Source organism: Yonghaparkia sp. Root332, from assembly GCF_001425665.1.
GTDB lineage: Bacteria > Actinomycetota > Actinomycetes > Actinomycetales > Microbacteriaceae > Microcella.
Map to the genome: position 1 here is coordinate 562787 of NZ_LMCX01000001.1, position 55041 is coordinate 617827.

Here is a 55041-nt window from a genome sequence, read left to right on the forward strand (position 1 = left end):
GCTGGACGTGCCCGACCCGTACTACTCCGACGCCGCGATGTTCGACACGGTGCTCGGCATGATCGAGCGGGCGTGCACCGCTCTGTTCCGCCAACTCGAACCCGGAATCCGACAGGGAGCCCCATGAGTCTCGCCCCGCAGCCCCTCAGCCCGCTCGACGGCCGCTACCGCGACCAGGTCTCCGCGCTCGGCGAGCACCTCTCGGAGGCCGGGCTCAATCGCGCGCGCATCCAGGTCGAGGTCGAGTGGCTCATCCACCTCACCGATGCCGGGTTGTTCGAGGCGCCGCGCCTGACCGATGAGCAGAAGGCGAGCCTCCGCGAGCTCGTCACGGGTTTCGGGCAGGACGACATCGACTCGCTCGCGCGCCGCGAGGCCGTCACCCGCCACGACGTGAAGGCCGTCGAGTACCACGTGCGCGACCGCCTCGCCGCGCTCGGCCTCGAGTCGATCGCCGAGCTCACCCACTTCGCGTGCACGAGCGAGGACATCAACAACCTCTCCTACGCCCTCACGGTGCGCGCGGCGATCGTCGACGTGTGGATGCCCCGGGCGCGCCTCGTCGTCGCCGCCCTGCGCGAGCGGGCGCTCGCCTTCGCCGACGAGCCGATGCTCGCGCACACCCACGGCCAGCCGGCGACGCCGACGACGATGGGCAAGGAGCTCGCCGTCACCGTGCACCGCCTCGAGCGCCTCCTCGCCTCGATCGACGAGATCGAGTACCTCGGCAAGTTCTCCGGCGCGACCGGAACGTTCTCGGCGCACCTCGCCGCCGACCCCGACCACGACTGGGTCGCGACCTCACGGGCCTTCGTCGAGGGCCTCGGCCTCACCTGGAACCCGCTCACGACGCAGATCGAGTCGCACGACTGGCAGGCCCAGCTCTACAGCCGCGTCGCGCACGTCGGCCGCGTGCTGCACAACCTCTGCACCGACGTGTGGACGTACATCTCGATGGGCTACTTCCGGCAGATCCCGCAGCCGGGCGCGACGGGCTCGTCGACGATGCCGCACAAGATCAACCCGATCCGGTTCGAGAACGCCGAGGCGAACCTCGAGCTGTCGGCCGCCGTGCTCGACTCGCTCGCCGCGACGCTCGTGACCTCCCGCCTGCAGCGCGACCTCACCGACTCGTCGGCGCAGCGCAACATCGGCGTCGGCCTGGGGCACTCGATGCTCGCGCTCGACAACATCCTCAAGGGTCTCGGCGAGATCGATCTCGATCGGGATGCCCTGGCGCGCGATCTCGACGGCAACTGGGAGGTGCTCGGCGAGGCGATCCAGACCGTCATCCGCGCCGAGGTGACCGCCGGGCGCAGCTCGATCGCGGACCCGTACGCCATGCTCAAGGAGCTCACGCGGGGCCACCGCGTCGGCGGCGAGGAGCTGCGGGCGTTCGTCGACGGCCTCGACATCTCCGACGCCGCGAAGGCGCGGCTGCGCGAGCTCACCCCGGCGAGCTACGTGGGCGTCGCGGGCGAGCTGGCCCGTCGCGTCGCGCGCTGACGCGGGACACGGTCAGCGGGCATCCGTCGCCGGTCGCGCGGTGAGCGCGCCGGTTCGCGATCGCGACCCGTCAGTCGTGCGGGGTGTCCGGCGGCAGCTCGCCGTCCATCGGCTTGTTGGGCGTGATCGCGAGCATGAGCATCGAGATCGCGATGAGGTCGATGACGAAGGTCGCGCCGAGCACGATCGCGGCGAAGGCGAGGTCGCGCGTGACGGCGAAGATCGTGCCCCCGGCGAAGAGGGCGATGATGCCGGCGAAGCCGAGGAGCTCGGCGGGGCGCAGGCGCTCGCGACGACGGGGTTCGGTCATGACGGGGAGTGCTCCTTCTGCGAGGCGCCCCGGGTGAGGCTGAGCGCGGCGATGACGAGGAAGACGCCGACGAGGATCGCGTAGGCGCCGAGGAACCCGACGGCCGAGATCGAGTCGGCCACGATCGCGAGGACGACGGCGAGGACGAGCGTGGCGCCGCCGACGACGATCGCGTCGCGAGCGAACGGGTGGTGGGTGCGGTGGCGGATGCCCCACACGAGCTCGACCGCGCCCGAGAGCACGGCCCACCCGCCAGCGATCACCAGCAGGAAGGGCAGGCCGGCGTCGAGTCGCAGCAGCGCGAGCGCTCCGGTCACGAGGGCGAGGCCGGCGAGCATCGCGTGCAAGCCGCGGAGCGGCTCGTCGCGGGGGAGCCCGAGCGCGGGAAGGCCGACGGCGGCGCCGAGGGCGGCGCCGAGCAGCCCGAGCGCGAGGAGGCCCAGGCGCGGGGAGTGGTCCGCGGTGAAGGTGATCACGAGGCCCGCGATGAGGAGCGGCGCGGCGCGCAGCAGGACGGCGCGGGCGATCGCGCGCGGTTCGGGGGAGGCGGCCGACGCCATGGGGTCCTTCCGGCGAGGAGCGAGTGGTCGGCCCCAGCCTACGGCGCGGCGGCCGAGCGAACGCCGCGCCCGCGGGGAACGGGCTGAGGGCGCCCGCTCTAGACCCGCGGCATGTCGGCGAAGCGCGAGAAGTGCCCGTGGAAGCCGACCGTGATGGTGTCGGTCGGGCCGTTGCGGTGCTTGGCGACGATGAAGTCGGCCTCGCCCGCGCGCGGGTTCTCCTTCTCGTAGGCGCTCTCGCGGTGGAGGAGGATCACCATGTCGGCGTCCTGCTCGAGCGAGCCGGACTCGCGCAGGTCGCTCAGGGCGGGTTTCTTGTCGGCGCGCTGCTCGGGGCCTCGGTTGAGCTGCGAGAGGGCGACGACGGGAACCTGGAGCTCCTTCGCCATGAGCTTGAGCGCCCGCGAGAACTCGCTGACCTCCTGCTGGCGGCTCTCGACGCGCTTGCCGCTCGTCATGAGCTGCAGGTAGTCGATGATGACCATCTTGAGCCCGACGGTCTGCTTGAGGCGTCGGCACTTGGCGCGGATCTCGACCAGGGTCATGTTGGGGCTGTCGTCGATGTAGAGGGGGGCGTCGTTGATGCGCCCGCGGGTCGACGCGATCGTCGTCCAGTCGCGCGACTCGAGCGTGCCCTTGCGCATCGCGTGCAGCGGCACGGAGGCCTCCGCCGACAGCAGGCGCATCGCGATCTCGCTGCGCCCCATCTCGAGCGAGAAGAACACGGTCGGGTGGTTGTGCTTGATGGCGGCCGCGCGAGCGAAGTCGAGGGCGACCGTCGACTTTCCGAGGGCGGGGCGCGCGGCGATGAGGATCAGCTGGCCGGCGTGGAGGCCGTTCGTGAGCGCGTCGAGGTCGGCGAAGCCCGTCGGCACGCCCGTCATCGAGCCGTCGCGACCGCGCGCCGCCTCGATCTCGTCGATCGCCTCGTTGACCGCCTCGGTGAGGGGCACGTAGTCCTCCGACTGCGTGCCACCGGCGACGGCGTAGATCTCGGCCTGAGCGTTGTTGACGAGATCGGTGACCTCGCCCTCGCTCGCGTAGCCCATCTGCACGATGCGCGTGCCGGCATCGACGAGGCGACGGAGCACCGCCTTCTCGGCCACGAGGGAGGCGTAGAAGCCGGCGTTGGCGGCGGTGGGCACGATGCCGGTGAGGGTGTGCAGGTAGTCGGCGCCGCCGGCTCGCGAGAGGTCGCCCGCCTTCGTGAGCTCGTCCGTCACCGCGATCACGTCGGTCGGCTCGCCGCGCGAGTACAGCGAGAGGATCGCCTCGAAGATGACCTCGTGCTTGGGGATGTAGAAGTCGATGCCCCGGACGACCTCGATGACGTCGGCGGTGGCGTCCTTGCTGAGGAGCATGCCGCCGATCGCGCTCTGCTCGGCGAGGAGGTCGTGCGGCGGCGTGCGCTCGGAGTGACGGCCGTCTGAGCCCCGGCTGTCGGACCCGCGGTTGTCGGAGCCGCCTCGAGCGTCGAGGGCGCTGCCGATGTGCGCGAGGGACACAGGGCCTCCTAATCTGCGAGCGGATCGCTGAGTGCTTCAGGTGTACCGCCGACCACGGACAGCGGAGCGATGACACGCGACGGGCTGCGTGCGCGGCGGGATACGGCCTCACCCTAGGGACGGCCGAGCGCGACCCTCAACCGGCCCTGTGGATAACGATGTGGAGAGCAGTCGAGAAACGCCGGGGACCGTGTGCACAGCCTGTGGACAGATCTGTGGCATTCCCCCATTGCTTCGCGCAGAAAGCGGCGATGACCTGGGTTTTCTGTTTCCACACCATGTGTGGGGAAACAGGGTTCAAGTGCCGCTTCAGGGTTGCCGTTCTGAATGCTCACCTGTGCACAGAACGACGCTCGAAGCTCTTGCGCAGACCGCCGCCGACCCGCTAAGGCGCGGCCTGACCGGGGGCCGCGGGACGACGAAGCGCCCCCGGGATCGAGACCCCGGGGGCGCTGCCGTTGCGCGCTCGCGACTACTTCGCGGCGACCACCTGGAGGGTGATCGTCGCGACGATGCCGTCGCGGAGCTTGAGGATCGCCTCGTGCGTGCCGACCGACTTGATCGGCGAGACGAGCTCGACGAGTCGCTTGTCGATCGAGCCGATGCCGGCCTTCTCGACGGCCGCGGCCACGTCAGCGGTCTTCACCGAGCCGAACAGCCGGCCCTCGGCGCCCGCCTTGACGGCGAGCTTGACGGGGTTGGCCTCGAGGCGGGCCTTGAGGTCCTGGGCCTCTTCGATCGTGGCGTGCTCGCGGGCGCTGCGGGCGGCCTTGATCTGGTCCACCTGCTTCTCGCCACCGCGGGTCCACGCCACGGCGTAGCCCTGGGGGATGAGGTAGTTGCGGGCGTACCCGTTCTTGACCTCGACGACGTCGCCGGGGGCACCGAGACCGGTGACCTCCTGCGTGAGGATGAGCTTCGACATCACGGCCCCCTTAGCGGCCAGCGCCGGCGTACGGAAGCAGAGCCATCTCGCGCGCGTTCTTGACGGCGCGGGCGATGAGGCGCTGCTCCTGCACGGAGACACCGGTGATTCGGCGAGCACGGATCTTCCCGCGCTCGGAGATGAACTTGCGGAGGGTGGCGACATCCTTGTAGTCGATGATGCCAACCTTGATCGCCTTCGCGGGGGCGGCGTTCTTCGCGCCCTTGCCGCCGCGAGGCTTGCGGCGGTCGCCGCTGCTCTTGCCAGCCATAGTGGTTGTCCTTTACGAAATCAGCTGCCGGTCGTCGGACCGGATCAGAACGGGGTGTCGTCGGAGAAGGAGCCGGGCGTGTTCCACACGTCCCCGGCGTTGGAGGAGCCGGAGCTCTGCGCCGGAGCGCCCCACGGCTCGTCGGCGACCTGGGCGCTGCCGCCGCGGCCTCCGCCCATGGCTCCGCCCGAACCACCCGACGTGCGGGTGATCTGAGCGGTGGCGTAGCGCAGGCTCGGGCCGATCTCGTCGACCTCGAGCTCGATGCTCGTGCGCTTCTCGCCTTCCTTCGTCTCGTACGACCGCTGCTTCAGGCGACCCTGCGCGATGACGCGCGAGCCCTTCGTCAGCGATGAGGCGACGTGCTCGGCGAACTCACGCCACACGCTCGCGCGCAGGAACAGCGCCTCGCCGTCCTTCCACTCGTTCGCCTGACGGTCGAACGTGCGGGGGGTGGACGCGATGGTGAAGTTCGCCACTGCGAGCCCGTTCTGCGTGTAGCGCAGCTCGGGGTCGGCGGTCAGGTTGCCGACGACGGTGATGATCGTCTCGCCGGCCACGACTACTCCGCGGCCTTGGGCGCGGCGGCCTTGGCGGCGTCGCGCGCGGACTTGGACGCGGCCTTCTCCGCGGCCTTCGCCTCGAAGGCGGCGACGCGAGCGACGGCCTCCTCGGCACGCAGCACCTTGGTGCGCATGACCGCTTCGCTGAGCTTCAGCTGGCGGTCGAGCTCCTGCGTGGCCGCGGGGTTCGCGGTGAAGTTGACGACGGCGTAGATGCCCTCGGTCTTCTTCTGGATCTCGTATGCGAGGCGACGACGGCCCCAGATATCGACGTTCTCGATGTTCCCACCGTCATTGCGGATGACGTTGAGGAACTTGTCGAGGCTCGGAGCGACAGTGCGCTCGTCGATCTCGGGGTCGAGGATCACCATCATTTCGTACTGATGCATGACTCACCCACCTCCTTCGGACTCGAACGGCTGCAGACGATCTGCAGCAGGAGGGTATGGCATCAGTCACCCGCTGGAGACAGGGCTCCGGGCAACCTGCACAGCGTAGTCGATGACGGATGACCGGCGCCAGTTCAGGACGCGCCGCCGCGCTCCTGCCACCACGCCCGCAGTCGTCGCTCGGCCTCCTCCGCCCCCAGGGGCCCCTCGTCGAGCCGCATCTCCAGGAGGAAGCGGTAGGCCTCACCGACGACGGGGCCGGGCCGGACGCCGAGGATCGCCATGACCTGCTCGCCGTCGAGGTCGGGGCGGATCGCCGCGAGCTCCTCCTGCTCGGCGAGCGCGGCGATGCGCGCCTCGAGCTCGTCGTAGGCCCCCCGCAGCCGCGCCGCCTTGCGGCGATTGCGGGTCGTGACGTCGGCGCGCGTGAGGATGTGCAGCCGTTCGAGCTGCTCGCCCGCATCGCGCACGTAGCGGCGCACGCCCGAATCCGTCCATGGGGCGTCGCTGTAGCCGAAGAAGCGCAGGTGCAGCTCGATCAGGCGCGAGACCGCGACGATCGTGTCCTTGTCGAAGCGCAGCGCCGTGAGCCGCTTGCGGGCGAGCTTCGACCCGACGGCGTCGTGGTGGTGGAAGGTCACGGCCCCGCCCGGCTCGACCCTCTTCGTCGCGGGCTTGCCGATGTCGTGGAGGAGGGCCGCGAGGCGCAGCACGACGTCGGCGGGAGCATCCGCCCCCGGACCGCGCGAGGCCTCGAGCTCGATCGCCTGGTCGAGCACCGTGAGCGAGTGCTCGTAGACGTCCTTGTGGTGAGCGTGCTCGTCGATCTCGAGCCTGAGGGCGGGCAGCTCGGGCAGAACGAGGTCGGCGAGGCCCGTGGAGACGAGCAGCTCGAGACCGCGACGCGGGGAGGAGGTCGAGAGCAGCTTCACGAGCTCGTCGCGCACGCGCTCGGCCGAGATGATGCCGAGACGATCGCGCATCCCCTCGATCGCCCGCAGCGTCGCGTCGTCGACGTCGAGGCCGAGCTGCGCCGCGAACCGCACCGCCCGCAGCATGCGCAGCGGATCGTCGCTGAAGGAGCGCTCGGGCGAGATCGGCGTGCGCAGGCGCCCGGCCAGCAGGTCGTCGAAGCCGCCGCTCGGGTCGACGAGCGTGAGCGAGGGCAGGCGCAGGGCCATCGCGTTGACGGTGAAGTCGCGGCGCTCGAGGTCGCCGTCGAGCGTGTCGCCGAACGCGACCTCGGGCTTGCGCGAGTCGGCCTCGTACGCATCGGAGCGGTACGTCGTGATCTCGACCGTGTCGGCGCCGATGCGCGCGCCGATCGTGCCGAAGGCGCGCCCGATGTCCCAGTGCGCGCTCGCGACCGGCGCGACGATGCGGATGATGTCTTCCGGGCGCGCGCTCGTCGTGAGGTCGAGATCGTTGACCGGCCGGCCGAGGAACGCGTCGCGCACGGGCCCGCCGACGAGGGCGAGCTCGTGGCCCGCGGCCTCGAAGCGCGCCGCGAGGGTCGCCAGGGGCTCGGCGGCGGCGAGTGCCCGCAGCCGGTCGAGGGCCTCGGCCACGCTCTGCATAGTCACCAGAGTCTAGACTTCCGAGCATGTCGGCCGAGCGGGTGCGGGGGGGTTCTGCCGCGCCCGCGACCCCGCTTCGCGCACTGCTCTCCGCGCTCCTCCTGCTGCTGCTCGCCGGTCCGACCGCCGCCGCGCCGGCCGCTGCGGCCCCCTCCGCCGTGCCGGCTCCGTCGACCTCCGCGACTCTCGCGACGACGAGCGACGTCGCGAGCGCGAGCGGCCTGCAGCTCACGGTCGCCCCGCTCGGCTCGGGCATCGTCGAGCCCGACTCCCCTCTCGCGGTGCGGGTCGTCGCCACCAATCTCTCGACCGCGGCGACGCCCGCCGGCACCGTGACGATCGCCGTCGCGGCCGGCGCTCCCGCCGACTCCGCGACGCTCGCCTCCTGGTTCGGCGAGAGCGATGCGGATGTCCGCCCCGTCCCGGTCGCGACGGCGGCCATCGCCGCGCTCGAGCCCGGATCGAGCACCGCGGTCGAGCTGCGCGTCGAGCCCGCCGCCGCGGGCTTCGCCGGCGCCTGGGGCCCACGGGTGATCGAGATCGCGGCGGAGGGGGAGGGCCGCGTCCTCGGCGCCGCGCGCTCCGCCGTCGTCTGGGTTCCGGAGGGCACGACGCCCCCGACCGCAACCGTGGTCGCCGCCGTGCCCCTCACCGCACCCGGCTTCGAGGGCGCCGTCATCCCGGCGGAGGATCTGGCCGTGCTCACCGCGCCCGGCGGGCTGCTCGTCCGCACGCTCGACGCCGTCGCCGGCCGCGCCGTCGCGATCGGCGTCGATCCGCGCATCATCGCCTCCATCCGCATCCTCGGCACGACCGCGCCCGAGTCGGCGACGGCGTTCCTCGACCGGCTCGCGCTCGTGCCCAACGACACCTTCGCGCTCGCCTGGGCCGACGCGGATCCGCTCGCCACGGCTCACGCCCGCGGCATCCCGCTGCCGCCCGTCGAGGGCGCGGGGGCGGCGCTCGACCCGAGCGTGCTCAGTACCGACCCCAGCGGGGGAGGCGACGGGGGCGATCCGAGCCCGTCCGCCGCGCCCGGCGACCCGGATGCCTCGCCCTCGGCGACCCCCGACCCGGGCGATGAGCCGCCGACCCTCGCCGAGCTCAGCGCCTGGCCGCACGACCTCACCGACATCGTCTGGCCGCAGGAGGGCACGGCGACCGCGAGCGCGCTCGGCGTGCTCGCCGCCTCGGGCGTGGGCACCGCCATCGTCGGCAGCGCCAACCTCGACGGCGGCCGCGGACTCGTCGCCCGGGTCGGCGACCTGCGGATCCTCCGCAGCGACGACGCCCTCTCCCGCGCCGCCCGCGCCGCCGTCGCGGCGACCACCGAGCAGGAGTGGCAGAGCGCCGCCGCGCAGGTCTCGGCCCTCATCGCGGCCTCGAGCGCGGCCGACGCCTCCGTCGTGCCGTTCATCACCCTTGACCGCGAGCGGCTGGGCAACTCGCTGCGCCTGCTCGACCTCCTCGGCGCGATCGAGGCGCTGCCGTGGGCGCGCGGAGGCGGCCTCGCGACCGCGAGCGCCGCATCCGGCCCCGAGGTCGGCGTCGTCGACGCGACCATCTCCGAGGAGCGACTCGTCGACGTCGGGCGGATGCTCGACGCCGAGACCCTGGACCGCGCGTTCGCCGAGGTGGCCGTCCAGCCCTCCCTCATCACCGATGAGCGCCGCCTCGAGCTGCTCGCCGCCCTGTCGCTCGGCTGGGACGAGGAGGCGCCGGCTGCGGCCGATCGGTACGTCGAGGCGTCGGCGGACCTGCGCTCGTCCGTGCAGATCGTCGAGGGCAGCACGATCACGCTGCTCTCCGACCGCACGTCCCTGCCCGTCACGGTGCAGAACGCGCTCGACGTGGCGATCCGGGTCTTCGTGCGCGTCGACAGCTCGACGGGTCGCCTGCTCGTCGAGGATCGCCTCGTCGAGACGATCGTCGAGCCGCAGTCGCAGACGCGCGCGCTCGTCCCGGTGCAGTCGCTCACCAACGGCGAGGTGCCCATCACCGTGTCGCTCAGCGATGCCGCCGACCGCACCGTCGGCCAGCCGACGAGCGTGCTGCTGAACCTGCAGGCGGGGTGGGAGACCGCCGCGATCGTCGTCATGGCGGTGCTCGTGGGCGGGCTGCTCGCGTTCGGCCTCTCGCGCGACATCCGCCGTCGGCTCCGCGCCCGGCGCGGCGAGGAGGAGGCGGCGTGACCGACGAGCCCCGCCCGGGAGCGCCCGGCGACGTGCCGGAGGACCGCTCCGGCGGCATCGGTCGTGCGAGCCTCGTGCTCGCCTCCGGGACGATCGTCTCGCGCCTGCTCGGCTTCGTCAGCGCGGTCATGCTCACGACGACGATCGGTGCGCTCGGGTCGGGCGCCAACACCTTCGCGCTCGCCAACCAGCTGCCGAACAACATCTACGCGATCGTCGCGGGCGGAGTGCTGAGCGCCGTGCTGGTGCCGCAGATCGTGCGGGCGAGCGTGCACGACGACGGCGGCGAGCGCTTCATCAACCGGCTCGTGACGCTCGGGCTCGTGGTGTTCCTCGCCGCCGCGGTCGTCGCGACGCTCGCCGCTCCGCTGCTCGTCTCGCTCTACGCCGCCTCCTCCGACGGCGGCGGTCGCGGCTTCACGGGCGAGGAGATCGCCCTCGCGACGGCCTTCGCCTACTGGTGCCTGCCGCAGGTGCTCTTCTACGCGCTCTACACGCTCTTCGGCGAGGTGCTCAACGCGCGCCGCGTGTTCGGGCCGTTCACGTGGGCGCCCGCGATCAACAACGTGGTCGCGGTCGCGGGCCTCGTCGCGTTCGGCGCGATGTTCGACGCCGACGTGACGCGGGCATCCGCCTGGACGCCGGAGATGATCGCGGTGCTCGGCGGGTCGGCGACCCTCGGCGTCGCGGCCCAGGCGCTCGTGCTCGTGCTCTTCTGGCGTCGGGCCGGCCTGCGCTACCGGCCCGACTTCACCTGGCGCGGCGTCGGCCTCGGCGCGACCGGCCGCGCCGCCGGCTGGATCTTCGCGATGATCGTCGTGATGCAGATCGGCGGCATCGTGCAGACGCGCGTGGCCTCGGAGGCCGCGACGGCCGACGACGCCTCGCTCATGGTCATGCGCACGGCGTGGCTGCTGTTCATGCTTCCGCACTCGGTCGTCGTCGTGTCTCTCGTGACCGCCTACCTGACCCGCATGAGCGCCCACGCGCGCGACAAGGATCTCGAGGCCGTGCGCATCGACACGACCGAGGCGATCCGCATCACGGGCCTGCTCATGACGCTCGCGACGATCGGGCTCATCGCCGTCGCGGTTCCGTTCGCGCGCCTCTTCGCGGCGAACGCCGTCGACGAGATCGCGACCGTGCTCATCGCGTTCGTCGTCGGGCTCGTGCCCTTCAGCGTGTACTTCGTCATGCAGCGCGTCTTCTACGCCCTCGACGACACGCGCACGGCGTTCTGGCTGCAGGCGGCGCACACGGCGTTCTTCATCACGGGCGCGCTGCTGTGCACGCTGCTGCCGACCGCGTGGATCGTCCCCGGGCTCGGCCTCGTGACCTCCGCGGCGGGGGCCTTCCAGATGGTGCTCGGCGGCGTCGTCCTGCGCCGACGTCTGGGGGGCCTGGATGCTCCGCTCATCGCCCGGCGCATGACGCAGTTCCTCGTCGCGGCCGTTCCCGCGCTGCTCATCGGCCTCGGCATCGGCGCGGCCCTGGGCACGCTCGGCGGCGGTCTCGTCGGAGACGGCGTCGCGCGCGCCAGCGTCGGAGGAGCGATCGTGACCATCGTCGCGATCGCCGTGCCGATGGTGCTGGCCTACGGCGGAGCGCTGCTCGCGATGCGCGTACCGGAGGCGGTCAGCACGCTCGCGCTCGTGCGCGGGCGGCTCGGGCGCTGACGGGCGACCGGGTCGGCACGCGTGAACGGCCGGTGAACGCGCCGACCGCCGGAATACCCCCGACCTAGGATGGGTTGTCACCCGTGTCGGAGCGGCACCCGCCCGGCACCCACCTCGTGAGGAACGACATGCGCCACGTCATCATCATCGGCTCCGGCCCCGCGGGCTACACCGCCGCCATCTACGCCGCGCGCGCCAACCTCGAGCCGCTCGTCATCGCGAGCTCGGTCGAGTTCGGCGGCGAGCTCATGAAGACGACCGAGGTCGAGAACTTCCCCGGCTTCCCCGAAGGCGTCATGGGCCCCGACCTCATGGTCAAGATGCAGCAGCAGGCCGAGCGCTTCGGCGCCGAGATCGTCTACGACGACGTCGTGTCGCTCGAGCTCGAGGGCCCCGTCAAGTCGGTCACGCTCGGCAACGGCGATCGCCACGAGGCGCACGCCGTGATCTTCGCCACGGGCTCGGCCTACCGCAAGCTCGGCATCGCCGACGAGGAGCGCCTCAGCGGCTACGGCGTCTCGTGGTGCGCCACGTGCGACGGCGCCTTCTTCCGCCAGAAGACCGTCGCGGTCGTCGGCGGCGGAGACTCGGCGATGGAGGAGGCGACCTTCCTCACGCGCTTCGCCGACAAGGTCTACGTCATCCACCGCAGCGAGACCCTGCGCGCCTCCGCCGCGATGCAGGACCGCGCGAAGAACGACCCCAAGATCGAGTTCGTGCTCAACAAGACCGTCGAGCACATCTACGGCGGCGACCTCGTGACGGGCGTGGGCCTCGTCGACACGGTGACGGGGGAGGAGACCACGCTCGACGTCTCCGGCCTCTTCATCGCGATCGGCGCCGACCCGCGCACGCACCTCGTGCACGGCGTCCTCGACCTCACCGAGCACGGCACGATCGCCGTCGAGGGTCGCTCCTCGCGCACGAGCGTCGAGGGCGTCTTCGCCGCCGGCGACGTCGTCGATCCGACCTACCGCCAGGCCATCACGGCCGCCGGCAGCGGCACGGTCGCGGCGCTCGACGCCCAGCACTACCTCGAGACCCTGCACGACGCCGCGCGCGAGACCGCGTCGGCGACCGTCTGAACCGCAGAACCCGCAACCCCTAGGAGAGATTCATGAGCACGCGCGACGTCACCGACGCCACCTTCGAGGCCGAGGTCCTCAACAGCGAGAAGACGATCATGGTCGACTTCTGGGCCGAGTGGTGCGGCCCCTGCCGCGCCGTCTCGCCGATCCTCGACGCGATCGCGACCGAGAACGCCGACAAGATCGACATCGTCAAGCTCAATGTCGACGACAACCCCCAGACGGCCATGAAGTACCAGATCACCTCGATCCCCGCGATGAAGGTCTTCAAGGGCGGCGAGGTCGTCAAGACCGTCATCGGCGCGAAGCCCAAGCCGGCTCTCGAGGCCGATCTGGCCGAGTTCCTGGCGTAGTCCGCCCCGCCCCGCGCATCCCTCTGTTCGGGATGCGACGATCGGCCCGCCCCACGGGGCGGGCCGATCGTCGTTCCGGCCGTATCCTGGAAGGCACTGCCGCATCGGGCAGCCGCGTGATGGGTGGTGAAACGGCGTGATTCCCCGCGAAGGAACCAATCTCGACCCCTGGTACGGCCTCTACGCCGACCGCACCGCCGGCCTGAGCGCCTCCGAGGTCCGAGCCCTGTTCGCGGTCGCCTCGCGCCCCGAGGTGGTCTCTCTCGCGGGCGGCATGCCCTTCGTCAGCGCGCTGCCCCTGGAGAGCATCCGCACCTCGATGGAGCGCGTCATGCGCGACCAGGGGGCCCGCGCCCTGCAGTACGGATCGGGGCAGGGGACGCCCGAGCTGCGCGAGCACATCCTCGAGATCATGGCGCTCGAGGGGGTCCGCGCGGGCATCGACGACGTCGTCGTCACGACCGGCTCGCAGCAGGCGCTCGACCTGATCGCCAAGCTCTTCCTCGACTCGGGCGACGTCGTGCTCGCCGAGTCGCCGTCGTACGTCGGCGCGATGGGCATCTTCCGCTCGTACCAGGCCGAGGTCAGCCACATCGCGATGGACGCCGACGGCATGATCCCGGCCGCGCTCGTCGAGCGCATCGCGTCGCTGCGGGCCGCGGGGCGCCGCATCAAGTTCCTGTACCTGATCCCGAACTTCCACAACCCGGCCGGGGTGACGCTCAGCTGGGAGCGCCGGCTCGAGATCATCGAGATCGCGCGTCGCGAGGGCGTTCTGATCGTCGAGGACAACCCTTACGGGTTGCTCTGGTTCGATCGTCCGGCCCCGCACGCCATGCGCTCGGTCGAGACCGACGGCATCGTGTACCTCGGCTCGTTCTCCAAGACCCTCGCGCCGGGCTTCCGCATCGGCTGGGCCCTCGCGCCGCACGCGATCCGCGAGAAGCTCGTGCTGGCGGCGGAGTCGGCGATCCTCTCGCCGAGCGCCGTCAACGAGCTCGTCGTGAGCGACTACCTCGCGAACGCCGACTGGAAGGGGCAGATCGACACCTTCCGCGGTCTGTACCGAGAGCGGCGGGATGCCCTCATCGACGCTCTCGAGCACTACCTGCCCGATCTGAGCTGGACGAACCCGAACGGCGGCTTCTACGTCTGGGTCACCCTGCCCGACGGCCTCGACGCGAAGGCGATGCTCCCGCGCGCGGTCAAGGAGCTCGTGGCCTACACGCCGGGCACGGCGTTCTTCGCGGACGGCTCGGGGCGCGCCAACCTGCGCCTGTCGTACTGCTACCCGCCACCGAGCGAGATTCGCGAGGGGGTCCGCCGCCTCGCGAGCGTCGTGCGCGGCGAGCAGGAGCTGCTGTCGACCTTCCACCCCACGGGCCCGGTCGATCTGGTCCTGCCGGAGCCGCACGTCATCAGCCCGCCGCCGAACCTGGGATGAGCCCGATCGCATGACCCGACCCCCCCTCGATCCCCCGGCCCAGCGCGTCGTCGTGCTCGCCGGCGGAATCTCGCACGAGCGCGACATCTCGCTGCGCTCCGGGCGCCGCGTCGCCGACGCGCTCGCCTCGCACGGGCTGCAGGTCGAGCTGCGCGATCCCGACGCCACGCTCCTCCCGGCCCTCCTCGCCGACCGACCGGACGTCGTCTGGCCCGCGCTGCACGGTGCGAGCGGGGAGGACGGCGCTCTGCGGAGCCTCCTGGAGTTCCTGGGCGTGCCCTACGTGGGCTCGCGCGCCGCGGCGACCCGCCTGGCGTGGGACAAGCCCGCCGCGAAGACCCTCGTCGAGCGCGCGGGCGTCCCGACCCCGCACTCGATCACCCTGACGCGCGACGCGTTCCGCGAGCTGGGCGCCGAGAGCGTGCTCGCCGTCGTGCGCGGAGAGCTGCCGGGGGAGCTCGCGGTCAAGCCCGCCCAGGGCGGGTCGGCGCAGGGCGTGAGCCTCGTCGCGACCGACGATGAGCTGCGCCGCGCGATGGTGCAGGCGTACACGTACTGCGACGTCGCGATCATCGAGCAGCGCATCCGCGGCACCGAGATCGCGATCGGCGTCATCGACACCGGCGACGGCCCCGTCGCCCTCCCCGCGGTCGAGATCGAGCCGCTCTCGGGCGTCTACGACTTCGAGGCGCGCTACAACGCGGGGGAGACCCGCTTCTACGCCCCCGCCCGCATCGCCGACGACGTCGCGGAGCGGGCGACCGCGATCGCCCTCGCGGCGCACCAGGCGCTCGGCCTCCGCCATCTGAGCCGCATCGATCTCATCGTCGACGGCGCCGGAACTCCGTGGTTCCTCGAGGCGAGCGTCATGCCCGGGCTCACGGAGACCTCGACCATCGCGCTCGCGCTCGAGGCCGCGGGCCACGACGTCGGGTGGGTCTACGCCGAGCTCGCCCAGGCGGCCATCCGCGACGAGGTCGGGTCGAGAAAGTCCTGATCAGAGCGGTTTTACTGAGCAGCTCTGCCTCCGCTGACGGCTAGCGGAATCCGTCGTCGCCGAGCTCGCCGAGGATGCGATTGAGGTCGCCGATCGTCGCGAAGTCGATGACGATCGAGCCCTTCTTCGCGCCCAACGAGATGCTCACGCGAGTGTCGAGCCGGTCTCCGAGCCGCTCGGCGATCTCCGCGAGCTGCGCCTGGCGCCCCCCGGGGGCCGGCTTCTTCTGCTTGCGGGTGCCCGCCGCACCGCTCAACTGCTGTGCGACGGCCTCCGCCTGGCGGACGGAGAGCTCCTCGTTGACGATCTTGTCGGCGAGGCGCTGCATGAGCTCGGGCTCGTTGGTCGACAGGATCGCGCGCGCGTGCCCCGCGCTCAGCACGCCAGCGGCGACCCGCGTCTGGACGGCCTCGGGCAGGCGCAGGAGTCGCAGCGTGTTGCTGATCTGCGGGCGCGAGCGGCCGAGGCGCTCGGCGAGACGCTCCTGGGTGATGCCGAAGTCCTCCAGCAGCTGCTGGTAGGCGCTCGCCTCCTCCAGCGGATTCAGCTGGGCGCGGTGGAGGTTCTCCAGCAGGGCATCCCGCAGCATGTCCTCATCGGCGGTGTTGCGCACGATCGCGGGGATCGTCTCGAGCCCGGCGATGGTGGATGCCCGGAGCCGACGCTCGCCCATGATGAGCTCGTACTGCGGCTCGCCCTGCTGGGCGCCCGCGCGCTCACGGACGACGATGGGCTGGAGCACCCCGAACTCGCGCACGGAGTGCACGAGCTCGGACAGCTCCTCCTCGCGGAACTCCGTGCGCGGCTGCTGCGGGTTGGGCACGATGTCGCTCGGCGCGATGGCCGCGAGACGCGCACCCGGGACGGCGGCGAGCTCGGCGGAGTCGGGTGCGGGCGGGAAGAAGACGTCGACCGGGCGATCCCGATCGCCGTCGCTCATGGGGATGAGCGCGCCGATGCCGCGTCCGAGTCCTGTGCGCTTGGTGGCCATTACTGCCCCGCCCCTCTCTGAGCGATCTCCGCGGCGGCCTCGAGGTACGAGAGGGAGCCGGCGGACGACTGGTCGTAGCTGATGACGCTCTGCCCGAACGACGGCGCCTCGCTGATCCGCACGGAACGGGGGATGAGGGTGGAGAGCACGAGGTCCGGGAAGTGCTCGCGGACGTCGGCGACCACCTGCTGGGCGAGGTTCGTGCGGCCGTCGTACATCGTCATGAGGATGGTGGAGACCCGCAGATCGGGGTTGAGGTGCTTCTCGATGAGCTTGATCGAGTTGAGCAGCTGGCTCAGGCCCTCGAGCGCGTAGTACTCGCACTGGATCGGGATGAGGACCTCGCGCGCGGCCACGAAGGCGTTGATCGTGAGGAGGCCGAGCGAGGGAGGGCAGTCGATGAAAACGTAGTGGACGGGCTCGTCGACCTCCTGCAGGTAGGTGTCGAGCGCGGTGCGCAGTCTCTGCTCGCGCGCGACGAGCGAGACGAGCTCGATCTCGGCGCCCGCGAGATGGATGGTCGCCGGCACGCAGTAGAGGTGATCGAACTCGGGACTCTTCTGCACGACGTCGTCCATCTCGGCCTCGCCGACGATCACGTCGTAGACGCTCGGGGTGTCGGCGCGGTGCTCGACGCCGAGCGCGGTCGACGCATTGCCCTGCGGGTCGAGGTCGATCACGAGCACGCGAGCGCCCGACCGCGCGAGCGCCGCCGCGAGGTTGACGGTGGTCGTGGTCTTCCCGACACCGCCCTTCTGGTTCGAGACGGTGAAGACGCGCGGAGCCGGGGGGAGCGGAAGATCCTTCTGCTGCAGGGCCATGCGACGACGCGTGATGTCCGCGATCTCCCGTGCGAGGGGAGTGGACTCGTCGTAGCTGCCGCCCGCAGTCATCGGAGAGCCTCCCGATTCGATGTTTCACGTGAAACGGGCGTCGAATCGACGCCCGCCGGTCGCGGCCGAGCCGACGGGCTCAGGACGCTGCGTCCACTGTAGCCCGAAAGACGCGCGTCGCTTCGGGCACCAGACCGGCGCCGAGCTCGATGACCGCGATCGACGAGAGCCGGTGCCTCGCGATCTGCTTGCGCGCGGCCTCGACCTCATCGTGGACGCGTGCGCCCTTCAGCAGGATGAGCTCGCCGCCGCGGCGCACGAGCGGCGCCGCGAGGGGGATGAGGGTGCGCAGTGCACTGACCGCGCGCGCCGTGACCTGGTCGAGAGGCGCCGCGGAGAACGCCTCCTCGGCCCGAGCGCGGAGGACCGTCACGTTCTCCAGGCCCAGGCGGTAGGATTCGGAGCGGAGCCAGTCGCAGCGCCGCTCCATGGGCTCGATGAGCACGAAGCGCGCATCCGGTCGGGCGATCGCCAGGACGAGACCGGGCAGCCCGGCCCCGCTCCCGATGTCTCCGACACGAGCCCCCTCCTGGATGAGCGGAGCGAGCACTGCGGAGTTCAGCACGTGGCGCGTCCAGAGTCGCGGAGGCTCGAGGGGCCCGATGAGACCGAGGGTCTCGCCGTGCTCGGCGAGATCGCGAGTGAAACGACGAGCCATCTCGATCCGCTCGCCGAAGAGGATCGGCGCCGCGGCGGGCTCCGCCTCGAGCGCCACGAGACCGCTCGCATCGCGGACGGCCCCGGCGTCGGTCGTGCTGACGCCGCCGTCGACAGCGTCGAGCTCGACAGCCACGACGGACTCGGCGTCGCCGGGCACGTTCGGGGGAGTGGTCTCAGGATGTTTCACGTGAAACGGAGTGCTCAGCCGCGACGGATGACCGTGTGACGGTCGGCGCCCTCGCCCTCGGACTCCGAGGTGAAGCCGCGGTCGGCGACGAGATCGTGCACGAGCTTGCGCTCGTAGCTCGACATCGGGGGCAGTGCGGCGGAGGACGCGCCGGCCTCGAGCCGCTCGACCGCGCGATCGACGAGGAGCGAGAGCTCCTGCGCACGCGCATCCCGCGACCCGCCGATGTCCAGGATCAGCCGGGAGAACTCGCCCGTGCGCGCGTGGACGGCCAGTCGAGTGAGCTCCTGCAGAGCCGAGACGACATCCGGCTTCGAGAGCAGGCGCAGGTCATCCGGGCTCTCGGATTCGACGGACAGATAGACGCGACCCGCGCGCGACTCGATCTCGAGATCGCCGTCCAGGTCGGCGAGGTCGAGGAGCTCCTCGAGGTAGTCCGCCGCGATGTCTCCCTCGTCGTGCAGCGTCTGCCCGCTCGACTCGGTCTGGTCGAGGTCCTGCTCGCTCACATCGGTCATGGTCATTTCCCCGTCTTCTTCTTGGCGCGGTTCTTGCCGACCGGCTGCTGGCGCTGGGTCTTCTTGGGCTCCTCGGGCGCCGCTTCAGGGGCATCCTCCACGATCGTCGGGAGACCGCGGCGCTGGCGCTTCTTCGCCAGTCGGGCCTCGCGAGCGAGCGCCGCCTCCGAGCCGGGCGTCGGCATGTTCCGGATGACGATGAACTGCTGCACCATCGTCCAGATGTTGGAGACGAACCAGTAGAACATCACGCCGAGCGGGAAGGCGAAGCCCGAGAACGCGAAAACCAGGGGGAGCAGGTACAGCAGAATGCGCTGCTGCTTGTACATCGGAGAGGCCTTCATCTCCGGTGACTGGTTCTTCGACATGATCTGCAGCTGCGTGATGAATTGCGACGCCGTCATGAGGATCACGAGCACGACGGCGATCACGATCACCCACACGTTGCCCTCGGAGGTGATCATCGACGAACCGAGGGGAGCGAGGCCGAGGAGGTTGGCCTCACCGAACTGCCGCGAGAGCTCCTCGCTCAGCAGGCCGACACCGGGCTTCTCCTGGTAGGCGTTCTGCAGCGTGTAGAACAGGCTGAGGAAGATCGGCATCTGCAGCAGCAGCGGCAGGCACGAGGAGAGCGGGTTGGTGCCCGTCCGCTTGTAGAGCTCCATCGTCTCGCGCGACATGGCCTCACGGGAGAACTGGTCGCGCTTGCCCTTGTACTTGTCCTGGATCTTCTTGAGCTGCGGCGCGATCTCCATCATCCGCCGCTGGCTCTTGATCTGCCGGACGAAGACGGGGATGAGAAGAGCGCGCACCACGAGCACCAGGCCCGTGATCGACAGCACCCAGGTCACGCCGGAGGCGGCGTCCATGCCCGCGAGCATGAGCAGCGAGTGCCAGCCGACGAGGATCGCCTCGATGACCCACTTGATGGGCCACAGGATGAGGCTGAAGAAGTCCATGAGGGGAATTATCCCTTTCTCTGAGTGGCCACGAAGCCGAACCGCGTGCGGCGGTAGGGGGAGTGCTCGTGGACGGGTACGTCGTCGATGCCGCCCTCGGCCCACGGGTGGCAGCGAGCGAGTCGTCGTGCGGTGAGCCAGCTGCCGCGCGCGACGCCGTGCTCCTGCACGGCCCCGAGGGCATAGGCCGAGCAGCTCGGGTAGTAGCGGCAGACATCGCCGTACAGGGGCGACACGACCGCCCGATACACCCGCAGGAGGGCGATCACCGCGTTGCGCGGCAGAAGCACGATGGTCTGGACCGCAGTGCTGCGCAGCATCGTCATGCCGTCACCACCCGTCGAACGCCGCCGTCGATCTCCGCCCGCAGGGTATCCCAGTCGATCTCTCCGGCTCCTGGGAGGGCGCGGATGACGATGAGGTCCGTGGGCGGGACGGGGATGTCGGCGATCGCCATCGCGCAGACGGCCTGGATGCGCCGACGAACCCGGTTGCGAACGACAGCGCTCCCGACCTGCTTGGAGACGATGACCCCGAAACGGGGTCCGTCAGCAGATGGGGAGCGCAGTCGGTGGATCACGGCGTGCTCGGCGGTGGCGCGACGACCTTTTCGCACTGCGGCGCGAAAGTCATCCGGGTGCGTGACCCGGTGGGCCCGGCCGAGCACCGGGAGTCTTAGGCCGAGAGCTCGGTGCGACCCTTGCGGCGACGCGCGGCCAGGATGGCGCGGCCGGCACGGGTGCGCATGCGCAGGCGGAAGCCGTGCACCTTGGCACGACGGCGGTTGTTGGGCTGGAACGTGCGCTTGCTCATGGTTATCTCCTCGGCCACTGCAGGGCGGCGACGACGGGCGGTGCCCGGACATCGCAGAACCGACCCGGACAGAAGTCAACCGGTTAACAGTACGGTGGCCGGGGCCCGCGGTCAAACCGCGCGAGCACAGCTCCGCATTATCACCACCACCCGCCGGGACCATTGGTAACGACGCGCCGCTCCCGTCTACAGTGGAGGGCTATGGCGCGCCGCGGTGAACCGTGCTGCCGCTGAAACCGGTGCCACTCACCCCCGAGGAGTCCAGCGATGACGGATGAGTCCGATTCCACCGTCGATCTGTGGAACTCGGTCAAGAGCGTCCTCACCGCCGACGAGCGCATCACCCCCCAGCTGCACGGCTTCATCAACCTCGTCGAGCCGCGCGGCGTCATGGCCGGAACGCTCTACCTCGAGGTGCCGAACGAGCTGACGCGCGGCATGCTCGAGCAGCGCATCCGTCTGCCTCTTCTCAATGCTCTGTCGGGCGTCGCCGGCGAGGCCGTGACGAGCTTCGCGATCGTCGTCAACCCCGAGATCCAGAACGACGGCTTCGACGCTCCCGTGGAGAAGATCGAGCCCACTCCCTATATCGAGCAGCCGCAGGCCTCCACCCCGGTCAACGCGAGCGACCGCCGCAGCGACAGCCGGCTGAACCCCAAGTACAGCTTCGACAATTTCGTCATCGGCGGCTCGAACCGCTTCGCCCACGCCGCGGCCGTCGCCGTGGCCGAGGCTCCGGCGAAGGCGTACAACCCGCTCTTCGTCTACGGCGAGTCCGGGCTCGGCAAGACGCACCTCCTCCACGCGATCGGCCACTACGCCGAGAGCCTGTACCCCGGAATCCGCGTCCGGTACGTGAGCTCCGAGGAGTTCACGAACGACTTCATCAACTCGATCGCGAACAACCGTGCGAGCCTGTTCCAGTCGCGGTACCGCGAGATCGACATCCTGCTGATCGATGACATCCAGTTCCTGCAGGGGAAGGACTCGACGCAGGAGGCCTTCTTCCACACCTTCAACACGCTGCACGACCACAACAAGCAGGTGGTCATCACGAGCGACCTGCCGCCGAAGCACCTCACGGGCTTCGAGGACCGCATGCGCAGTCGCTTCGAGTGGGGCCTCATCACCGACGTGCAGGCGCCCGACCTCGAGACGCGCATCGCGATCCTGCGCAAGAAGGCGCAGAACGACAAGCTGCAGGTGCGCGACGACGTGCTGGAGTACATCGCATCGAAGGTGTCGAGCAACATCCGCGAGCTCGAGGGCACGCTGATCCGCGTCACGGCGTTCGCCAACCTCAACCGCACGCCCGTCGACATGCAGCTCGTGCAGACGGTGCTGAAGGACCTCATCACGCTCGACGAGGACAACGTCATCGCGCCGGTCGACATCATCAATCACACCGCCGCCTACTTCAAGCTCACGGTCGACGACCTCTACGGCTCATCCCGCTCGCAGGCGGTCGCGACGGCACGGCAGATCGCGATGTACCTGTGCCGCGAGCTGACGAACCTCTCCCTCCCGAAGATCGGGCAGCTGTTCGGCAACCGCGACCACACGACCGTGATGTACGCCAACAAGAAGATCAGCGAGCTCATGAAGGAGCGCCGCTCGATCTACAACCAGGTCACCGAGCTCACGAGCCGCATCAAGCAGAACCACCGCTACAGCTGACGCGGCACCGCTCTCCTCCCTCCTCCTGATCACGGCGATCCGGGATGCGGCCCGGGCATGCGCCCGGGCCGTTTTCGCGTCTTCACACAGCTTTCTGCCAGTTTCAGAGGGGGTTTCGCACACTGGGGAGAGGTTGTGGATAACCCGGGGATGAGGGGGGCACGGATTGTGGAGTCCGCCCCGAAACATGTGAGGAGACGCGGATGCCGGCCGAGATCCGTCCCCGGACGTTCACGACTTCGGAACCCGATCATCCACAAATCACACGAATGTGGTTCAGCCTGATTCCGCGTTTCCCACCGAGTTATCCACACTGTGCACAGCGGTTAACGGTGTTAGAACTTCTTCTCAATGAATGAGCGAGGGGGATAACCCTTCCGGGCTCGAACGACAGGAATCCGCGCTGTTCGCGCCGCATCAGCGCTGTGCCAGTATTGAAGCCCCCGCAACCGGGGCAGCAGCATCCGCAGCATTCACGACCGAGAGGGAGCCCGTGAAGTTCCAGGTCAATCGCGACGTCTTCGCCGATGCCGTGTCGTTCGCCGTGAAACTGCTGCCTCAGCGCACCACCCTCCCGATCCTCAGCGGGGTCCTGCTGCGGGCCGAGGGAGACACCCTGACGCTGTCGTCGTTCGACTACGAGGTCTCGGCGCAGACGGCGATCACCGCCGACATCGAGGAGGACGGAACCGTCCTCGTCTCCGGCCGTCTCCTGTCGGAGATCGCCTCGCGGCTTCCCAACGCTCCCGTGCAGTTCACGACGGAGGACAACAAGATCGCCGTCCGCTGCGGGTCGGCGCGCTTCACCCTCTCGAGCATGCCCGTCGAGGAGTACCCGAGCCTTCCCATCGTCGACGGCCCCGCCGGAATTCTGCCCGGTGACGCGTTCTCCGACGCCGTCGGCCAGGTCTCGGTCGCCGCATCGCGCGACGACGTGACCCCCGTCATCACGGGCGTGCAGCTCGAGATCGCCCAGAACCGCCTCTCGCTCGTCGCGACCGACCGCTACCGGGTCGCCGTGCGCGAGATCGACTGGGAGTCCTCCGCCGTCGCCGAGGGCGTCACCGCTCTCGTGCCGGCGCGCACGCTCGCCGAGCTCGGCAAGATCTTCGGCCATTCCGCGCAGATCGAGGTCACGATCGTCACGGGCGGCGACCGCGAGCTCATCGCGTTCTCAGCCGACAAGAAGACCGTCACCTCGCTGCTGATCAAGGGCAACTTCCCGCCCGTCAAGCGCCTCTTCCCCGAGACGGTCGACAACTACGCGGTCATGAACACCGCCGAGCTCATCGAGGCCACCCGTCGCGTGGCCCTCGTGCTCGAGCGCGACGCCGCCCTCCGCTACAGCTTCTCGGTCGACGGCCTCACTCTCGAGGCGATCGGCAGCGAGAACGCGCAGGCCTCCGAGACGATCGACGCGCACCTCGTCGGCGGCGACACGGTCGTCTCGCTCAAGCCCCAGTTCCTCATCGACGGTCTCGCCGCGGTGCACAGCGAGTTCGTGCGCATCTCGTTCACGAAGACCGACAACCCCAACAAGCCGGGGCCGGTGCTCATCACGAGCCAGTCGTCGAAGGACCAGCCGGGCGCCGACAACTACCGCTACCTGCTGCAGCCGAACCTGCTGCTGCGCTAGCGCTCGCGGCGTGCACGTCACCCACCTCTCGCTCGCGGACTTCCGCAACTACGCGCGCGCCGAGGTCGAGCTCGCACCCGGTCCCGTCCTGTTCGTCGGCCGCAACGGCCAGGGCAAGACCAATCTCGTCGAGGCGATCGGCTATGCGAGCACGGTCTCGAGCCACCGGGTCTCGACCGATCAGGCTCTCATCCGATTCGGCGCCGAGTCCGCGATCGTGCGGATGCGCGTGCAGCACGACGATCGAGCGCTCGTCATCGAGATCCAGCTCAATCGCACCGGCGCCAACAAGGCGCAGGTCAATCGCGGAGCGATCCGCGTGCGCGAGCTGCCGCGCTACTTCTCGAGCGTGCTGTTCGCGCCGGAGGATCTGGCGCTCGTCCGCGGCGAGCCCGGCGGTCGCCGCACCTTCCTCGACACGCTCGTCGTCCAGCGGAACCCTCGCTTCGCCGGTGTGATCTCCGACTACGAGCGAGTGCTGCGGCAGCGCAACACCCTCCTGAAGTCGGCGCGCGCCTCGCGCATCGCCGCCGATGCACTGACGACGCTCGACGTGTGGGACGACCGCCTCGTCGACCTCGGCACGGAGCTCATGGTCGCGCGCTGGCAGCTCGTCGCCGCCCTCCGCCCCCACGTCGCCGACGCCTATCGCGCGGTCGCGGGCGATGACCACCGCACCCGCCTGGGCCTGCAGCACTCGATCGACGGCGACGCGGTCGGCCCGCACCTCGACGACGATGCGGCGGATGCCCCGCTCGACCCCGAGGCGACGCGCGAGCGCTTCCGCTCCGTCCTCGCCGACCGCCGCCGGGCCGAGCTCGAGCGCGCCGTCACGCTCGTCGGCCCCCACCGCGACGACCTCGTGCTCGAGCTCAACGGGCTCCCCGCCCGCGGCTACGCGAGCCACGGCGAGAGCTGGTCGTACGCGCTCGCGCTCAAGCTCGCTTCGGCGCACGTGCTGCGCACGGACGCCGTCGCCGGCGACCCCGTCCTCGTGCTCGACGACGTCTTCGCCGAGCTCGACGAGGGGCGGCGGGAGCGTCTCGCCGACGCGGTGCAGGGCTTCGAGCAGGTGCTCATCACCGCCGCGGTCGGCGGCGACGTCCCCGATCGGCTGCGCGCGACGACCGTCCGCATCGCGGCCGGCGCCGTCGTGGAGGACGAGGACTGATGCCGGCCCGCGAGCAGCCCGAGTCCGAGGCCGCGGCCGTGTACCTGCGACTGCGCCGGCTCATGGGCGACCCGGCGAAGCGATCGGGGGATGCCCGCAAGCGGTCCACGGTCGCCCGCGGGGCATCCGTGCCCTTCGGCATCGGGCGCGACCCCTCGGGCCTCGGCGACGTCATCGACTCGATGAGCGCACGGATGGGCTGGACGTCGCCGCTCGCGAAGGGCGAGCTGCTGCTGTCGTGGCCCGAGCTCGTGGGGGAGGACACCGCTGCGCACTCGACGCCCGTCGGCATCGAGGAGGAGGTGCTCACGGTGCAGTGCGACTCGACGGCGTGGGCGACGCAGCTGCGGCTCATGCGGGCCGATATCCTGACCTCCATCCTGAAGCGCTACCCCGATGCGGGCGTGAGATCGATCCGCTTCGACGGGCCGGGCGCACCGAGCTGGAAGCGCGGCCCCCGGTCGATTCCCGGGCGCGGCCCACGCGATACCTACGGCTGAGATAGCGAATCACTCCGCCCAGAGCGAGAAATCGCCCCTGAGGGGCGTCAGAGGCCCGCTGAGGGCCGGATTTTTGCTAGGATTGTCACGTCGCTGCGGGGCCTGTTCTTCGGCCCGTGCCAGCACGATCGGTCTACTCGGCAGGAGCGCTATCCCCTATGGCCACCACCCCCTCAACCCCTGCGTCGGATGAGGCGTACGGCGCCAGCCACATCCAGGTTCTCGAAGGGCTCGAGGCGGTCCGCAAGCGTCCGGGCATGTACATCGGCTCGACCGGCCCCCGCGGCCTGCACCACCTCGTCTACGAGATCGTCGACAACTCCGTCGATGAGGCGCTCGCGGGCTTCTGCGACGCCATCGACGTCACGATCCTCGCCGACGGCGGCGTGCGCGTCGTCGACAACGGCCGCGGGATCCCCGTCGACATCCACCCCGTCGAGAAGAAGTCGACCGTCGAGGTCGTCCTGACGATCCTCCACGCGGGCGGCAAGTTCGGCGGCGGCGGCTACGCGGTCTCCGGAGGTCTGCACGGCGTCGGCAGCTCGGTCGTCAACGCGCTGTCGACGAAGCTCGATGTCGAGGTCCGCCGTCAGGGCAACGTCTACCGGCAGAGCTACCAGAACGGCGTCCCGGATGCCCCGCTCGCCAAGGGCGAGGCCTCGAGCTCGAACGGCACGACGATCACGTTCTGGCCGAACGCCGACATCTTCGAGACGGTCGACTTCGACTACGACACCCTCCGGACCCGCTTCCAGCAGATGGCCTTCCTCAACAAGGGCCTGCGCATCGCGATCACGGACGAGCGCCAGCCGGACCACTCCGCCGACACCGGCGAGGGCGTCAGCACGGCGCCGCGCCACGAGGAGTTCCTCTACGAGCAGGGTCTCGTCGACTACGTGGAGTTCCTGAACTCGGCGAAGAAGATCGAGGTGGTCCACCCCGAGATCATCAGCTTCGAGTCGGAGGACACCGAGCGGCGCATCGCGCTCGAGGTCGCCATGCAATGGACGACCGCGTACTCCGAGTCGGTGCACACGTACGCCAACACGATCAACACGCACGAGGGCGGCACGCACGAGGAGGGGTTCCGCGCGGCGCTCACGACGCTCGTCAACCGCTACGCGCGCGAGAAGGGCCTCATCAAGGAGAAGGACGAGAACCTCTCCGGCGACGACGTGCGCGAGGGCCTCACCGCCGTCATCTCGATCAAGCTCGGCGAGCCGCAGTTCGAGGGCCAGACGAAGACGAAGCTCGGCAACACCGAGGCGAAGTCGTTCGTGCAGAAGGTCACGGGCGAGCACCTCTCCGACTGGTTCGAGCGCAACCCCGCGCAGGCGAAGGACGTCATCCGCAAGGCGCTGCAGGCCGCGGCCGCCCGCCTCGCCGCCCGCAAGGCCCGCGAGCAGACCCGCCGCAAGGGCCTGCTCGAGTCGGGCGGCATGCCCGGCAAGCTCAAGGACTGCCAGTCGAAGGACCCGTCGCTGTCGGAGATCTTCATCGTCGAGGGCGACTCGGCCGGCGGCTCGGCCGTGCAGGGCCGCAACCCCGAGACGCAGGCGATCCTGCCGCTGCGCGGCAAGATCCTCAACGTCGAGAAGGCGCGCCTGGATCGCGCGCTCGGCAACGCCGAGGTGCAAGCGATGATCACCGCGTTCGGCGCGGGCATCGGCGAGGACTTCAGCCCCGACAAGGTGCGATATCACAAGATCGTGCTCATGGCAGATGCCGACGTCGACGGCCAGCACATCACGACGCTCCTGCTGACGCTCCTGTTCCGCTACATGCGGCCGCTCATCGACCTCGGCTACGTGTACCTCGCGCAGCCTCCGCTCTACCGGCTGAAGTGGACGAACTCGGAGCACGAGTACGTCTACAGCGACCGCGAGCGGGACGCGCTGCTCGAGGCCGGCGTGGCCGCGGGCAAGCGCATCCCCAAGGACAACGGGGTTCAGCGCTACAAGGGTCTCGGCGAGATGAACCACCAGGAGCTGTGGGACACGACGATGAACCCCGAGACGCGCACCCTGCTGCAGGTCACGCTCGAGGATGCGGCGGTCGCCGACTCGGTCTTCTCCACCCTCATGGGCGAGGACGTCGAATCGCGGCGCCACTTCATCCAGCAGAACGCGAAGGACGTGCGGTTCCTCGACATCTGATCGAGCCCCGCACCCTCCGCACTGCCGACCCGCACGACGACACGAATCTGAAGGACTGACACCATGGCCGACGACATCACCGACGTCGACGACACCTCCCCCGGCCCCGGCGGCCGGGTGAACCAGGTCGACCTGCAGCTGGAGATGCAGAGGTCGTACCTCGACTACGCGATGAGCGTCATCGTCGGGCGCGCGCTGCCCGACGTGCGCGACGGCCTCAAGCCCGTGCACCGCCGCGTGCTCTACGCCATGTACGACGGCGGCTACCGGCCCGACAAGGCGTTCTCGAAGTGCTCGCGCGTCGTCGGCGACGTCATGGGCCAGTTCCACCCGCACGGCGACTCGGCGATCTACGACGCGCTCGTCCGCCTCGTGCAGCCGTGGTCGATGCGGTACCCGCTCGCCTCCGGACAGGGCAACTTCGGCTCGCCCGGCAACGACGGCGCGGCCGCCCCTCGGTACACCGAGACGAAGATGGCGCCGCTCGCGATGGAGATGGTCCGCGACATCGACGAGGACACCGTCGACTTCCAGGACAACTATGACGGCCGCACGCAGGAGCCGGCGATCCTGCCCTCGCGCTTCCCGAACCTGCTCGTCAACGGGTCGGTCGGCATCGCGGTCGGCATGGCCACGAACATCCCGCCCCACAACCTGCGCGAGGTGGCCTCGGCCGCCCTGTGGCACCTCGAGAACCCCGAGGCCGACCGCGAGACGCTGCTCGACGCGATCATGCAGCGCGTGAAGGGCCCCGACTTCCCGACGGGCGCGCAGATCCTCGGCGTCAAGGGCATCCACGACGCGTACCGCACGGGCCGCGGCTCGATCACGATGCGCGCGGTCGTGACGGTGGAGGAGATCCAGAACCGCACGTGCCTCGTCATCACCGAGCTGCCGTACCAGGTGAACCCCGACAACCTGGCGATCAAGATCGCCGACCTCGTCAAGGAGGGCAAGCTCGGCGGCATCGCCGACATCCGCGACGAGTCGTCGGGCCGCACCGGCCAGCGCCTCGTGATCGTGCTCAAGCGCGACGCGGTCGCGAAGGTCGTGCTCAACAATCTCTACAAGCACACCCAGCTGCAGGACAACTTCGGCGCCAACATGCTCGCGATCGTCGACGGGGTGCCCCGCACACTGCCGATCGACGGGTTCATCACCTACTGGGTGTCGCACCAGATCGAGGTCATCGTCCGGCGCACCGCCTTCCGTCTGAAGAAGGCGGAGGCGGACGCCCACATCCTGCGCGGCTACCTGAAGGCGCTGGATGCCCTCGACGAGGTCATCGCCCTGATCCGTCGCTCGCCCACGGTGGAGGAGGCTCGCGAAGGGCTCATGCAGCTCCTCGCCGTCGACGAGCTGCAGGCCACGGCCATCCTCAATCTCCAGCTGCGCCGCCTCGCGGCGCTCGAGCGGCAGAAGATCCAGGAGCAGGCGGAGGAGCTCGAGCGGCTCATCGCCGACTACCAGGAGATCCTCGCGAGCCCGGTGCGACAGCGCTCGATCGTCGCCGACGAGCTCACCGAGATCGTCGACAAGTTCGGCGACGACCGCCGCACCGAGATCATGTTCGGCTTCGACGGCGACATGAGCGTGGAGGACCTCATCCCCGAGGAGGAGATGGTCGTCACCGTCACCCGTGGCGGGTACATCAAGCGCACGCGCAGCGACAACTACCGCTCGCAGCACCGCGGCGGCAAGGGCGTGAAGGGCGCGCAGCTGCGCGCCGACGATGTCGTCGAGCACTTCTTCGTCACGACGACCCACCACTGGCTGCTCTTCTTCACCACGACCGGGCGGGTCTACCGCCTCAAGACGTACGAGATCCAGGAGGCCGGTCGCGACGCGAAGGGCCAGCACGTCGCCAACCTCCTCGCGCTGCAGCCGGGGGAGGAGATCGCGCAGATCCTCGACATCCGCGACTACGCGGCGGCGAAGTTCCTCGTGCTCGCGACCCGCAACGGTCTCGTGAAGAAGACCGCGCTCACCGAGTACGACACCAACCGCTCGGGCGGCATCATCGCGATCAACCTGCGCGACGGCGACGAGCTCGTCTCGGCGATGCTCGCCGAGGAGGAGAGCGACATCCTCCTCATCTCGCGCGGCGGCATGTCGGTGCGCTTCACCGCGAGCGACTCGGCGCTGCGCCCCATGGGCCGCTCGACCTCGGGCGTGCGGGGCATGAGCTTCCGCGGCGACGACCACCTGCTGTCGGCCTCGGTCGTGCACGACGACGGCTACGTCTTCGTCGTCACGGAGGGCGGCTACGCCAAGCGCACCGCGGTCGACCAGTACCGCGTGCAGGGCCGCGGCGGCCTCGGCATCAAGGTCGCCAAGCTCAACGACGACCGGGGCGGACTCGCCGGCGGCATCATCGTCGCCGAGGACGACGAGGTGCTCGTCGTGCTCGCCGGCGGCAAGGTCGTCCGCTCGGCGGTGTCGGAGGTGCCGGCGAAGGGTCGCGACACGATGGGCGTCGTGTTCGCCCGACCGGACGACGACGACCGCATCATCGCGATCGCGCGCAACAGTGAGCGAAACCTGGAAGAATCAGACGCCGACACGGCGGACGCCGAGAATGACGCCGCCACCGACGGAACCGAGACCGCTGACGCGGCCGAGGCCGGGAAGTAAGGAAGACACCCTGTGAGCACGGTCGCCGAGAAGCTGCAGCGCAAGTCGCAGCGATCCACCCCCACCAAGCAGGTCCGCCTCAAGCTCGTCTACATCGACTTCTGGTCCGCGGTTAAGCTGTCGTTCCTCATCGCCATGTGCGGCGCGATCGTGCTCATCGTCGCGACGTTCTTCATCTGGCTCGTCATGCAGTCCATCGGCATCATCGAGGACATCGACTCGGTCTTCGCGGACATCCTCGGCGACGACGCCGCGAGCCTCGCCTCCATCCTCTCGCTCGGCCAGGTGATGCTCTTCGCGATCATCGTCGGCGTGCTCAACGTCGTCAGCGGCACCGCGCTCGGCGCCATCGGCGCACTGCTCTACAACCTCTCGGTGAAGGTCACCGGCGGGCTGCTGGTGGGCTTCACGAACAACTGATCGGCGAGCATCCGCCCCGATTTCGGGGAAGGTGACCGGGTCGTGTACAGTCATATCCGGTCTGAGGGGATATAGCTCAGGCGGTTAGAGCGCTTCGCTGATAACGAAGAGGTCCGAGGTTCAAGTCCTCGTATCCCCACGCGATCGGGCCCCGTTTCGGCGGGGCCTTTTTCGTGCCCGCACCGCCGCGACGGGTACGCTGGTCGTCGATCGGGGCCTTAGCTCAATTGGTAGAGCGCCTGCTTTGCAAGCAGGAGGTCAGGGGTTCGATTCCCCTAGGCTCCACTGTGCTTCTCTGGCGCGCCGCCGCTCCTGTGGCGCGCTTCCGCTCCGCGTCAGGAGCGCGGTCGCGACGCTCCGCGCTTCCCGCGACGGTGATAGCGCGTCGCCACGTGCTGCGGGTCTGCCAGGCGAGCGCGGTCTGGTTGTCCACCGGACGCTCTCCGTTCTCCCGGGGGATGCCCGGCGCACCTAGCGTGGGAGTCCCGCGACGCCGCCGAACCGGGCACAGTCGCCCGACGGAAGGGGAACCCCGTGCGCACGAAGCGCCCTCTCATCCGCATCCTCTCGCTCACGACCGCGACGACCGTCGCTCTCGGCATCGCCCCGCTCGCCGCGAGCGCGGCGCCGCACGACCCGGCCGGGCCGACCGAGCTGCGCGTCGCCACCTACAACGCGTCCCTCAACCGGGCCGCGGCCGGCGAGCTGGTCGCCGACCTGTCGACGCCCGACGACGCGCAGGCGCAGGCGGTCGCGGAGGTCATCCAGCGCACCGACCCCGACGTCGTGCTCCTCAACGAGTTCGACTACGTGGCCGACGGCGCCGCCATCGACCTCTTCCGTGAGAACTACCTCGAGGTCGGGCAGGACGGCGCCGAGCCGGTGACGTACCCGTACGCCCTCGTCGCCCCGTCCAACACCGGAGTCCCCAGCGGCGCCGACCTCAACAACGACGGCCGGATCGGCGGGGGCGACGACGCCTTCGGCTTCGGCGTCTTCGAGGGGCAGTACGGGATGGCCGTGCTCTCGAAGCACCCCATCGAGCTCGACGCGGTCCGCACCTTCCAGAACTTCCTCTGGAAGGACATGCCGGGCGCACTCCTGCCGGATGACCCGGCGACTGCCGCGCCGAGCGACTGGTTCTCGCCCTCGGAGCTCGACGTCGTCCGGCTGTCGAGCAAGTCGCACTGGGATGTGCCGATCGACGTCGACGGCACGACCGTGCACCTCCTCGCCTCGCACCCGACTCCTCCCACCTTCGACGGGCCGGAGGACCGCAACGGGCGGCGCAACCACGACGAGATCCGCTTCTGGGCCGACTACATCACGCCCGGCAGCGCCTCCCGCTACATCGTCGACGACGCGGGGCGGCGCGGCGGACTTCCCGCGGGCAGCCCCTTCATCGTCGCCGGCGACCAGAACGCCGACCCGCTCGACGGCGACTCGGTCGACGCCGCGATCGACCAGCTGCTCGGGCATCCGTTCATCGTCGATCCGGCACCGCGATCCGAGGGGGCGGTCGAGGCATCGGGGCTGCAGGGCGGCGCGAACCTCGCGCACGAGGGCGACCCCTCGCTCGACACCGCCGACTTCGCCGACGCGGCACCGGGCGACCTCCGCGTCGACTACGTCCTGCCCTCGCGCCGCCTCGCAGTCGCGGGCTCCGGCGTCTTCTGGCCCGTGCTCGCCGACCCGCTCTCGTCGCTCACCGGGGTCTTCCCCTTCCCGACGAGCGACCACCGCCTGGTGTGGGTCGACGTCGCTGTCCGGGGCTGAGCTCTACGGCTGGGCGCGGCGGAACTCCACCGTCGCGTCCAGCCCGCGCTCCGCTCGACGACCGAGCCGCACGCGCGCTCCGCTCGACGAGGCGAGCTCCTGCACGATCGCGAGCCCGAGACCCGTTCCGCCCGGTGTCGCCGATCGGCCCCGCCAGAAGCGGTCGAAGGCGCGGGCGATCTCGTCATCGGAGAGGCCGGGGCCGTCATCCCGCACGCGCAGCGTCGGGTTCGCGCCGCCATCGACCCGGACCTCGAGGGTCGACCCCGGGGGGCTCACCTCCAGTGCGTTGTCCACGAGGTTGTCGACGATCTGCTCCACCGCTCCCGGGATGGCGCGCACGGGGATCGCCGGCTGAGCGGGCACCGCGACCCGGAGGTCGACGCCGAGCTCGGCGCACAGCGGGCGCCATTGCTCGACGTGATCGCGCGCGATCGCGGCGAGGTCGACCGTGATCACCAGGTCGTCGCGGCGCTCGGCCCGGCCGAGCGCGAGCAGCCCCTCGACGATCGCGACCAGACGGTCGGTCTCCGCCTCGGCGGCGGCGATCCGGTCGGCGGCCGCCTCGGGATCGTTCGCCATCAGCTCGCGTGCGCGCTCGAGCCGGAGACGGAGCGCCGTGAGCGGCGTGCGGAGCTGATGCGAGGCATCCGAGGCGAACGATCGCTGCTGCTCGATGAGCGTCGAGACGCGCTCCGCCATCCGGTTGAACGACCTCGCGAGCGTGCGGATCTCGGGCGCCCCGAGCATCGGGTCGGCCCGCGCCGACAGGTCCCCATCGGCGAGGCGCTCGCTCGAGGCCGTGAGGGCGGTGAGTCTGCGGGTCACGGAGGCGGAGAAGACGAACGCCGCGAGGCCGGAGATCAGGAGGGTGATGAGCGCGACGGAGCCGATCACGCCGAGCCGACCGCGAACCGTCTCGTCGATGACCGCGGACGGATATGTGAGCCGCACCGCTCCGACGACGCTGTCGGCGCTGATGACCGGCACCGCGACGTACAGCAGCGACGTGGATAGCGTCTCCGAGTCTCGGGATCCCGTCGCGACGGAGCCACCCAGGGCATCGGCGATCTCGGGGCGCGTGCTGTAGTCGCCGCCGAGGCTCGACTGGTCGTCGTCGCTCGTCACGATCGCGCGACCGTCGCGGTCGACGACCACGACTCGGGCGCCGCTCGTCTCCCGGTACTCGTGCGCGGCCTCCCCGAGCGCATCGGCACCGACGCCGCTCTCCAGCGCCTCCTCGCTGCGACCGGCGAGGATGAACGCGTCGCGCTCGAGACTCGTCGTGAGCCGATCGCGCTCGACCTGCTGCAGGTAGCTCGCGAGCGGCAGCAGCTGGACGAGCAGTACGATGCCGGTGATCGCCATGACCACGCCGATGAAGTGCCACTTCATGAGGGTTCGCCGAGGCGGAATCCGACACCGCGGACCGACTCGATCCAGGCGGGGTCTCCGAGCTTGCGCCGCACGGCCGCCACGTGGGCGTCGAGCGTCTTGGCGGTTCCGAACCAGTCGGTCTCCCACACGTCGCGCAGCAGGTCCGAACGCCGGCACACGGCCCCGCGGTCGCGGTCGAGGTACTCGAGCACGTCGAACTCCTTCGGCGTCAGGAGTATCTCGCGGTCGTCCAGCCGCACGCGGCGCGTGCGTCGATCGATCGCGAGTCGGCTCGAGCCGGCAGGCGGGGGCTCCACCGGCGCGGCGGACCGCGCGGCCGACGCGGAGCGGCGACGCACGGCGCCGATCCGGGCGACGAGCTCGCGCATCCCGAACGGCTTCACGAGGTAGTCGTCGGCTCCGAGCTCGAGCGCCACGACGCGGTCGATCTCGTCGTCGCGCGCGCTCACGATGATGATCGGCAGCTCGCTCGAGGCGCGGACGCGACGGCACAGCTCGGTCCCGTCCATGTCCGGCAGGCCGAGGTCGAGGAGCACGACGTCCGGCTCCTCGCTCTCGATCGCGCGGAGCGCCTCGTCCCCCGTCGCCACCCGGACGACATCCATCGCGCGGGTGGAGAGCGCGTCGACGACGCTGTCCGCGACGGCGTCGTCATCCTCCACGAGCAGCACTCTCATGGGCTCATTCTGCTGCCACGGGAGCGGTGGGATCATCGGCGCGCGTCGATCGCGCGATGGTTCTTGGACGAATCTTGGATGACCGCGCGCCGATCGTGCCATCGCGGCTTCCTAGCGTGGAGGCATGAAGACCTCGCTCTTGCTCTCCATCGCCGGTGTTCTGCTCGCCGCGGGCGGCGCCTACGCGGTCAACACCGCCGTGCTCTCCTCCCCGTCGATCGAGACGATCGGCAATACCGAGACCGCCGCGGTGATCGTCCCCCACCAGAAGACCGTGCCGGGGACGCCCTCGCCGGGCATCCCCTCGTCGGGAGCGACCGCGACGGACGCCGGCCCCGGCGTCTTCGCGGACGACGACTATGACGAGGCCGACGACGCCCTTGAGTCGGGGGACCGGGCGGACGAGGACGAAGCGGGAGACGACGATGAGCTCGGCGACGACGACTGAGCGGCACCCCGCGGCAGCGGCCCGGCGCATCGTCGCCGTGTCGACCACGGCGCTGCTCATCGTCGGCGTCGCTGGCCTGCAGCTGCAGGATCAGGCGGCACAGGCCGACGGCCAGGCCTCGGCGCTGAAGGAGCGCGCGATCACGCAGACCACGATCATCGGGGCACCCGGTCGGGCCGAGCCGAGCTCGAGCGAGTCGCCGGCGGCAGCCGCCCCCTCGGTGGCGAGCGCTCCGACGATCGCCGCGCCCGCGCCGACTCGCGCGCCTGTCGCGGCGACCCCTCCGCGCGCGCCCGCCCCGCAGCCGCGGGCGCCGGCCGACGCGACGAGTCAGGGATCATGACCGCCGTGATCGCCGACGCTCGTCCCGCGAGCCGGCGCGACGATGTGATCCATCGGAGGTTCCGGGCGATGGGAACGCAGGGCTCGGTCGTCGTCGTCGGCGCACCGGCGGAGGTCGCGGCGGGGGCCGTCGAGGAGATCGCCCGCCTGGAGGCGCGCTGGACGCGCTTCCGCGCCGACAGCGATCTCATGCGGCTCGCCCTCGGCGCGGGGGCGGCGCACGCCGTCGATCCGTCGACGGTCGCGCTGATCACGGCGATGCGGGACGGCTGGCACGCGACCGGTGGAGACTTCGACCCGAGCGTTCTGCCCGCCCTGCTCGGGATCGGCTACGACCGCTCGCTCGTCGACGGCGCGCCCGCGCCGTCGCTGCCGCACGGTGCGCGCTCGCGGCACGATCTCGACCTCATCCGCATCGAGGGTGACGCCGTGGCGCTCCCGCACGGCATGGCTCTCGACCCCGGGGGGATCGGCAAGGGCCTCGCCGCCGACCTCGTCGCGGAGCGGCTCATCGAGTCGGGGGCACGGGGTGCCCTCGTCGAGATCGGAGGGGATGTGCGGGCGCGAGGCGAGTCTCCCGACGGTACGGCATGGCGCATCCGCGTCGCCGACCCCGTCGACGCCCGGACGGACGCGGCGCTCGTCCGGATCGTCGAGGGCGCCGTGGCGACCTCGAGCCAGCGCCGTCGACGCTTCCGGGGGGCCGACGGCGTCGAGCGCCACCACATCATCGACCCGCGCACCGGTGGAAGCGCCGACTCGTCCGTCCAGTCCGCGACCGTGATCGCCGCGACCGCCGCGGCCGCGGAGGTGCTCACGAAGCCGGCGTTCGTGCGCGAGCCCGGCGCGTACCTCGCATGGCTCGAGGGGCTCGGCGCCCAGGGCATGCTCATCGACGCCGCGGGCGCGCGGTCGACCACGACCGGATGGCAGGAGTTCTCATGACCGACCCGCACCTGTGGTGGTACGTCACCCGCATCAGCGCGATGCTCGCCTGGATCGTCATGACGATCGCGGTGCTGTGGGGGATCGTCCTGTCGACCCGCATCTTCCGCGGCGCCGACAACCCCGCGTGGCTCCAGGACCTCCATCGGTTCCTCGGCGGAACCGCGGTGGTGCTCACCATCCTGCACGCGGTCTCGCTCATGCTCGACCCGTGGCTCTCGCTCACTCCGCTCGAGGCTCTGGTGCCGTTCGTCGGCGACTTCAAGCCCCTGCCCGTCGCTCTCGGCATCGTGTCGTTCTACGTTCTCGTCGCGGTGCAGTCGAGCTCCCTCCTGAAGGACCGCCTGCCGCGGCGGGTGTGGCGCGGGATCCATCTCTCCAGCTACGTCGCCGTGCTCGCGGTCGCCTTCCACGCCGGAGCGGCGGGCACGGATCGCGGCACCTGGTGGTACCAGGCGGTCGCGACCGTGCTCATCACGGCCACGGTGCTCGCCGCGATCGTCCGCCTCATCATGGCGGGGCGCCGGTCGGGCGAGCGGCCCGCGCCGTCGCATCCGATCGATCCCCGAACGCGAACGCGGATGCGCGTGGTCGCGCTGGACGACATCGCCGACGGTGTGCGCCGCATCCGCCTCGCTCCCGCCGACGGCTCGTCGATCGAGCCGTGGGAGGCCGGCGCGCACATCACCGTCGTGCTGCCGGACGGCGTCGAACGGCAGTACTCCCTCTGCAGCGACCCCGCCGACCGCGACCATCTCGACATCGCCGTCCGCCGCGTGGAGCCGGCCGGGCACGGCAGCGCGTGGATCCACTCGACGCTCGCGCCGGGCGACGAGCTCGAGGTCGTCGGGCCGCGCTGCACCTTCCCCCTGCGACCCGCGCACCGCTACCTGTTCATCGCCGGCGGCATCGGCATCACGCCGCTGAAGGCGATGATCGCGGCCGTGCCCCCGCAGCGCGACTGGCGGCTCGTCTACGTCGGTCGCAGCCGCGCGAGCATGCCCTTCGCCGACGAGCTCGAGCGAACCCACCCCGGTCGGGTGCGCGTCGTCGCGCGCGACGAGCGCGAGGGCCGGCTGCCGCTCACGGAGATCCTCGCGGACGACGCCGAGGTCTACGCGTGCGGACCGACCGGCCTCCTCGATGAGCTCGAGCGCCTCGTTCCCGCCGATCGCCTGCACCTCGAGCGGTTCGTCGCCGTCGATCGGAGCTCGGGGCGGCCCTCGACGCCGTTCGCCGTCCGGCTGGCCCGCTCGCAGCGGATCCTCCGGGTGCCGGCCGACGAGTCGATGCTGCATGCCCTGCAGCGGTCGGGCGTCGCGGTGCCCACCTCGTGCGGCACGGGTGTGTGCGGCACATGCGAGACGAGGGTCGTCGCCGGGGTGCCCGACCACCGGGACTCGGTGATGTCGGACGCGGATAAGGACGAGATCGGCGTCGTCTACCCGTGCGTGTCGCGCGCGAGTTCGGCGGAGCTCGTGCTCGATCTCTGACCCCGCGCACGACGAAGGGCGCCCCGTCGCGGGGCGCCCTTCGCTGGTGCGGTGGTGCGGCGGGTCACATCGCCGTGGAGGTCTCCTCCGGGGTCGCCGACCCGAGGTCGTCGTCGAGGTCGTCCTCGACCCACAGGTCGTCGTCCGGGCGGAACGTCTGCCACGCCGCGTAGGCGATCGCGGCGGCCGCCACCACGCCGAGCCCGATGAGCACGAAGGTGCCGGGACCGGGGGAGCGCTTGACCTCGACGAGCCCGAGCCGCTGGCCGGCCTTCGTCGCGATCTCGGTGCTCGTGCGCGACGCGGTGCGGATCGCCTCGCGCAGGTGCTTGTCGCGGGCGACCTCGACGGCGGCCACGGCCGACCCGAGCGCACCAGAGATCGCGGGCAGGATGTCGTCGGTGACGGTCGACTTCGTGGCGTGCGTCGCGTGACGGACGGCGTCGACGCTCGCGTCGATGCCGGGCTGCACCCGGCGCTCGTACGAGTCGCGGACGCGCGGACCGACGTCCTTGCGGGCGACGACCGACGCCTGCCGGCCCGCATCCCGCAGCACCTTCGACGCGTGATCGAGCACCTCGCGCTGCTCGTTCCAGACGTTCTCGGCCGCGCCGCGCAGCTTCTTCAGCTCGCGGCGCCGCTTGCGTGACAGCTCCATGCGGTCCTCCCAGGGGTGCGATCGGTAGCGTGCGCCTCCCATCCTGGCACTGCGGCTCCGGGGCCCCAACCCGCGCAGACGTAACGCTCAGGAAGCGCCCGGCGCGCACCGTGGAAGAATGACCGCTATGTCGATCCACACCGCAGTCGCGACCGTCCACACCACGCTCGGCGACATCACGATCAACCTCTACGGCAACCACGCCCCGAAGACCGTGGCGAACTTCGTCGGTCTGGCGACCGGCCAGCTCGAGTGGACCCACCCCGCCACCGGCCAGAAGACCACCGACCCGCTCTACGACGGCGTGATCTTCCACCGCATCATCAAGGACTTCATGCTCCAGGGCGGCGACCCGCTCGGCCAGGGCATCGGCGGCCCCGGCTACGAGTTCGACGACGAGATCCACCCCGAGCTGCAGTTCGGCGAGCCGTTCCTGCTCGCCATGGCGAACGCGGGCAAGCGCGGCGGTCGCGGCACCAACGGCTCGCAGTTCTTCATCACGACCGTTCCCACCCCGTGGCTCAACGGCAACCACACGATCTTCGGCGCCGTCGCCGACGAGGACTCGAAGGCCGTCGTGAAGGCCATCGAGGCCGTGCCGACCGACGGCCGCGACAAGCCCCTCACCGATGTCGTGATCACGGGCATCGAGGTCGTCGAGGTCTGATGAGCGACGCGGCTCCCGGCGGCTCCGCGCCGGAGGCGGGCGTCAGCGTCTGCTACCGGCACGGAGATCGCCGGAGCTTCGTGCGCTGCCAGCGCTGCGGCCGCGTGGTCTGCGGCGAGTGCCAGACCCCGGCCGCGGTCGGGGTTCACTGCCCTGAGTGCACGGCCGCGGCACGGGCATCCGCCCCGAAGCCGCGATCGGCGATCGCGCGCGCCTTCCGTCCCGGATCCCGCACGCCCGTCGTGACCTACTCGATCCTGGCGGTCACGGTCGCGGTGTTCCTCCTGCAGCAGGTGACCGGCGGGGCCGTCACCCAGCTGCTGCTCTACTGGCCGCCGCTCACGCCGACCGAGCCGTGGCGGATGCTCACGGCCGCTCTCGTGCACAGCGAGCGGTCGCTGTTCCACATCCTGTTCAACATGTACTCGCTGTTCGTGCTCGGCCCGCTGCTCGAGGGGCTCATCGGTCGGGCGCGGTTCCTCGCCGTGTACGTGCTCTCGGCGTTCGGCGGCTCGCTCGCCGTCCTCTATCTCGACCCGGCGCAGGCGGTCGTCGGGGCATCCGGAGCGATCTTCGGGATGCTCGGCGCCTTCTTCGTCATCCAGCGACGTCTCGGCGGGCGGAGCGCGCAGCTCATCGTCCTCATCGGCATCAACCTGGCGATCGGCTTCATCGTGCCGGGGATCTCGTGGCAGGCGCACGTCGGAGGTCTGGTGGTCGGGGCGCTCGCGGCTCTCATCATGGTCCGCACGCGGCGCATCGACGAGCGGCGGACGCAGAGCGTGCTGCTCATCGGGCTCGGCGCCGTGCTCGTCCTCGCGACGATCGCCCGATTCGCGCTGATCTAGCCCGCGAAGTTATCCACAGGTGATTCCACACTGGGGATAGTCACACCGTTGTAGTTCCACCCCCTCTTCGGGGGATGACCGGACGGTGAACGGGAGGTCGACGGATGGCGCCGGCTACCGCCAGCGCGTGGTCATCAGGAAGCCGATGAACATGATGCCGAAGCCGACCATGATGTTCCACGGGCCGAGAGCCGGAACGGGCCACGAGGTCTGGCTCAGGTAGTAGACGATGATCCACAGCAGACCGACGAGCATGAAGCCGAACATCACGGGCTTGAACCAGACCGGGTTGGGGGCGTCCTTGCCGCTCGGGGTCTCGGGGTTCTCTGCGTTGCGAGTGGTTCCACGGGCCATGGGGGACAGTCTAACGGTGCGGCCTACAATGACCGCATGCCCGAGCAGCCTCCGCCGCGCCCGCGTGCGCCCCGACGCCTCAGCGTCGTCGGGGTTCTCGGCGAGCTGCTCATCACCGTCGGCGTGCTCGTGCTGCTCTTCATCGGCTGGTACGTCTGGCTCAACGACATCATCGTCGGCGGCGAGCAGACGCAGGCCGCGGTGGAGCTGCAGCAGCAGTGGGCCGAGCAGTCGCGCGGCGAGCGCGGGGAGGACGCCCCGCCGCCTCCGCCGGTGTACGAGGGCCAGAGTCCTGACGCCGCCCCGGTGCGCGCCGAGCCCGGTGGCGTGAACGACGCCCTCGCCACGCTCATCGTCCCGCGATTCGGTGCCGACTACGCCCGCACGATCGGGCAGGGCATCGACGTCCGCGACGTGCTCAACAGCCGGCGCACCGGAGTGGGCCACTACCCGGGCACTCAGATGCCCGGCGAGCTCGGCAACTTCGCCATCGCCGCTCATCGCAACGCGAACGGCGCACCCTTCGGCCGCCTCGTCGATCTCCGCGTCGGCGATCACGTCTACGTCGAGACCGCCGACGGCTGGTACGAGTACACCTTCCGCGGCCTCGAGTACGTGGCGCCGACCCAGGTCGACGTCATCGCGCCCGTCCCGCGCGATGCCGGCGCCGACCCGGCCGAGCGCATCCTGACGATGACGACGTGCAACCCCCTGTTCTCGACCGCCGAGCGCGCGGTCGCGTACTCCGTCATGACCGCGTGGTACCCGCGCGAGGGCGGCATGCCCGCCGAGCTCAGCGAGCTCGGCCAGGGGGAGGCCTGATGTACGCGGCGCTGTGGCGCGCCCTGCCCGGGCCGGTGTGGCTGCGAGTGCTGATCGTTCTCGTGCTTCTCGCGGGCATCCTGTGGGCCCTCGCGTACGTCGTGTTCCCGTGGGCGGCGGACGTCCTGCTTCCTCAAGACGTGACCGTGGAAGAGTAGGGCCGTGCGCGTTCTCGTCATCGACAACTACGACAGCTTCGTCTACACCCTCGACGGCTACCTGCAGGAGCTCGGGGCCGAGACGGAGGTGGTCCGCAACGACGTCGTGGCTCCCGAGCGGGCGGCCGAGCTCATCGCCGGCTACGACGCCGTGCTCGTCTCGCCCGGCCCCGGCACGCCCGCCGACGCGGGCATCTCGGTCGCGGTCGTGCGCGCGGCGATCGCGACCTCGACGCCGCTTCTCGGCGTCTGCCTCGGGCACCAGGCGATCGCCGAGGCGCTCGGTGCGACGGTCACGCACGCCGAGGAGCTCATGCACGGCAAGACGTCGATGATCGAGCACGACGACAGCTCGCTCTTCGCCGACGTGCCCCAGCCGTTCCGCGCGACCCGGTACCACTCGCTCGCCGTCGTCGACGGCACCGTGCCCGCCGAGCTCGAGGTCACCGCGCGCACGCCCGGCGGGGTCATCATGGCGCTGCGGCACCGCGACGCCCCGGTCGTCGGCGTGCAGTTCCACCCCGAGTCCGTCCTCACCGAGGGCGGCTACCGGATGCTCGGCAACTGGCTCGCCGACGCCGGGCTCCCCGGCGCGCGCGAAGCGGCCTCGACGCTCAGCCCGCTCGTCTCGCCGAGCGTCCGCACGAGCTAGAGCCCGCCGCGACCGCGGCCTCGCGGTCGCCGCTGCCGGCGTCGCCGCTCAGCCGTCGTTCCCGCGACCGTTGCCCGGCCCGCCGGTGCCGTCCGTGCCCGTGGTGTCGCCCGTCGAGCCACCGGCGACGCCCGAGCACCAGGTGAGGGTGATCTCGGAGTTCTGCGGCTGATCGCCCGGCGCGAGCGACTGGTTCGTGACGAGCCCGCCGGAGCAGCCGTTGTTCCCCTGCACCCGGATCTGCAGCTGCAGCGGGCTCAGCTGCGCCGTCGCGTCGCCGATCGGCAGGTTGCGCACGTCGGGCACGGTGATGAGCCCCGACGAGATGACGATCGCGATGGTGTCGCCCTCGCGGACCTCCGCCCCGACCGCCGGGTCGGTGCGGATCACGATGTCCTTGCGGATGTTCGGCGAGTTCTCGGCCGTGATCGTTCCGACGCGCAGGCCCACCGCTTCGATCGCGACCTGCGCGTCGGCGAGCGACAGGCGGTCGATGTTGGGCACCTGGACGGTGGGCGGCCCGGTGGAGACGTAGACGCGCACCTCCTGCCCGGGCGACACGGTGACGCCCGCCGCCGGCACGGTGCGCAGGATGTCGCCTTCGGGGACGTCGGCGCTCGCCTCGCGGAACGGGTTGGGGGTGAGGCCGTCGTCGACGAGCCGCTGCGCGCCGTCCTCGTAGGCCTGGCCGGTGACATCCGCCACCGTCACCGAGATCGAGGGCGCGAGCTGCGTGCGCTCGAGGTTGAAGGCCCAGAACAGCACCGAGGCGACGACGACGGCGAGGACCGCGATCCCGGCCCAGATCCAGGCGACCGGCGGGCGGCTCTGCGTGCGGGTGCGGCGCTCCTCGTCATCGACGCTCAGCTGCCGCATGGCCGCCTCGGTGTCGGCGGTCGCCTGCGGGTTGACCCCGAAGAGCGTGGCGCTGAAATCGGTGGGGGCGTCGACGCGCTTCGGCGGGACCTGGCCCGCGGCGGCCGCCGCGACATCCGACCGGAAGTCGGCGGCGGTCTGGAAGCGCTCGAAGCGGTCCTTCGCGAGGGCGTGCAGCACGACGGCGTCGAGCGCGGGCGAGATCGAGGGCACGATCGTGCTCGGCGCGACGGGCGCCTCGCTCACGTGCTGGTAGGCGACGGCCACGGGGGAGTCGCCGCGGAACGGCGCGCGCCCGGTCAGCATCTCGAAGAGCACGACGCCCGTGGAGTACAGGTCGCTGCGGGCGTCGACCGTCTCGCCGCGCGCCTGCTCGGGCGAGAAGTACTGCGCGGTGCCGAGGATGGTGCTCGTCTGGGCGACCGTCGCCGCGGAGTCGGACACCGCGCGCGCGATGCCGAAGTCCATGACCTTCACCTGGCCGGAGTTCGTGATCATTATGTTGCCCGGCTTGATGTCGCGATGCACGACGCCGGCGCGGTGCGAGTACTCGAGCGCGGTGAGCACGCCCTCGATGATGCGCGTCGCCTCGGCGGGGTCGACGGGACCGTCGGCGATGACGTCCTTCAGCAGCCGGCCCTCGACGTGCTCCATGACGATGAAGGGCGAGATCGTCTCGCCGCCGCCCGGCTCGGTCACCGACTCCTCGCCGGCGTCGAAGACGCGGACGATCGTGGGATGCGCCATGCGCGCGGCGGCCTGGGCCTCCTGGCGGAAGCGGGTGCGGAAGACGGGGTCGCTCGCGAGGGAGGACTTCAGGAGCTTGACGGCGACGCGACGGCCGAGCCGGGCATCCGTCGCGATGTGGACGTCGGACATGCCGCCGCGACCGATGAGGGAGCCCAGCTGGTAGCGGCCCGCGAGCAGGCGCGCGCTCTGAGCCGTTCCGTCGATCATGCTGTGGGAGTCCTTGCTGTCACCTGGTGCGGTCGGGCCCCAGTGTACGGGGCGTACCCGCGAGCGCCGCGAAGGCGGAGGGTCAGCCCTCGGCGGGCGGCGGCTCGACCGGCGGCGCCGCCGCCGGCTCGATCGGCACGGCGAGCTCGGCGGAGCGCTCCGACTGCAGATCGCCGCACAGGGCCGTGTAGGTCACGCGCAGCTGCCCGCTGTCGGCGAGCGTCACGACGAGCGACGTCGCCTCCGCGGGGAGCGGGTTCGCCTGCGCGGGCGAGCCGCCGACGATCGTGAAGTTGTACCCGGTGAGCGAGTAGCCGGCGGGGCAGCCGGTGTAGCTCGGCCAGCTCAGCGTGACGTCCTCTCCGCCGGGGTACGGCCCCGAGCCCGGGTCGATCGCGAGGCTCGACGGGGCCGGCGGCGTCGGGATGTCGGTGTAGAAGTACACGGTGATGAGCGTGCCGGGCTGCACCTCGCCGCGCGGGTTCACGCGGTACGACAGCCCGACCTGGTCGCCGCTCGGGGCGATGTTGCCGTCGACCGCATCGAGGCGCAGGCCGAGCTGGGCGATCTTGTCCTCGACGGCGGCGCGGGTGAGGCCGACCCACTCCTCCTCGGTGATGATGACCGCTTGCGGGGTTGGCGTCGCGGAGGGCGATGTGCTCGGCGTCGTGACGGTCGGCGTCGGCGAGGGGGTCCCTGCCGGGTCCTCGTCGTTAGGCGCGACGAAGATCGCGATGAGCGCGCCGACGATGAGCACGAGCAGCAGGCCGATGAGGGCGATGAGCGGCCACGTCCAGGGGGAGCGCCGGGTCTCGGTCGTCGTCGTCTCGGTGGTGGCGGATGCGCCCGCGGCTCCCGCGGTCGAGGGCATCACGCGCGTGGCGCCGTCCGCCGCCGACGGCATGACCCGCGTCGCGGCGGTCGCGGCGGCGGCCGCGGCCACTCCGCCGATGCCGGCGACGATCGCCGTGGCGCCCGCGACGTCGCCGCGGCGCAGCGCCTGGGCGGCGCGGGCGAAGTGCTGGGCGGAGGCGGGGCGCTGATCGGGCTTCTTCGCGATCGCGGAGAACACGAGGTTGCGCACGGGCTCCGGCACCGTGACGGGAAGCTCGGGCGGCTGGTCGTTGATGTGCGACATCGCGATCGCCACCTGCGACTCGCCCGTGAAGGGGCGGCGGCCGGCGAGGGCCTCGTAGGCGACGATGCCGAGCGAGTAGACGTCGGTCGACGGCGATGCGGGATGCCCGCTCGCCTGCTCGGGCGACAGGTACTGCACCGTGCCCATGACCTGGCCGGTCGCGGTGAGCGGCACCTGGTCGGCGATGCGCGCGATGCCGAAGTCGGTGATCTTGACGCGGCCGTCGGGCGTGATGAGCAGGTTGCCGGGCTTGATGTCGCGGTGCACGAGGCCGGCCTGGTGGGCGGCGTGCAGGGCGGATGCGGTCTGCGCGACGATGTCGAGCACCTGGTCGGTGGAGAGCACGCGCTCGCGCTCGAGCACGGTCGACAGGGCCTCGCCGGGGACGAGCTCCATGACGAGGAAGGCGCTGCCCTCCTCCTCGCCGTAGTCGTAGACGTTGGCGATGCCCTCGTGGTTGACGAGCGCTGCGTGGCGGGCCTCGGCGCGGAAGCGCTCGAGGAAGCCCGGGTCGCCGAGGTACTCGTCCTTGAGGATCTTGATCGCGACGGTGCGCCCGATGACGAGATCGGTCGCCTGCCACACCTCGCCCATGCCGCCGATCGCGATCCGGGAGAGCAGCTGATACCGCCCACCGAAGGTGAGCCCGCTCGTGGGTCTCATCTGTTCAGCACCGCCTCAAGTACCTGTTTCGCGATCGGAGCCGCGACGCGGTTTCCGAAGGCGGTCTGGCCGAAGCCGCCGCCATCCTCGACCACGACCGCGATGGCCACCTGCGGGTCGTCCGCCGGGGCGAACCCGGTGAACCACAGGGTGTAGGGAGCCTCGCCGCCGTTCTCGGCGGTGCCCGTCTTGCCCGCGACCGCGACTCCTTCAATTGTCGCATTGCTCGCGGCGCCGTTCGCGACGCCGTCGACCATGAGCTGCGTCATGATCGAGGCCGTCTCGCGGCTGATGGGCTGGCTGAGCAGCACGGGCTCGTCCTCCTGGACGATCGAGAGGTCGGGCGCGATCACACGCTCGACGAGCGTGGGCTGCATGAGGTTGCCGCCGTTGGCGATCGCGGCGCTGATCATCGCGATCTGCAGCGGCGTCACGCGCACGTCGTACTGGCCGAAGCTCGAGAGCATGAGCTGCGCGTCGTCGAGGCCGCTCGGGAACGTGCTCGCCGTCGCCCGCATCGGGATCTCGACGCGCGTGCCGAAGCCGAAGGCCTGCGCGTACTCCGAGATCGTGTCCTCGCCGAGAGCGAGACCGAGCTGCGCGAAGGGGATGTTGCAGCTCAGGCGCAGCGCCGTGGCGATCGTCACGGTGTCGCCGCCGCCGCATGCGCCGCCCTCGGAGTTGGAGATGACGCTCGACGAGTTCGGCAGCTCGAGGGTCGGCGGGTTCGGGAACTCCGACTCCGGCTCGAACTCGCCGCTGTCGATCGCCGCGGACGCCATGAGCACCTTGAAGACGGAGCCCGGGAAGTAGAGGTCTCCGGCGATGGCGCGGTTGACGAGCGGGTCGTCGGGGTTGTTGATGAGTTCCTCGTACGCCGCGAGCACGGCCTGCGTGTCGTGCGCCGCCAGGCGGTTGGGGTCGTAGGAGGGCTTGGAGACCATGGCGAGGATGCGCCCGGTCGACGGCTCGATGGCGACCACCGACCCCTGCTGGTCGCCCAGGGCATCCCACGCCGCCTGCTGCACGACGGGGTCGACGGTGAGCTCGACCGCCGCGCCGCGCGGGCTCTGACCCGTGACGAGCGCACCGAGCTGGTCGAGGAACTGCTCGTTCGCGGTTCCGGAGAGGAAGTCGTTGAGCTCGCCCTCGATGCCCGTCGTGCCCTGATTGAGCGTGAAGTATCCGGTGATCGCGGCGTACAGCTCGGGCTGCGTGTAGGTGCGCAGGAACTCGTACTGGGTGTCGACCGGCACCGACTCGGCGATGGGGGTGCCGTCGACGAGGATGGGGCCGCGCTCGGCCGAGTAGCTCTCGTACAGGGTGCGGGAGTTGCGGCCGTCGGCGCGCAGCTCGTCGACGGCGAAGACCTGGATGACGCTCGTCGAGACGAACAGGGCCAGGAACATCGTCAGTGCGACGATGCTGACGCGGCGGAGCTCCTTGTTCATTCGTCCACCACCAGTCGTGGCTGGTGCCGCACCTCGTCGGAGAGGCGCAGCAGGAGGGCGGCGATGATCCAGTTGGCGACGAGCGAGGAGCCGCCCGCGGCGAGGAACGGCGTCGTGAGGCCCGTGAGCGGGATCACCCGGGTGACGCCGCCGACGACGACGAAGACCTGCAGCACGATGACGAACGAGAGGCCGACGGCGAGGAGGCGACCGAAGTCGTCGGTGCCGTTGAAGCCGATGCGGAAGCCCCGGGCGACGAACAGCAGGTACAGGCCGAGGATGGCGAAGAGACCGACGAGGCCCAGCTCCTCGCCGAGGCTCGCGATGATGTAGTCGCTCTCGGCGAGCGGGGTGATCGTGGGGTCTCCCTGGCCGAGGCCGCGGCCGACGAGCCCGCCGTGCGCCATGCCGAACAGACCCTGCACGAGCTGGTAGCTGCCGCCCTGCGCGTCGTACACCGCGGGGTTGAACGAGTCGAGCCACGCGGCGAAGCGGCCCTCGACGTAGGTGAGGGTGCGGCTCGCGATGGCGGCGCCGCCGAGGAACAGGCCGAGACCGATGAGCACCCAGCTGAGCCGGCCGGTCGAGACGTAGATCATGACGACGAAGAGGCCGAAGTAGAGCAGCGAGGTGCCGAGGTCGCGCTGGAAGATCAGCACGCCCATCGCGGCCACCCAGATGATGAGGATGGGCCCGAGGTCGCGCGCGCGCGGCAGCTGCAGGCCGAGAATGCGCCGCCCGACCAGCGAGAGCGAGTCGCGCGCGGTGACGAGGTACCCGGCGAAGAACACCGCGAGCGCGATCTTCGCGATCTCGCCGGGCTGGAACGTGAAGCCCGCGATCTGGATCCAGAGGCGCGCGCCGTTGAGCGTGAGACCGATGCCGGGGAGCATCGGCAGCAGGAGCAGGACGATGCCGACGAACATCGCCACGTAGCGGTAGCGGGCGAGGACGCGGTGGTTGCGGATGGCGATGATGACGCCGAGGGCGATGACCATCGCGAGGCCCGTCCACACCATCTGCCGGACGCCCTGACCCTCCCACCCGCTGAGGCCGCGGGCGAGGTCGATGCGGTAGATCATGGCGATGCCGATGCCGTTGAGCGTCGTGGCGATGGGGAGGATGAACGGGTCGGCGTCGCGCGCCACGACGCGCATGGCCACGTGCATGCCGAGAGCGAGCATCCCGAGCGCAGCCGCCTGGAGGAGGAAGCCGGGGTCGATCTCGCCGTTCACGCCGAGCTGCACGAGCACGAAGGCGGTGCCGCTGATGCCGATCGCGACGAGCAGCAGGAACAGCTCGAGGTTGCGCAGCTTCGACGGCTGCCGAACGGTGATCGCGATCGACTTCGTGAAGGTGGGGAGGCTGTCAGTCGGCGGCACGCTCGAGCCTCTCGATGATCGACAGCGCGTCCTGGAGGTCGTCGGCGTTGATGGTCGCCTCGACGGTCTGCCGGCTGAACGGCGGGAGGTCGTCGAGCGCGATGTCGGTCTCGCGGTAGACGCTCGACAGCGGGATGGGCCCGATGCCCTGCTGGACGCCCTGGAAGATCGCGACGTTGCCGTCGACGACGCCGACGAAGTAGCGCGACTGCGTGTAGCGGTAGCCCGCGACCGCAGCGGTGACGATGAGCGCGACGATGAGGAGGATGCCGACCGACCAGGTGATGCGGCGGCGGATGCGACGGCGACGGTCCTCCGCGATGAGCTCGCGCAGGAACTCCTCGCTCTCCGGCTCGAAGTGCTCGTCCTCGGCGACGCTCGTCATGAGCGGGTGCAGCAGCAGGGCCGGCAGGCGCACGCCGCGGCGCGAGGTGTCGACCTCGAAGGTCAGGGGCGCGCCGGCCGAGCCGACCATGACGGGCTGGCTCGTCGCGCTCGAGGGGCCGTCGTCGACGCCGACGAGGACGACGGTGACGTTATCGGGGGCGCCGTGATCGAGGCTCTCGTCGATGAGCGCCTGGCCGGCGAGGGCGGCGTCGGGCTGCTCGGCGAGGATCTCGGCGACCTTCTCCTCGGTGACGTACCCGCTGAGTCCGTCGGAGCAGAGGAGCCAGCGGTCGCCGGGGAGGGTGTCGAGCACCATCGTGTCGATCTCGGGGTTGAGGTCGACGTCGCCGAGCACGCGCATGAGCACCGAGCGCCGGGGGTGCACGGCGGCCTCCTCGGGCGTGATGCGGCCGCTGTCGACGAGGCGCTGCACGAAGGTGTGGTCCTTGGTGATCTGCTCGAGCGAGTCCTCGCGGAAGCGGTAGATGCGCGAGTCGCCGATGTGAGCGATGACGACCTTGTCGCCGACGCGGATGAGCCCGCTGACGGTCGTGCCCATGCCAGTGAGCTCGGGGTGCTCGAAGACGGTCTCGGCGAGCTCCTGGTTGGCCTCCAGCAGCGCCTGGCTGAGCACCTGCTCGGCCTCCTCGACCGAGTCGTACGCCCGATCGGTGTGCGCGATCGCCTGGATGGCGAGCGCCGAGGCGACGTCACCGCCCGCGTGGCCGCCCATCCCGTCGGCGACGACGAAGAGGTGCTCGCCGGCGTAGCCCGAGTCCTGGTTGTTGGCTCGGATCTTTCCGACGTGCGAGAGGGCGACTGTGCGGCTCGTCATCGACCTACCGTCGCAGCTCGAACGTCGTCGTCCCGATGCTGACCGGGGTGTTCAGGGGCACGGGGGTCGGAATGCTGACGCGCTTGCCGTTCAGGAAGGTGCCGTTGGTGGAGTCGAGGTCCTGGATCATCCACTGGTCGCTCCAGAGCATGAGGCGCGCGTGGTGGGTGGAGGTGTAGTCGTCGCGGATGACGAGGCCGGAGTCGGCGGAGCGTCCGATCGTGAGCTGGTCCTCGCCGAGCTCGAGCTCCATGCCCTCCTTCGCGCCGGAGGTGATGACGAGGCGGCGGGCGACGGGCTCGTCGGCGACCTGCTGCGCGGTGGGCGCCGGGGCCGCGGCGGCGGGGGGCGCGATCGCCTCGGTGCGGGCGGTCGCGCTTCCGGCGGCAGCGGGGGCCGGTGCGGGGGCGGGCGGGGCGGATGCTGCGCTCGCGCCGTTCTGCGCGGGCAGTCGGCGCACCTTCTGCCCGAAGAGGTCGCTGCGCAGGGCGTAGACGATGGCGAAGACGAACGCCCACAGCAGGATGAGGAAACCGATGCGGAGGATGAGGAGGGTGAGTTCGCTCAACGTGGTCCTCCTCGGGTGCTTCCGCCTCTCGGCGGCTCGGACTGGGCGAGCACCCGGAAGAGGATGCGGGTGCGCCCGATCTGGATCACGCTATCGGGAGGCAGGGCCGCCTGGGTGAACGGCTCCCCATTGAGGAGCGACCCGTTGGTGGAGCCGAGGTCGTTGACCTGGCCGCGCGTGCCGTCCCAGAGGATCTCGATGTGCTTGCGGCTCGTGCCGGAGTCGTCGAGCGTGATGTCGGCCTCGGAGCCGCGGCCGACGATCGTGCGCGAGGTCATGAGCGGGTATCGCTTGCCGTCGATGTCGAGGACGGGGTTCCAGACCACCGCGCCCTTGATGGTGTGCGAGTCGACCTGGATGACGCCCTCGGAGAGGCTGTCGTCGGCCTGCAGGGTGATCCGGATGCCGCCGGGGAAGGTGTAGCGCTGCGCGGTCGCGTGCTTCTGCACGAGCTGGGTGAGCTCGTCGGTGAGCGATTCGCCGAGCGAATCCATGCGCTGCTTGTCGGCGGGGGAGAGCCGGACGGTGAGGTCGTTGGGGGCGAGGATGCGGTCGCGGGAGACGACGGCGGCCTTCGTGTCGAGCTCGCGTCGGAGCGCGGCGGAGATCTCGAGCGGCTGCACGCCGCTCTTGAAGGTCTTGGCGAACGCACCGCCGACGGCGCGCTCGAGACCGCGCTCGAAGCTGTCGAGAAGCCCCACGGCAAGCGTCCTTCCCTGGCAGTTGACCCTCTGAGGATAGTGGGGTGCTCTGAACGGCGCCCCCACCGCGCCTTTTCGCCGGCACGCGCTGTGATAATCTCGCTGGGCTGGCGGGGTTCCGACCCCGACTCGCGCGAGTGGCGGAATTGGCAGACGCGCTGGCTTCAGGTGCCAGTGCCCTTACGGGCGTGGGGGTTCAAGTCCCCCCTCGCGCACGCGGCCCTCTCTTCTCGAGAGGTTCGGTGCGCGGATGAACGGCCTCGGTCTTCGGATCGGGGCCGTTTCGCGTTTCCGGGGTCAGTGGGGCGGGGCCGACGGGGCGGCCGCAGCCGGCTGAGCGTGGACGGCTTCGCCTCGCGGGCACTACCGATGTAGAGGAGTGTCGTAACACGCTTCACTTTCCGGTCGCCTTCGCGAAGTCCGCCCGGTGGTCCCGCAGCGGGTGCCGTGACGAACGTGATGAAGCAGACCGAGAGCGGCAGGCCGTTCGATGCGGGCTCCTTCGCCCGCGACACTCTCATCGGGGGCGCGGCCGGGTTCCTTGGCGGTGCGGCCGGGCCGGTTCTGGGCGCTGCGGTGCGCGGTGTGACGAGCACCGGTGCAGGTGCTGCGGCGATCGCGGCAACGCGCAGCTCGGTGCAGAACGCTCTCAGCCGCGCTCCGTCGTTCCGTCCGTCGGCGGCGCCCGTGCGGCCGACTGCCATGGCTGGTGGTGGGTCGAAGCCGTCGGGCATGTCGTCGGCAGGTGCCTCCTGCCGGACCAACAGCTTCGTTCCGGGCACGTTGGTGCTGATGGGTGACGGTCAGGCCAAGCCGATTGAGGATGTCCGGCTCGGCGACACGGTGCTGGCTGCGGATCCTGAGACGGGTGAGTTCGGGTCGCGGCCGGTGACGGCGCTGATCGAGGGTACGGGTGTGAAGGAGCTCGTGACCGTCACGACCGAGCATGGGTCGGTGGTCGCCACGGCGGGGCATCCGTTCTGGAGCGAGTCGGATGCGGCGTGGGTGGACGCGGGAGACCTTGAGGTCGGGGATGCTGTGCTCGAGGCTGACGGTGGCACGAGTGTGGTGACTGCTCTGGCCGAGGTGGTGCAGCCGGCGACGGTGCGGAACCTGACGGTGGCGGATCTCCACACGTACTTCGTGGTGGTGGGGGATGCGCCTACGCTGGTGCACAATTGCGGCGGTAGCGAAATTCCCTTTGGCCCGGCACCAGAAAAGGTGGCGAAAACCCTTGATCGCGTCGACTCCGTTGGGGCCCCGTTTCCTAACACCAGTGGGGGAAGGATCTGGCGAAATGATCGCTCGCAACTTCCAAATAGGACATCAGATGGGAATGCCGTGACATATCGTGAATGGGACGTAGACCCGCGAATCCCTGGCTTCTCGCGTAACGCTGACAGACTAGTCACCGGATCAAACGGGTCGGCCTATTACACGAATGATCACTATGGTTCCTTCTTCATGATCCGTGGGTCGGCGAAATAATGAAGACTGCAAGTGGGGCTCACGAATTCACTCCAAGAGACATCGCGTTCCTAGACAATTCGATTCTGCATACTCAGCCTTTGATGCACCTGCTGCCACCCGATGAGGTTCGACTAGTGAGAGGTGCACAATGCAAAACCAGGGCAGGTCTCTTCAACGAGTTCTCCGCCGCATTGCAGTTCCCATGGTACTTCGGCCACAACTGGGACGCGTTCGATGAATGCCTGCACGACGTAGGTGAATGGATGATCGAGGCAAAGTCGCTCACTGTAGTCATTTCAGAGTCGTCGATGTTGCTTACTGATGAGGAGAGCGAAAGCGAGTTTCATGTTTTCACCCGCATCATGCGGCGAGTCGTTCGTTTCGATGCAGCAGAGTCTGAATGGCTTGGCCAAAACTTTGCGCACTTTGTCCCATTGTCGCTCGTGCTAATCGAGAGTGCGGACAAAATCGAGGGTGTCTCGAACAGATGGACATCGTCAGGGCCTTGAGTGTGATCAAAAATCCGCGAATTGTCGTGCACCCCTGGTTGTTGATGAAGCAGGAGCTGAGGTTTGACGCAATTCGCGTAACTCGCACATCGCTAGGGAACCACACGCCGATTAGTTGGGACCTGCCGTGACCGACAAGGGCTATGGCATTCCGGCGCTCCGCGACGTGTATCTCGAAGGCAGTTGGGTCTTGGGATTCACGATCCGGCCAGATTCCTTCACCATGCGCGTGGAGTTCGTTCTCCTGCCAACACACCCGGCATATCGAAAACCGCAACATGGGGAGATGTACTCCTACCGCCGAGGCGATCTTTCGTTCGAACACTTCGCGACTTTTGAGTGGAAACCTGCGGGCTTCCGGCCTGCAACGGACGCGAAGGGTGAGGTTGACTACGGATCGATTGATTTACTCCAGGCGGACCACGAGGTTGTCCAAATCGAGGGTGACTTTGGTGTAATTCGCGTTATGGGAGGATCCGTTGCGATGAATCTGCTGGGTCCGTGAGCCGAATCGGCCGATCTGCCCGGCTTGTATCTCCTTTCTCGAAGAGGCGGGCGCAACGATCACGCGTCCGACGAGAGCGTGGTGGTTCTGGTGAGTCACCGCGCATATGACGAGCAATCCGTGCTTGATCGGCTCGCTCGGCTAGAGCGTCGTTCAAGGACTGCATTTGCGGCATCTTGTGCGCAGCGCTTGCTGCCGCTGTTCGAGCGCTACGCGCAGTCAACGGGCGACCCGGGGCTGGGCGCGCGGCTGGGGAACGTCGTGGCAGCGGCGTGGGATGTCGCCTCCGGTTCGGGTGCTGACGTAAGTGCGCTCCAAGCCGAGGCGGAGGCGATGGTGCCCTCACACCGCGACGGCTGGACCTTTGAGATGGGCTATGGACAAAACGCGGCCGCTGCTGCCGCATACGCCATCAGGACATGGCTGACCGACGACGCGCAGGAGGCGGCGTGGGCGGCGCGACAGGTCTACGAGCTAGCTGACTATGCCGTGTTACACGGCAGCTCGGAACTTGACCTGAACGAACCCGGAGCGGAGTCGCAGATTCTGGCATCGGAGATCGTCCAGGGGGTGCTCGAGGCACTTGCTCAGTCTCTGGACGCCGTAGAGGCGGGCCCACCGACCTGGGACGAACTGCAGGAGACAGCGGCGGCGCAGGGCCGGGCCTGGGCTGACGCGATGCCCTGAACCCCGTCATTTCTCCGCTGTCGCTGGCGAGGACCTTGAGTCTGGTTTGGGTGACGAGGGGCGTCGATGATGCTGATGACTCGGGTGAAGTCTTCTTTTGAACGAGTTGGGCAACGAATACTTGTTTGGGGGATGACTTCCCCGATAACGCGGGAATAGGACATCGGGCGTACCGCTAGAGGTCACGTGTCACGCGGTTCATGGGGTTTCTTGAACACCCCACGCGGCCCTCTCTCCTCGAGAGGTTCGGTGCGCGGATGAACGGCCCCGGTCTTCGGATCGGGGCCGTTTCGCGTTTCCGGGGTCCGCGTTCGGCGTCGGGCACCCGATCCGGGCCCAACGGACCCACCGAGCTGGGGCGCGCTGCTGGCACTGCAGATGTTGAGGAGCGTCGCAATTGGCCTCAGTTTCTACCTGCGTTGGCGGCTCGGTCGCCCGTCGTCCACCGGCGGGTGTGGACGCCGAGGGAAGCTCTCGAGATAGTGGTCACCAATGAACGCAGCGGAGGGGTCGTCGGTGAAGAGCACGTTGAAGAGGCGGACGCGCGACTGTTCACCGACCGCGCGAGAAGGGTCCTCGCCATGGCTGCGCGCTTCTGTCCTGGTGCTGGCTGTCCATGCCTCTGCCCGCGCGATTGCGCTGACGGTTGATCTGGCGAGCGCTGAGGACAGACCGCAAAGCCAATGGGTAGGCGGCGTCACTGTGGCCCTGATGATGGTGACGATCATCATGTGCGTGCACGGCGCGGTCATCTACGCGCTCGTCCACGGCGTCCGAGGCGGACGCGCCGGAGCGTCCGCGCTCGCCATCGTCACGCTGCTCGGCGCGGTGAGTGCTGGCTCGATCCCGTCCGCGCTCGTCGCGCTCGCACTTGGGGTCGCGACACTCTGGGCGGTGTGGCTCGAGTCCGGCGCGGCGCGACACGACCGCGGCATCGGAGTGGCCGATCCCGTAACGCGGTCACACAGCCCCGGGCAGCGCCCGTAGGCTCGAGCACCATGGCTACCGGCGCAGTGATGCACACGTTCACGGGGTCGCTCGCCGACGTCGACCGGGGCGTCTACGAGGAGCTCTCGCTGCGGGTGGCGCGGCACCCGTCGGAG

58 protein-coding genes and 3 tRNA genes (2 of these 61 only partly in view) are annotated in these 55041 nt (G+C 70.0%); 34 read left to right on the top strand and 27 right to left on the bottom strand.

Annotated features, from left to right (window positions below):
- Both ASC54_RS02675 and purB read left to right on the top strand, forming a co-directional pair.
- A protein-coding gene (locus tag ASC54_RS02675; RefSeq protein ID WP_055857742.1) for a low molecular weight protein-tyrosine-phosphatase crosses the window boundary here: on the top strand, window positions 1–127 show its 3' end. It extends 401 nt beyond the left edge of the window; only the last 127 of its 528 coding nucleotides appear in the window; the start codon falls outside the window, past its left edge; its stop codon occupies window positions 125–127.
- The gene (gene purB / locus ASC54_RS02680) at window positions 124–1506 is read left to right on the top strand and encodes an adenylosuccinate lyase (protein ID WP_055896510.1); all 1383 of its coding nucleotides are present in this window, start codon (window positions 124–126) and stop codon (window positions 1504–1506) included. Before ASC54_RS02675 ends, purB begins: the two co-directional genes overlap by 4 nt.
- Before the next feature lie 70 nt (window positions 1507–1576).
- On the opposite strand, the gene ASC54_RS02685 is transcribed toward purB, so the two are convergent.
- The 8 genes from ASC54_RS02685 to ASC54_RS02720 all read right to left on the bottom strand — a co-directional run bounded on the left by ASC54_RS02685 (window position 1577) and on the right by ASC54_RS02720 (window position 7606).
- Complete coding sequence (locus tag ASC54_RS02685; RefSeq protein ID WP_055857737.1) at window positions 1577–1816, bottom strand: hypothetical protein; 240 nt, start codon at window positions 1814–1816, stop codon at window positions 1577–1579.
- The gene (locus ASC54_RS02690) at window positions 1813–2376 is read right to left on the bottom strand and encodes a hypothetical protein (RefSeq protein WP_055857735.1); all 564 of its coding nucleotides are present in this window, start codon (window positions 2374–2376) and stop codon (window positions 1813–1815) included. Before ASC54_RS02690 ends, ASC54_RS02685 begins: the two co-directional genes overlap by 4 nt.
- Before the next feature lie 98 nt (window positions 2377–2474).
- On the bottom strand, window positions 2475–3881 hold the full coding sequence (dnaB, locus tag ASC54_RS02695; RefSeq protein ID WP_055896512.1) for a replicative DNA helicase: 1407 nt from the start codon (window positions 3879–3881) through the stop codon (window positions 2475–2477).
- A 472-nt stretch (window positions 3882–4353) separates the two neighbouring features.
- Window positions 4354–4806: a 50S ribosomal protein L9 gene (rplI, locus tag ASC54_RS02700; RefSeq protein WP_055857731.1), complete on the bottom strand. Its 453-nt coding sequence runs from the start codon at window positions 4804–4806 to the stop codon at window positions 4354–4356.
- 10 nt (window positions 4807–4816) lie between these two features.
- On the bottom strand, window positions 4817–5077 hold the full coding sequence (rpsR, locus tag ASC54_RS02705; RefSeq protein ID WP_055857729.1) for a 30S ribosomal protein S18: 261 nt from the start codon (window positions 5075–5077) through the stop codon (window positions 4817–4819).
- 44 nt (window positions 5078–5121) lie between these two features.
- Window positions 5122–5637 carry a single-stranded DNA-binding protein gene (locus ASC54_RS02710; RefSeq protein WP_055857727.1) on the bottom strand — a complete coding sequence of 172 codons (516 nt, stop codon included), beginning with the start codon at window positions 5635–5637 and terminating at the stop codon, window positions 5122–5124.
- Between the two features lie 2 nt (window positions 5638–5639).
- On the bottom strand, window positions 5640–6029 hold the full coding sequence (rpsF, locus tag ASC54_RS02715; protein WP_055857725.1) for a 30S ribosomal protein S6: 390 nt from the start codon (window positions 6027–6029) through the stop codon (window positions 5640–5642).
- A 134-nt stretch (window positions 6030–6163) separates the two neighbouring features.
- The gene (locus ASC54_RS02720) at window positions 6164–7606 is read right to left on the bottom strand and encodes a CCA tRNA nucleotidyltransferase (RefSeq protein WP_055896515.1); all 1443 of its coding nucleotides are present in this window, start codon (window positions 7604–7606) and stop codon (window positions 6164–6166) included.
- 26 nt (window positions 7607–7632) lie between these two features.
- Between ASC54_RS02720 and ASC54_RS02725 the strand changes: the two genes are divergently transcribed.
- From ASC54_RS02725 to ASC54_RS02750, 6 genes are all read left to right on the top strand, one after another.
- A complete protein-coding gene (locus ASC54_RS02725) occupies window positions 7633–9798 on the top strand; it encodes a DUF6049 family protein (protein WP_055896516.1) in 2166 nt (721 codons plus the stop codon).
- Complete coding sequence (gene murJ / locus ASC54_RS02730) at window positions 9795–11474, top strand: murein biosynthesis integral membrane protein MurJ (RefSeq protein WP_235451367.1); 1680 nt, start codon at window positions 9795–9797, stop codon at window positions 11472–11474. Before ASC54_RS02725 ends, murJ begins: the two co-directional genes overlap by 4 nt.
- Before the next feature lie 128 nt (window positions 11475–11602).
- Window positions 11603–12559 (top strand): thioredoxin-disulfide reductase, encoded by a 957-nt coding sequence (gene trxB, locus ASC54_RS02735; RefSeq protein ID WP_055897897.1) that lies wholly within the window; start codon window positions 11603–11605, stop codon window positions 12557–12559.
- Window positions 12560–12591: 32 nt separating this feature from the next.
- Window positions 12592–12915 (top strand): thioredoxin, encoded by a 324-nt coding sequence (gene trxA / locus ASC54_RS02740; RefSeq protein ID WP_055857720.1) that lies wholly within the window; start codon window positions 12592–12594, stop codon window positions 12913–12915.
- A gap of 136 nt (window positions 12916–13051) precedes the next feature.
- Window positions 13052–14359 carry a PLP-dependent aminotransferase family protein gene (locus tag ASC54_RS02745; protein WP_055896519.1) on the top strand — a complete coding sequence of 436 codons (1308 nt, stop codon included), beginning with the start codon at window positions 13052–13054 and terminating at the stop codon, window positions 14357–14359.
- A 10-nt stretch (window positions 14360–14369) separates the two neighbouring features.
- On the top strand, window positions 14370–15356 hold the full coding sequence (locus tag ASC54_RS02750; protein ID WP_055896521.1) for a D-alanine--D-alanine ligase: 987 nt from the start codon (window positions 14370–14372) through the stop codon (window positions 15354–15356).
- Between the two features lie 40 nt (window positions 15357–15396).
- Here ASC54_RS02750 and ASC54_RS02755 read toward each other — a convergent pair whose 3' ends face one another.
- The 8 genes from ASC54_RS02755 to rpmH all read right to left on the bottom strand — a co-directional run bounded on the left by ASC54_RS02755 (window position 15397) and on the right by rpmH (window position 20377).
- Window positions 15397–16347, bottom strand: a complete 951-nt coding sequence (locus ASC54_RS02755; protein ID WP_055857714.1) for a ParB/RepB/Spo0J family partition protein — start codon at window positions 16345–16347, stop codon at window positions 15397–15399.
- The gene (locus tag ASC54_RS02760; protein ID WP_055857712.1) at window positions 16347–17240 is read right to left on the bottom strand and encodes a ParA family protein; all 894 of its coding nucleotides are present in this window, start codon (window positions 17238–17240) and stop codon (window positions 16347–16349) included. The genes ASC54_RS02755 and ASC54_RS02760 overlap by 1 nt, the downstream gene beginning before the upstream one ends.
- Window positions 17241–17319: 79 nt before the next feature.
- On the bottom strand, window positions 17320–17898 hold the full coding sequence (gene rsmG / locus ASC54_RS02765) for a 16S rRNA (guanine(527)-N(7))-methyltransferase RsmG (RefSeq protein ID WP_082514939.1): 579 nt from the start codon (window positions 17896–17898) through the stop codon (window positions 17320–17322).
- A gap of 203 nt (window positions 17899–18101) precedes the next feature.
- On the bottom strand, window positions 18102–18605 hold the full coding sequence (locus tag ASC54_RS02770; protein WP_055897903.1) for a R3H domain-containing nucleic acid-binding protein: 504 nt from the start codon (window positions 18603–18605) through the stop codon (window positions 18102–18104).
- A 2-nt stretch (window positions 18606–18607) separates the two neighbouring features.
- Window positions 18608–19564, bottom strand: a complete 957-nt coding sequence (yidC, locus tag ASC54_RS02775) for a membrane protein insertase YidC (RefSeq protein ID WP_055857710.1) — start codon at window positions 19562–19564, stop codon at window positions 18608–18610.
- An 8-nt stretch (window positions 19565–19572) separates the two neighbouring features.
- The gene (yidD, locus tag ASC54_RS02780) at window positions 19573–19884 is read right to left on the bottom strand and encodes a membrane protein insertion efficiency factor YidD (RefSeq protein WP_055859310.1); all 312 of its coding nucleotides are present in this window, start codon (window positions 19882–19884) and stop codon (window positions 19573–19575) included.
- Between the two features lie 2 nt (window positions 19885–19886).
- A complete protein-coding gene (gene rnpA / locus ASC54_RS02785) occupies window positions 19887–20231 on the bottom strand; it encodes a ribonuclease P protein component (protein WP_055896524.1) in 345 nt (114 codons plus the stop codon).
- Between the two features lie 8 nt (window positions 20232–20239).
- Window positions 20240–20377 (bottom strand): 50S ribosomal protein L34, encoded by a 138-nt coding sequence (gene rpmH / locus ASC54_RS02790; protein ID WP_022881903.1) that lies wholly within the window; start codon window positions 20375–20377, stop codon window positions 20240–20242.
- A gap of 267 nt (window positions 20378–20644) precedes the next feature.
- Here rpmH and dnaA point away from each other — a divergent pair, with 267 nt between their 5' ends.
- The 10 genes from dnaA (at window position 20645) to ASC54_RS02840 (ending at window position 32347) form a co-directional block, all read left to right on the top strand.
- Window positions 20645–22054 carry a chromosomal replication initiator protein DnaA gene (gene dnaA / locus ASC54_RS02795; RefSeq protein ID WP_055857708.1) on the top strand — a complete coding sequence of 470 codons (1410 nt, stop codon included), beginning with the start codon at window positions 20645–20647 and terminating at the stop codon, window positions 22052–22054.
- A gap of 493 nt (window positions 22055–22547) precedes the next feature.
- Entirely contained in the window at window positions 22548–23690 is a 1143-nt protein-coding gene (gene dnaN / locus ASC54_RS02800; RefSeq protein WP_055857706.1) for a DNA polymerase III subunit beta, read from the top strand.
- A 10-nt stretch (window positions 23691–23700) separates the two neighbouring features.
- Window positions 23701–24861: a DNA replication/repair protein RecF gene (recF, locus tag ASC54_RS02805; RefSeq protein WP_055857704.1), complete on the top strand. Its 1161-nt coding sequence runs from the start codon at window positions 23701–23703 to the stop codon at window positions 24859–24861.
- The gene (locus ASC54_RS02810) at window positions 24861–25361 is read left to right on the top strand and encodes a DUF721 domain-containing protein (protein ID WP_055857702.1); all 501 of its coding nucleotides are present in this window, start codon (window positions 24861–24863) and stop codon (window positions 25359–25361) included. The genes recF and ASC54_RS02810 overlap by 1 nt, the downstream gene beginning before the upstream one ends.
- Before the next feature lie 158 nt (window positions 25362–25519).
- Window positions 25520–27517, top strand: coding sequence for a DNA topoisomerase (ATP-hydrolyzing) subunit B (gyrB, locus tag ASC54_RS02815; protein WP_055857700.1), 1998 nt, complete (start codon window positions 25520–25522; stop codon window positions 27515–27517).
- 63 nt (window positions 27518–27580) lie between these two features.
- Window positions 27581–30151 carry a DNA gyrase subunit A gene (gene gyrA / locus ASC54_RS02820; RefSeq protein ID WP_055857698.1) on the top strand — a complete coding sequence of 857 codons (2571 nt, stop codon included), beginning with the start codon at window positions 27581–27583 and terminating at the stop codon, window positions 30149–30151.
- Between the two features lie 12 nt (window positions 30152–30163).
- A complete protein-coding gene (locus tag ASC54_RS02825) occupies window positions 30164–30571 on the top strand; it encodes a DUF3566 domain-containing protein (protein ID WP_055857696.1) in 408 nt (135 codons plus the stop codon).
- Window positions 30572–30636: 65 nt separating this feature from the next.
- Window positions 30637–30710, top strand: a tRNA-Ile gene (locus ASC54_RS02830).
- A gap of 73 nt (window positions 30711–30783) precedes the next feature.
- A tRNA-Ala gene (locus ASC54_RS02835) sits at window positions 30784–30856 on the top strand.
- Between the two features lie 249 nt (window positions 30857–31105).
- Complete coding sequence (locus tag ASC54_RS02840) at window positions 31106–32347, top strand: endonuclease/exonuclease/phosphatase family protein (protein ID WP_055896526.1); 1242 nt, start codon at window positions 31106–31108, stop codon at window positions 32345–32347.
- Between the two features lie 3 nt (window positions 32348–32350).
- Here ASC54_RS02840 and ASC54_RS02845 read toward each other — a convergent pair whose 3' ends face one another.
- Together ASC54_RS02845 and ASC54_RS02850 are read right to left on the bottom strand one after the other, a co-directional pair.
- Complete coding sequence (locus tag ASC54_RS02845; protein ID WP_055857692.1) at window positions 32351–33742, bottom strand: ATP-binding protein; 1392 nt, start codon at window positions 33740–33742, stop codon at window positions 32351–32353.
- Window positions 33739–34422, bottom strand: a complete 684-nt coding sequence (locus ASC54_RS02850) for a response regulator transcription factor (RefSeq protein WP_055857685.1) — start codon at window positions 34420–34422, stop codon at window positions 33739–33741. The genes ASC54_RS02845 and ASC54_RS02850 overlap by 4 nt, the downstream gene beginning before the upstream one ends.
- 124 nt (window positions 34423–34546) lie before the next feature.
- Between ASC54_RS02850 and ASC54_RS02855 the strand changes: the two genes are divergently transcribed.
- Genes ASC54_RS02855 through ASC54_RS12725 form a run of 4 tightly spaced genes read left to right on the top strand, consistent with a single transcriptional unit; the run spans window position 34547 to window position 37650 of the window.
- On the top strand, window positions 34547–34870 hold the full coding sequence (locus ASC54_RS02855; protein ID WP_055857684.1) for a hypothetical protein: 324 nt from the start codon (window positions 34547–34549) through the stop codon (window positions 34868–34870).
- The gene (locus tag ASC54_RS02860; RefSeq protein ID WP_055896529.1) at window positions 34848–35213 is read left to right on the top strand and encodes a hypothetical protein; all 366 of its coding nucleotides are present in this window, start codon (window positions 34848–34850) and stop codon (window positions 35211–35213) included. The genes ASC54_RS02855 and ASC54_RS02860 overlap by 23 nt, the downstream gene beginning before the upstream one ends.
- Complete coding sequence (locus ASC54_RS02865; RefSeq protein ID WP_055857680.1) at window positions 35210–36157, top strand: FAD:protein FMN transferase; 948 nt, start codon at window positions 35210–35212, stop codon at window positions 36155–36157. Before ASC54_RS02860 ends, ASC54_RS02865 begins: the two co-directional genes overlap by 4 nt.
- Window positions 36154–37650, top strand: coding sequence for a 2Fe-2S iron-sulfur cluster-binding protein (locus ASC54_RS12725; RefSeq protein WP_162242484.1), 1497 nt, complete (start codon window positions 36154–36156; stop codon window positions 37648–37650). Before ASC54_RS02865 ends, ASC54_RS12725 begins: the two co-directional genes overlap by 4 nt.
- Before the next feature lie 64 nt (window positions 37651–37714).
- Here the strand turns inward: ASC54_RS12725 and ASC54_RS02875 are convergent, their stop codons facing one another.
- Window positions 37715–38308, bottom strand: coding sequence for a hypothetical protein (locus tag ASC54_RS02875; protein WP_055857677.1), 594 nt, complete (start codon window positions 38306–38308; stop codon window positions 37715–37717).
- Between the two features lie 127 nt (window positions 38309–38435).
- Between ASC54_RS02875 and ASC54_RS02880 the strand changes: the two genes are divergently transcribed.
- On the top strand, window positions 38436–38975 hold the full coding sequence (locus tag ASC54_RS02880; RefSeq protein WP_055857675.1) for a peptidylprolyl isomerase: 540 nt from the start codon (window positions 38436–38438) through the stop codon (window positions 38973–38975).
- Window positions 38975–39823, top strand: coding sequence for a rhomboid family intramembrane serine protease (locus tag ASC54_RS02885; RefSeq protein WP_055857673.1), 849 nt, complete (start codon window positions 38975–38977; stop codon window positions 39821–39823). The genes ASC54_RS02880 and ASC54_RS02885 overlap by 1 nt, the downstream gene beginning before the upstream one ends.
- 114 nt (window positions 39824–39937) lie before the next feature.
- Here ASC54_RS02885 and ASC54_RS02890 read toward each other — a convergent pair whose 3' ends face one another.
- Window positions 39938–40177, bottom strand: coding sequence for a cell division protein CrgA (locus ASC54_RS02890; protein WP_055857671.1), 240 nt, complete (start codon window positions 40175–40177; stop codon window positions 39938–39940).
- A gap of 36 nt (window positions 40178–40213) precedes the next feature.
- Here ASC54_RS02890 and ASC54_RS02895 point away from each other — a divergent pair, with 36 nt between their 5' ends.
- From ASC54_RS02895 to ASC54_RS02900, 3 genes are read left to right on the top strand one after another with little or no spacing between them, the layout of a single operon-like run.
- Window positions 40214–40999, top strand: coding sequence for a class E sortase (locus tag ASC54_RS02895; protein WP_055896532.1), 786 nt, complete (start codon window positions 40214–40216; stop codon window positions 40997–40999).
- Window positions 40999–41157: a hypothetical protein gene (locus ASC54_RS13025; RefSeq protein ID WP_200932259.1), complete on the top strand. Its 159-nt coding sequence runs from the start codon at window positions 40999–41001 to the stop codon at window positions 41155–41157. Before ASC54_RS02895 ends, ASC54_RS13025 begins: the two co-directional genes overlap by 1 nt.
- Window positions 41158–41161: 4 nt before the next feature.
- Window positions 41162–41809 carry an aminodeoxychorismate/anthranilate synthase component II gene (locus ASC54_RS02900; RefSeq protein ID WP_055896535.1) on the top strand — a complete coding sequence of 216 codons (648 nt, stop codon included), beginning with the start codon at window positions 41162–41164 and terminating at the stop codon, window positions 41807–41809.
- Between the two features lie 48 nt (window positions 41810–41857).
- Here ASC54_RS02900 and pknB read toward each other — a convergent pair whose 3' ends face one another.
- The 7 genes from pknB to ASC54_RS02935 form a co-directional block, all read right to left on the bottom strand.
- Window positions 41858–43642 carry a Stk1 family PASTA domain-containing Ser/Thr kinase gene (gene pknB / locus ASC54_RS02905; protein ID WP_055896538.1) on the bottom strand — a complete coding sequence of 595 codons (1785 nt, stop codon included), beginning with the start codon at window positions 43640–43642 and terminating at the stop codon, window positions 41858–41860.
- A gap of 82 nt (window positions 43643–43724) precedes the next feature.
- Window positions 43725–45443 (bottom strand): serine/threonine-protein kinase, encoded by a 1719-nt coding sequence (locus ASC54_RS02910; protein ID WP_055896540.1) that lies wholly within the window; start codon window positions 45441–45443, stop codon window positions 43725–43727.
- Window positions 45440–46894, bottom strand: coding sequence for a penicillin-binding protein 2 (locus ASC54_RS02915; RefSeq protein WP_055896543.1), 1455 nt, complete (start codon window positions 46892–46894; stop codon window positions 45440–45442). The genes ASC54_RS02910 and ASC54_RS02915 overlap by 4 nt, the downstream gene beginning before the upstream one ends.
- Window positions 46891–48276 (bottom strand): FtsW/RodA/SpoVE family cell cycle protein, encoded by a 1386-nt coding sequence (locus ASC54_RS02920; protein ID WP_055857658.1) that lies wholly within the window; start codon window positions 48274–48276, stop codon window positions 46891–46893. The genes ASC54_RS02915 and ASC54_RS02920 overlap by 4 nt, the downstream gene beginning before the upstream one ends.
- Window positions 48263–49498, bottom strand: a complete 1236-nt coding sequence (locus ASC54_RS02925; protein ID WP_055857656.1) for a Stp1/IreP family PP2C-type Ser/Thr phosphatase — start codon at window positions 49496–49498, stop codon at window positions 48263–48265. Before ASC54_RS02925 ends, ASC54_RS02920 begins: the two co-directional genes overlap by 14 nt.
- A 4-nt stretch (window positions 49499–49502) precedes the next feature.
- Window positions 49503–50066 (bottom strand): FHA domain-containing protein, encoded by a 564-nt coding sequence (locus ASC54_RS02930; RefSeq protein WP_055857654.1) that lies wholly within the window; start codon window positions 50064–50066, stop codon window positions 49503–49505.
- Window positions 50063–50767 carry a DUF3662 and FHA domain-containing protein gene (locus ASC54_RS02935; protein WP_055857652.1) on the bottom strand — a complete coding sequence of 235 codons (705 nt, stop codon included), beginning with the start codon at window positions 50765–50767 and terminating at the stop codon, window positions 50063–50065. Before ASC54_RS02935 ends, ASC54_RS02930 begins: the two co-directional genes overlap by 4 nt.
- A 131-nt stretch (window positions 50768–50898) precedes the next feature.
- Here ASC54_RS02935 and ASC54_RS02940 point away from each other — a divergent pair.
- From ASC54_RS02940 to ASC54_RS02960, 7 genes are all read left to right on the top strand, one after another.
- A tRNA-Leu gene (locus ASC54_RS02940) sits at window positions 50899–50982 on the top strand.
- Window positions 50983–51226: 244 nt separating this feature from the next.
- On the top strand, window positions 51227–52255 hold the full coding sequence (locus ASC54_RS02945; RefSeq protein WP_055896547.1) for a polymorphic toxin-type HINT domain-containing protein: 1029 nt from the start codon (window positions 51227–51229) through the stop codon (window positions 52253–52255).
- A gap of 83 nt (window positions 52256–52338) precedes the next feature.
- Window positions 52339–52746: a barstar family protein gene (locus ASC54_RS12550; RefSeq protein WP_235451417.1), complete on the top strand. Its 408-nt coding sequence runs from the start codon at window positions 52339–52341 to the stop codon at window positions 52744–52746.
- A 127-nt stretch (window positions 52747–52873) separates the two neighbouring features.
- Window positions 52874–53251, top strand: coding sequence for a hypothetical protein (locus tag ASC54_RS12730; RefSeq protein ID WP_156376701.1), 378 nt, complete (start codon window positions 52874–52876; stop codon window positions 53249–53251).
- A gap of 120 nt (window positions 53252–53371) precedes the next feature.
- Complete coding sequence (locus tag ASC54_RS02950) at window positions 53372–53938, top strand: DUF416 family protein (RefSeq protein ID WP_235451418.1); 567 nt, start codon at window positions 53372–53374, stop codon at window positions 53936–53938.
- A 516-nt stretch (window positions 53939–54454) separates the two neighbouring features.
- Entirely contained in the window at window positions 54455–54925 is a 471-nt protein-coding gene (locus tag ASC54_RS12735; RefSeq protein ID WP_156376702.1) for a hypothetical protein, read from the top strand.
- An 11-nt stretch (window positions 54926–54936) separates the two neighbouring features.
- Window positions 54937–55041, top strand: partial view of a YaeQ family protein gene (locus ASC54_RS02960; protein ID WP_055857647.1) — the 5' portion only. It continues 435 nt past the right edge of the window; the window shows 105 of its 540 coding nt (coding positions 1–105); the start codon lies at window positions 54937–54939; the stop codon falls past the right edge of the window.

Coding starts and splice junctions, on each gene's coding strand:
- yidC (WP_055857710.1), bottom strand. CDS start 19,564: ATGGACTTCTTCAGCCTCATCCTGTGGCCCATCAAGTGGGTCATCGAG.
- ASC54_RS02750 (WP_055896521.1), top strand. CDS start 14,370: ATGACCCGACCCCCCCTCGATCCCCCGGCCCAGCGCGTCGTCGTGCTC.
- ASC54_RS02880 (WP_055857675.1), top strand. CDS start 38,436: ATGTCGATCCACACCGCAGTCGCGACCGTCCACACCACGCTCGGCGAC.
- trxA (WP_055857720.1), top strand. CDS start 12,592: ATGAGCACGCGCGACGTCACCGACGCCACCTTCGAGGCCGAGGTCCTC.
- ASC54_RS02910 (WP_055896540.1), bottom strand. CDS start 45,443: ATGAGACCCACGAGCGGGCTCACCTTCGGTGGGCGGTATCAGCTGCTC.
- purB (WP_055896510.1), top strand. CDS start 124: ATGAGTCTCGCCCCGCAGCCCCTCAGCCCGCTCGACGGCCGCTACCGC.
- ASC54_RS02895 (WP_055896532.1), top strand. CDS start 40,214: ATGCCCGAGCAGCCTCCGCCGCGCCCGCGTGCGCCCCGACGCCTCAGC.
- dnaA (WP_055857708.1), top strand. CDS start 20,645: ATGACGGATGAGTCCGATTCCACCGTCGATCTGTGGAACTCGGTCAAG.
- ASC54_RS02925 (WP_055857656.1), bottom strand. CDS start 49,498: ATGACGAGCCGCACAGTCGCCCTCTCGCACGTCGGAAAGATCCGAGCC.
- ASC54_RS02760 (WP_055857712.1), bottom strand. CDS start 17,240: ATGACTGCGGGCGGCAGCTACGACGAGTCCACTCCCCTCGCACGGGAG.
- ASC54_RS02860 (WP_055896529.1), top strand. CDS start 34,848: ATGAGCTCGGCGACGACGACTGAGCGGCACCCCGCGGCAGCGGCCCGG.
- ASC54_RS02885 (WP_055857673.1), top strand. CDS start 38,975: ATGAGCGACGCGGCTCCCGGCGGCTCCGCGCCGGAGGCGGGCGTCAGC.
- ASC54_RS02865 (WP_055857680.1), top strand. CDS start 35,210: ATGACCGCCGTGATCGCCGACGCTCGTCCCGCGAGCCGGCGCGACGAT.
- rplI (WP_055857731.1), bottom strand. CDS start 4,806: ATGTCGAAGCTCATCCTCACGCAGGAGGTCACCGGTCTCGGTGCCCCC.
- ASC54_RS02945 (WP_055896547.1), top strand. CDS start 51,227: ATGAAGCAGACCGAGAGCGGCAGGCCGTTCGATGCGGGCTCCTTCGCC.
- ASC54_RS02690 (WP_055857735.1), bottom strand. CDS start 2,376: ATGGCGTCGGCCGCCTCCCCCGAACCGCGCGCGATCGCCCGCGCCGTC.
- ASC54_RS02890 (WP_055857671.1), bottom strand. CDS start 40,177: ATGGCCCGTGGAACCACTCGCAACGCAGAGAACCCCGAGACCCCGAGC.
- rpmH (WP_022881903.1), bottom strand. CDS start 20,377: ATGAGCAAGCGCACGTTCCAGCCCAACAACCGCCGTCGTGCCAAGGTG.
- ASC54_RS02875 (WP_055857677.1), bottom strand. CDS start 38,308: ATGGAGCTGTCACGCAAGCGGCGCCGCGAGCTGAAGAAGCTGCGCGGC.
- ASC54_RS02845 (WP_055857692.1), bottom strand. CDS start 33,742: ATGAAGTGGCACTTCATCGGCGTGGTCATGGCGATCACCGGCATCGTA.
- pknB (WP_055896538.1), bottom strand. CDS start 43,642: ATGATCGACGGAACGGCTCAGAGCGCGCGCCTGCTCGCGGGCCGCTAC.
- ASC54_RS02685 (WP_055857737.1), bottom strand. CDS start 1,816: ATGACCGAACCCCGTCGTCGCGAGCGCCTGCGCCCCGCCGAGCTCCTC.
- ASC54_RS02850 (WP_055857685.1), bottom strand. CDS start 34,422: ATGAGAGTGCTGCTCGTGGAGGATGACGACGCCGTCGCGGACAGCGTC.
- ASC54_RS02855 (WP_055857684.1), top strand. CDS start 34,547: ATGAAGACCTCGCTCTTGCTCTCCATCGCCGGTGTTCTGCTCGCCGCG.
- yidD (WP_055859310.1), bottom strand. CDS start 19,884: ATGCTGCGCAGCACTGCGGTCCAGACCATCGTGCTTCTGCCGCGCAAC.
- ASC54_RS02725 (WP_055896516.1), top strand. CDS start 7,633: ATGTCGGCCGAGCGGGTGCGGGGGGGTTCTGCCGCGCCCGCGACCCCG.
- ASC54_RS02720 (WP_055896515.1), bottom strand. CDS start 7,606: ATGCAGAGCGTGGCCGAGGCCCTCGACCGGCTGCGGGCACTCGCCGCC.
- gyrB (WP_055857700.1), top strand. CDS start 25,520: ATGGCCACCACCCCCTCAACCCCTGCGTCGGATGAGGCGTACGGCGCC.
- ASC54_RS12550 (WP_235451417.1), top strand. CDS start 52,339: ATGCACCTGCTGCCACCCGATGAGGTTCGACTAGTGAGAGGTGCACAA.
- ASC54_RS12725 (WP_162242484.1), top strand. CDS start 36,154: ATGACCGACCCGCACCTGTGGTGGTACGTCACCCGCATCAGCGCGATG.
- trxB (WP_055897897.1), top strand. CDS start 11,603: ATGCGCCACGTCATCATCATCGGCTCCGGCCCCGCGGGCTACACCGCC.
- ASC54_RS02915 (WP_055896543.1), bottom strand. CDS start 46,894: ATGAACAAGGAGCTCCGCCGCGTCAGCATCGTCGCACTGACGATGTTC.
- rpsF (WP_055857725.1), bottom strand. CDS start 6,029: ATGCATCAGTACGAAATGATGGTGATCCTCGACCCCGAGATCGACGAG.
- rpsR (WP_055857729.1), bottom strand. CDS start 5,077: ATGGCTGGCAAGAGCAGCGGCGACCGCCGCAAGCCTCGCGGCGGCAAG.
- ASC54_RS13025 (WP_200932259.1), top strand. CDS start 40,999: ATGTACGCGGCGCTGTGGCGCGCCCTGCCCGGGCCGGTGTGGCTGCGA.
- ASC54_RS02810 (WP_055857702.1), top strand. CDS start 24,861: ATGCCGGCCCGCGAGCAGCCCGAGTCCGAGGCCGCGGCCGTGTACCTG.
- rsmG (WP_082514939.1), bottom strand. CDS start 17,898: ATGGCTCGTCGTTTCACTCGCGATCTCGCCGAGCACGGCGAGACCCTC.
- gyrA (WP_055857698.1), top strand. CDS start 27,581: ATGGCCGACGACATCACCGACGTCGACGACACCTCCCCCGGCCCCGGC.
- ASC54_RS02770 (WP_055897903.1), bottom strand. CDS start 18,605: ATGACCGATGTGAGCGAGCAGGACCTCGACCAGACCGAGTCGAGCGGG.
- ASC54_RS02755 (WP_055857714.1), bottom strand. CDS start 16,347: ATGGCCACCAAGCGCACAGGACTCGGACGCGGCATCGGCGCGCTCATC.